This is a genomic window from Paenibacillus jepli (genome assembly GCF_047238105.1).
Taxonomy (GTDB): Bacteria; Bacillota; Bacilli; order Paenibacillales; family Paenibacillaceae; genus Paenibacillus_D.
This window is the reverse complement of the sequence record NZ_JBDFMD010000001.1, coordinates 2,507,402-2,565,072: the sequence shown is the minus strand read 5'-3', so window position 1 is coordinate 2,565,072 and position 57,671 is coordinate 2,507,402. Positions and strand designations below refer to the sequence as shown.

Below are 57,671 nucleotides of genomic sequence, written 5' to 3'. Positions count from 1 at the left end.
GGGGTGGCTGGCATCGACAGGCTGCTGGCTTATCGCGACGACATCCGCAAGGCGCATGTCGTCATCGTCGTCGCCGGCATGGAAGGCGCGCTCGCCAGTGTGGTCGGCGGGATGGTGCGGCGGCCGGTCGTTGCCGTGCCGACATCTGTCGGATATGGTGCTCATATGCAGGGCGTGACGCCGATGCTGGCGATGATGACCTCATGCGCGACTGGTGTCGCCGTCATGAACATCGACAACGGCTTCGGTGCGGCTAGTTATGCCAGCACAATCCTGCAGCTGGTCAAGGAGGCGAACGACTGATGGGCAAGCGGCTGTATCTGGACTGCATCTCTGGCATTGCCGGCGACATGGCGCTGGCCGCGCTCATTGATGCGGGAGCTGATCTGGACTACATTGTGACGCATCTGCGCCGGCTGCCGTTCGATAATTTCGAGATGCAGGTGCTGCCGGTGATGAAGCGAGGCATCGCAGCCAAGCAGCTCTCGCTTGTATTTGCAGGCGGTGAGGGTACGGATGGCGGTGCGCACGCTCATGGAGACGGGAGGCCTATGCACGGTCACGGCGACCACGCGCAGGCCCACAGCCATGGAGGGGGCATGCACGGTCATGGGGACCATACGCATGCCCAGGGCGTTGGAGATGCTATGCACGGTCATGGGAACCACATGCATGCCCACGACAGCGGGATGTCTCATGAACACGAGCACTATCACGGTATTGGCGATCATCATCATTCGCATCATCAGGCGGATGCGAGCCACGCATATGGGCAAGGCAGTGATCACGCATCGGGTCACCTTGGACATGAGCATGATCACGCCGAGCACATGCATACGCACCACCACAATCACGATCACGGACATGTCCATATGCACAACCACAACCACGGACATGCGCATGGCCACGACCATGAGCACCGCCGGGCTGCCGATATTCTGCAGGGCATCGCGGACTCGGAACTGCCGCCCCGGGTCAAGGCGCGCAGCCGGGCGATCTTCGAGGCGATCGCTGTGGCGGAGGGCAAGATCCACGGCATGCCTCCGGAGGATGTCCATTTCCACGAAGTCGGCGCGATGGACTCGATCATCGACATCATCGGGTTCTGCCTGGCGCTTGAGAGTCTGCATATCGACCGGGTCGCGGCTTCTCCGGTGCCGACCGGCAGCGGCAAGCTGCGGATGGCGCACGGCCTGTATCCGATCCCTGCCCCGGCGACGGCCGAGCTGCTGCGCGGCATCCCGCTGGCACCGCTCGATGTCCGGGGGGAGTTGACGACACCGACCGGCGCCGGCATCCTGCGAGCGCTGGCGGAGAGCTTCGGACCGCTGGATGCCGGCACCATCGACAGCATCGGGTATGGCGCCGGGAAGAAAGATTTTGACCATCCCAATGTCGTGCGCTGCCTCGTGTTGACGGACCCGGCCTCCGCTGAGCCGAAGCGAGAGACGGTGGTTGTCCTCGAAGCTCAGATGGACGATTGTCCGGGCGAGTTCATCGGCTATGCGATAGAGCGGCTGTTGGAGGATGGCAGGGCACTGGATGTATACAGCACGGCGGTGCAGATGAAGAAGAACCGCCCAGGCGCCCTGCTGACTGCGCTGTGCCGGGAGTCGGACGCGGCGCGGTGCGAAGAGATCATGCTGCGGGAGACGTCGACGCTGGGCGTGCGCCGCAGCAGCTGGTCCCGGCAGATCCTGGACCGCAGCTGGGTGACGGCTGAGACGCGATATGGTCCCGTCCGGGTCAAGCAGGCTTACCGGGATGGCGTACTGTGGCACCAGTCGCCGGAGTATGAGGACGCCGCCCGCGCGGCGCGTGAACACCGGGTGCCGCTGCAGACCGTCTACGATGAAGCCAAACGGCTCGTCGCCGGACAAGACTAACTTACATGAATGCCCCTGCCTCCCTGAGGCAGGGGCATTTGCGTCTTGCCCAACATCTTGATCGATTTACAGTTCCATGACCAACCGCTCCTGAATTAATGCGAAAAATCATACTCATTTGGCCAAAAAACTTGAAAATGGCGCTATGAGTATGAAATTTCATATTCGATCAACCGAATTCCCCGTATTGGCAAAAATAAATATGAAATTTCGTATTCGATCTGAGCGCTTAGGAATACCGCCCTGACGGTGGCTCGAAATAACTGCCGCAAGGCGTTTAATCCGGCGCGTTCACTCACGGTGGAGCGAAATAAATGCCGTATAGCAGTTCGTCCACTCATTCTCCGATCATTGCTGTCCCCTGCCAAGCCGCCCATCTTCCGCATCGTCCCCTCCGCCTGCAGACCGAGAGAAGTTCAGTCTGTGAACGGTACGAACGGTGTTAATCATTGCGTACACTAAATATATCTTATCTGAAAGGTATGTCTCGTGAATTGTAAATGGCGCAAATGTTAATGATTAATCCCATGGGCTAGAGGAGGCAGGAGATGGAACGGATCGAGTATTGCCAAGTGTCGGAGCTGGATGCCCAGGGGAGGCAGAAGGCCGCCGAGGTGTTTGTCAGCAGCTATCCGGAGCTCGGCAGACTCTCCAAGGATCAGGAGCGCCTGATCCGCATCATCGGAAACGCGATGGTGCCGGACCGTTTTTTTGCAACGATGGCTGAGGGGCACCCCGTCAGCATTATGGCCTGTTCCGATCCGGTAAGGCGCGCGCTCCAATTTGACCGGGCACTGATGAGGCAGGAGCTGGGCTGGTTTAAAGGGACGGCCTTTCACTATGCGCTGGGCAAGATGTTTCACGAAGCCGTGGAGACCCAAGATGAGTCGACCGGCTTCATCGAAGCGGTCGCGACTGCACCGCCGTGGCGGGGACAAGGCATGGCGCGCCAGTTGCTGGAGCACGTCATCGCCCAAACGCCGTACAGGCATTTCGAGCTGGAGGTGGCCGACACCAACCATGCGGCGGTTGCGATGTACAAACGGCAAGGATTCGTAAAGCTGCGTGAGATCAAGCCGCCATGGTATGGCCGCTCCCCGGCGCTCAATACGATTGTGACGATGCGATTAGAAGGCTGACGACCGGACAGCGACGTGCCGCACGTGCTGCAACGCGCTCACATCAAACCGCCGATGCCGCCCCGTTCGCATAGAAGCGAAGCGGGGCGGCATCGGCGGTTCAGGCTTCCGGCAGGGGAGCTTTGATCAGATGGCGATAGCGCCGCTCAGACTTGTTGCGGCGTTTGTTCTGCTCTTCCAGTCGATCGATGCGCATCAGCAAGGTCCGGATATGCTCCGAGAGATCGTGCAGTTCATCCGTAGCGAGCAGATGTACGGCTTTCGGCGTGCGTGTCATCAACGGTCCTCCTTAAAAGTTTTGCGAAGCAAAACTCGCTTCGAAAGCATAGGCTTAGTTTTGCGAAGCAAAACTCGCTTCGAAAGCATAGGCAGAGTTCTAAGCTGAACATTGCTATACATTTTTTAACCAGGATAAAGCGCCTCCAAACGAGACGCGGGGCTCCTATTTAAATTTGCGCCCAGCCTTTCTCGCGACTTTGTACCATAACCGTCTGACCATTAGATATACGCAGCCTTGTGCTTCTGTACTATACTCGTATTACGGGCAGCAACGTCTGCCATATCTACAACCGGAGAGGAGCTTGTCAATTGGTTTACTTGGCAAATGAAGCGCGATATAAGGACATGCAGTACAGACGGAGCGGCCGAAGCGGGTTGAAGCTGCCGGCGATCTCGCTGGGACTGTGGCACAATTACGGCGATGGCACGCCGTTCGAGACGGGCCGCGGCTTGACCCGGCACGCTTTCGATCTGGGGATCACGCATTTTGACCTCGCCAACAACTATGGTCCTCCGCCAGGGTCAGCCGAGGAGCAGTTCGGCCGGATCCTGAAGCTTGACCTGGCGCCTTACCGGGATGAGATCGTCATCTCGACCAAAGCCGGTTACAAAATGTGGGAAGGGCCGTATAACGAGTGGGGTTCGCGCAAATATCTCGTATCCAGTCTGGATCGCAGCCTGCAGCGGATGGGGCTGGACTACGTCGATATCTTCTACCATCACCGACCTGACCCGGATACGCCGCTCGAAGAGACGATGGGTGCTCTCGACCATGTTGTCCGGCAAGGCAAGGCGCTGTATATCGGCATCTCCAACTACTCTACGGAACAGACCAAGGAAGCGGCAGCCATCCTGAAGCAGCTCGGCACGCCTTGTCTGATCCACCAGCCGAGCTACTCGATGATGAACCGCCGTCCCGAAGAGACCGGTCTGCTCGATGCGCTGGGCGAGCTGGGGATCGGCTCGATCGTCTTCTCGCCGCTCCAGAAGGGCATCCTGACGGACCGCTACCTGAACGGCATCCCGGCCGACTCCCGGGCAGCCGGCGCCAGCGTGTTCATGAGCCCCAGCGAGCTGACAGACAGCGTGCTCGCCAAAGTCCGCAAGCTGCAGGAAGTGGCAGACCAACGCGGACAGAAGCTGTCGCAGATGGCGCTGGCCTGGGTACTCCGCAAGGAGACCGTGACCTCGGCACTGATCGGCGCCAGCAAGACGAGCCAGCTCGACGATGCGGTCGGATCGCTGCAGCAGCTGTCCTTCGCTGCGGACGAGCTCTCGCTGATCGACGCGATTCTGGAAGAGAGCTAGTCGACGTTCTACCTAGTCAACCGCCTTCGGAGATGCTCCGGGGCGGTTGTTTTGTCTGCCGGCCGGGGCTGGGCGGTGTTGGCTTCCACAAGTCCGTGCTTCCAATAACATTCCAGCATTTGCTATACTAACAGAAAGTGGATTGAATCCAAACCGGTAGCTGGAAGGGAGAGATCGTGATCGTGGCAGTAAATCCTCATAGGCTGGTGTACAAAAAGCGGGACGGCGTGGAGCTGGAGCTGTTGGTGGTCAAGCCGCCGGACTGGGAGGAGGGCGACCGGATGCCCGCCATCGTATGGATCCATGGCGGAGGGTGGCGCAGCGGACATCCGGAGATGTTCCTGCCGCATGCCGAATACTTCTCCAGACGCGGTGCCGTGAACATCAGCGTCTCCTACCGGCTGGTCGAGCCCGAGCCTGTCACCGAAGGCAGGATCTCGGTCGAGACGTGTCTGGAGGACTGCAAATCGGCGCTCCGGTACATCCGTGAGCATGCTGCCCAGCTCGGGATCGACCCGTCGCGGATCGCCGCAGTCGGCGACTCGGCGGGCGGTCATCTGGCTGTGAGCTTGGCGACGGTGGCGGGCTGCGACAATCCGCATGAGGACGGGAGTATCTCCGCAGTGCCGGACGCCGTAGTCAATCTGAACGGCGTCACCGATCTGACGATTTCCTTCGCCAATATCCCTCTCCGCTATGAGCGGGAGACGAGTGATGAGGTGCAGCGCTACCTGAACCGCTACGAGCAGGCCAAATCCCTCTCGCCCGTCTTCCTGGTTCGCTCTGGTCTGCCGCCGATGCTGCATCTGCACGGTCTGCAGGACAAGACAGTGGAACCGCATCAGACGATCCGTCTGCATGAAGCGCTGCTTGCCTGCGGCAATCGTTCGGAGGTGATCCTGTACCCGGAGTCCAAGCATGCCTTTATCCTGTATCAGTATACGGCGACGGACGACGAGATTGAACGGGCGATCCTCGACATCGACCAGTTCTTCATCCGGCTGGGCTGGCTGGAAGTTGTATACTAAAGCTCCACTGGCCCGTGGACGGCTACCGGGAGGAGGGAAGCGCCGGACGCGCTTTCTGGGTGAAGATGTTACCAAGCGCCATCGCACCGTCTCCACGTATACCTACACGCTGCTGGATGCCAGATTCGCCCTAACGTATTGACCCGCCGCCAGACCTGCGCATACCCTAAAAACATAGTCCGATGCGAAACCGTCCTCAACCGAGGGCGGTTTCTTTATTAGTATGACATTTAATTAACACAAAAGGACATTAAAATTATCATATAAAGTTATTTATATGTTACATACATGAGACGTGTGTCCGATTTATAATTTAAGATTTGTGCATCTACACAAAAACCATAAAGTATCTTATCTGGAATTACAATTAAACGTTATGTAAGTTGACATATAGAGAACATCCATCTAAGATGTGATCTAAAGAAGCACTATGGAGATTCAGGAGAGGCGGTGTTGCCCATGACCACCGTAACGGCCAATACATTAGTCGCGATGCAGCGTCTGAACAAGGTATATCCGAACGGGACGGTTGCCGTCCACAATGTCAATCTGGATATCGGAGAAGGCGAGTTTTTCTGCTTTGTCGGTCCTTCGGGCTGCGGGAAATCAACGATTTTTAAAATGATTACCGGCCTTGAGACGCATACCGAGGGCAGACTCGACATTTTTGGAATGTCTCCTAACGCAGCCCGGAAACGAAATGAAATTGCGTTCGTCTTCCAGGATCATACGCTCATGCCTTGGGCTACGGTGAAAGAAAATGTATGTCTTCCCCTGAAGCTGAGAGGGATCGCTAAGAAACAGCAGCAGGAGGAAGCCGAACGGGTTCTGGAGCTGGTGGGTCTGCCCGATACGTTGAATATGCTGCCGCGTGAATTGTCCGGTGGAATGAAGATGAGAGTCTCGATTGCCAGAGCGCTCATCTCAAGGCCGAAGCTGCTGCTTATGGATGAACCTTTCGGCGCTTTGGATGAGATTACCCGTCAGGGGCTGCAGCAGGAATTGCTCAGCATTTGGCAGCAGGACCGCAGCATGACAGTGCTATTCATTACTCATAACGTATTTGAAGCGGTATATCTGTCCACCAAGGTGGTCGTGATGACGCCAAGGCCGGGCAAAGTGGAAGCCGTTATCGATATTTCTGTACCATTCCCGCGGGAGGACGAGTTCAGGACGACCCCGGAGTTCAGCCGGCTCGTAGGTGTGGTATCCCAGCAGCTGAAGCATTAAAAGCCATCCAAACGTTTGGAACATGCAGGTTTAAGGGGGAGAATGATATGGCGGTACAGTGGGAAAAGGAAATGATGGACCTGCTCGGAGAGGGCGGATTTGTCCTCGACCCGGCGACAAAAAGCAAGTTGTCCAAAGACTATTACTGGTACTCGCCGGTACTCGATGAGAAGCTGAAGGATAAGCTGGCCGAAGGAGTTGTCATCCCCGTCAATGAGGAGGAAGTCGTGGCGATCCTCTCCTGTGCCTACCGGCACCTGATCCCGGTAACGGTACGCGGCGGCGGCACGGGGAACTACGGCCAGGCGGTACCGTTGACCGGCGGGGTCGTGATGGCGCTGCATAAGATGAATCGGATCCTGGAGATCGGGGATGGGTTTGCCCGGGTCCAGTGCGGGGTAAAGCTGGGCGTGCTGGAGAAGGAGCTGCGCGCGGCCGGCCATGAGCTGTGTATCTATCCGAGCACGTACATGAAAGCGACCGTAGGCGGGTTTGTCAGCGGCGGCTCAGGCGGCATCGGATCGATCTCCTGGGGCAACCTGTGGGACGGCAATGTGCTGGAGGCGGTCGTCTATACGATGGAAGAGCATCCCCGCAAGCTGAAGGTTGCAGGCGAAGAGCTGCTGAACTATATTCACAGCTACGGCACAACCGGCATCGTCACAGAGCTTACCCTGCGCACCTCCAAGCGGACCGAATGGGTGCAGTCCCTCGTCCAGTTCGACGATCTGACTTCGGCGATGCTGTTCTCAGAGAAGCTCTGCCAAGATCCGGGCATCCGCAAGCGGCTGGTCAGCACGGTGGAGTGGCCGATCCCTTCTTACTTTCTCCCGTTTGCGCAACACGTAGAGGAGGGAAGTGCCGCCGTCCTGCTCGAGACTGAGGAGGGCACACTGCCATCGGTAACCGCTTATGCCGAAGCATCCGGGGGACAGATCAAGCATGTCATACCGGCCGACAACTATCATCAGACGCTCGGCTTGTCCGATTTCACCTGGAACCATACGACGTTGTGGGCGATCAAGGCCGATCCGAAGCTTACTTATCTGCAATGCGCCTTTTCACCAACCTTTTACCTGAAGCAGATCGAAGACATCAAACGTCAGTATCCGGACGGCGTATATTTGCATTTCGAGTGGGTGCTGAGCGGAGGGAAGCTGATGCCGGCCGCCCTGCCGGTCGTCCGCTATCAGTCGGAGGAGCATCTGTACGAGATGATTGCCTTTTTTGAATCACTCGGCGTACGGATCAACGATCCGCATACGTTTGTGCTTAATTACGGGTCTCGGGGGGCGTACGAAAGGATGCTGTCAGCCAAACAGGCCAATGATCCGCGCGTGCTGCTCAATCCCGGGAAAATGAATGTGAAGCCAATATTCGGGGAGTGAATCTCATGGCTATGGACAAAAAAGCACTGGTGCTGGGACCGTCCAAAAAGCGGGTCAGGCTGCCGTTTTGGAGCGGCTTCGCAGGGGTGAACAGGACGGGCGGATCGCTGCTCGTCGCGGTTCTGCCGCCTGCCATCGCTCTGATCGTATTCGTCGGCGGCTGGCAGCTGTTCGGCGTATTATCCGGCATCCCGCCCTATATCCTGCCCAAGCCTACGGATATCATGGAGGCGGCGATCAAGGATCACGTCAATCTGTTCAACTCGGTGTACAAGACGATGTCGTCCGCGCTGATCGGGTTTATCCTGAGTGTGATCTTCGGGGTATCGGGGGCGATCCTGCTGGCCAGCTCGAAGCTGGTCGAGAAAAGTCTGTACCCTTATGTCATCATTCTCCAGACCATCCCCATCATCGCGATCGCGCCGATTATCGTTATCTGGTTCGGGGCGGGCACGAACGCCATCGTCATCATCGCCTTTCTGATCGGTTTCTTCCCGATGCTGTCCAATACGCTGGTCGGGTTGAACTCTACGGATAATAATCTCAAAAACCTGTTTTTTCTATACAACGCAAATCCCATCCAGACCATGTGGAAGCTCCGCATTCCTGCAGCTTTGCCCTATATCGTAGCCGGACTCAAAATCTCCTGTACCCTTGCAGTCATCGGCGTCATCGCCGGAGAGTACATCGCTGGCATCGGCGGCGGCCGGGGCGGCCTCGGCTATGCGATTACGGTGGCCGCCTCCCGCCTCCAGACCGCTTATCTGTTTGCCTGCGGCCTGGCGGCCTCGGTCATGGGCATCGGCTTCTATATGATCATTAATTATATCTCCAAGAAGCTGCTCAGCTCCTGGCACGAATCGGAGATGAAGCATTAAAAGTGTGATGAAAATCAGACCTGCGCGGAGCGGATCGTTCTTCCGATCGCTGTTGTCCCCAGATTTTATGGATTAGATTAACCCCTGAGCAGGGGAAATCCGGGGACAAAGGCGAACGCTCCGCTTCTACAGAATCGATTTCGCCCTCTCCGGTACTTTTTCACCAAACGTTTTAAAGGAGTAAAAAAAAGGGGGCAGCCATGGAATTGGATATGAGGCTGATCAATGTTGCGCTGCCTTTGCTGGATTCGGGGCAGCTGTATGAAGTCGGTATCGCGGCAGGCAAATGGAGCTATGTGCGCCCGCAGGAGCAAATTTCGGCAGAAAGGGCAGTTGTTCCGCTGGAAGAGCTTGATCCCGGCCGCAGGTCCGAGGGGGCTGCGGTCGATCTGCGGGGCCGGCTGCTGCTGCCCGGACTGGTGGATAGCCACATGCATCTCGACAAGGCGTTCACGATCCAGTCGGTCGGCAACCGGTCGGGGACTCTGCGGGAGGCTATCGACAACTACAGTGCGGCGGCTCCCGGATTTACCAAGGAGCAGATCAAGACCCGGATGCGCGAGGCGGTCCGGCAGGCCGCGGCGTATGGGACGACGTCAATCCGCTCCCACCTGGACTTTAACTGCAGGGAGGGCATCGACGTCGCGATGCGTACCGTATACGCCGCTCTGGAGCTCAAGGAAGAGATGAAGGATGTGATGGAGCTTCAGTTTTTCCCGATGTGCCCGTATGACCCGGGATCCGGACCCGTGGCAGAAGCGTATGAGGAAGCGCTGCGGCTCGGTCTGGACGGTGTCGGCGGCGCGCCGCATTTGTCCGCCGATCCGGAGGGCAGCATCGCCCAGCTGTTCCGGCTGGCTGACAAGCTGGACATGCCGATCGATCTTCACGCCGACGAGAACGATGATCCGAACGTCCGCACCGTAGAGCTGATCGCAGAGCAGACGCTCCGCTACGGCTATCAGGGCAGAGTAGCCGCCGGCCATCTCTGTTCCCTGTCGGCCATGGATCAGGCGACGGCCGAAGGCATCATGCGGAAGATGGCGGATGCGGGACTGCGGGCGATCACCCTGCCTGGCGCCAACATGTACCTGCAGGGCAGAGGCGACCGCGGGCTCGTCCGGCGCGGCGTCACCAGGGTCAAGGAATTGGCGGAGGCAGGGGTGCCGGTTGCTGTGGCCAGCGACAACATCCAGGACCCGTTCCATCCGTTTGGTCGCGGGGATCTGCTGCAGATCGGCTTGTTATCTGCTTATGCTTCACATCTGGCGAGTGAGCAGGAGCTGTTGATGCTGCTGCGGATGATGACCGACATCCCTGCGGCAATTCTTGGCTTGACGGACTATGGCGTAAGGCCGGGCCGGCAGGCGGATTTTGTCATCTTCGATGCCCGGACGGTCAACGACGTCTTGTCCTGGCTGCCTGCTGGGAGGTGGGTCGGCCGCAAGGGAGAGTGGATCAGCGTTAACCGGGAGCTTAGTTGGCGCAGGGAAGTATAGAGAGAATCGCTAATCAATCGATTCCAGGAGGAGAGAGAAACCATGCCAAACCTAGATCAGAACAAGAAAAAGACCAAACCGGCGCTGGCCGCGATGCTGCTGATGGGAGCCGTCATGCTGAGTGCTTGCGGGGGAGGCGCAGGAGGCACAGGCGGCGGCTCCAATGCACCGGCCGCTACAGAGCCGGATCCTGCGGCGTCCGGCGACAACCAGACCGAAGCGCCGCAGGAGCTGTTTCAGGTGAAGCAGATTACTAACTGGTTTGCCCAAGCCGAGCATGGTGGTCAATACACGGCGCTGCTGAAAGGCTTCTACGAGGAAGCGGGTCTTGAGATGGAGATCGAATCGGGCGGCCCGGGGATCTCGGCTACGCAGATCGTCGCGTCGGGGAATGCGCAGTTCGGGATGGGGCAGGGCGACGAGATTCTGTTCGCCAGGCAGAACGGTATCCCGCTCGTCGTGCTGGCCGGCATCTTCCAGAAGAATCCGCAGGCGCTGATGTTCCATAAGGGCCAGGATATCCAGGGCTTCGAGGATCTGGACGGCCGCAAGGTGTATGTCGGCAACGGCGTCGCTTACTGGGAGTACATCCGGACCAAGTATAATCTGGAGAATGTCGAGCAGTTTGCCTATAACGGCCAGCTGGCGAGCTTCCTGGAGGATGAGACAGCGGTATCCCAAAGCTATATGACGTCTGAGCCGTTCACGCTGGCGCAGGAAGGAATCGAGGTCGACTACCTGCTCAACGCCGACTCCGGCTATATGCCGTACGGCAATGTTCTGTTCACGACCGAGAAGTTCCTGCAGGACCATCCGGATATCGTCCAGGCCTACGTCGAAGCTTCCATCGAAGGCTGGAATTATTACAAGGACAATTACTCTGAGGTTAATGCGTTTATCCAGGAATTCAATCCGGATATGCCGCTCGACAAGCTGGAGTACAGCGCGCAGGAGCTGCAGCCGCTCGTCTACGGCTTTGAAGCCGAGGAACACGGCGTCGGCTACATGAGCCAGGAGCGCTGGCAGACGCTGATGGAGCAACTTCTGGAGCTTGGACTGCTGGAGGAAGCGATCGATGTCGAGACGGTATATACCAACGAGTACTTGCCGCAGGACTAGTGTCTTGATTTAGGAATCCGAATTTCAACCGCTTGTGCGGTTAACTATAATCAAGAAATTCGGGGACAACAGTAAGCCCCCTCTGCTCGCAGCGGAAATAGAAACGTTATTTCGGGATCGAGCTACTAGAGGAGTAAAGGAGGAGTATCCATGCAATTTGCTGGCGTGAACGTGGAACGCAAGGCGGCCTGCCGCATGCGCGACGGCATCACGCTCTATGCGGATATCTATCGCCCTGCGGCCGCCGGCGCCTACCCGGTCCTGCTGATGAGGCAGCCCTACGGACGGATGCTGGCTTCGACAGTCACTTACGCGCATCCGGTCTGGTATGTGGGGCAGGGCTATATCGTTGTCATCCAGGATGTCAGAGGACGGGGAGAGTCGGAGGGCAGCTTCACGCCCTTCATCCAAGAGATAGACGATGGCTACGACACGGTGGAATGGGCGGCGGCCCTGCCGGGCTCTACCGGCAAGGTGGGCATGTACGGCTTCTCCTATCAGGGGACGACGCAATGGGCCGCGGCGGCGGCCCGTCCCCCGCATCTGACGGCGATCGCGCCGGCGATGTGCGCAGCCGATCTCTACCACGGCATGTTCTACCCGCATGGCCGGTTTGCCGTCGGCAGTTTTCTGCCGTGGGCCTTCCAGTTGGCGAGGGATGAGGCGAGAAGAGCCGGAGACGGAGCGACCGAGCAGCTGTGCTCGCAGCTCATGCGACATCCCGAGACTTTGGTCTCCGAGCTGCCGCTGCTCCGGGAGCATCCGGTGCTGGCGAAGTATTTTCCGTTCTATTATGAATGGTGCGGGCATCCGCGGTATGACGAGTATTGGGCGGACCGCAACCTGCTGCCGCGGGCGCTGGAGGAACCGCTGCCGGCCCTTCATATCGGCGGTTGGTTCGACAATTACCTCGGCGGCACCCTGCAGACTTATGCAGCGCTGCAGGATTTGCCGGAGGCTGGCGACCGGTTCCACCGCCTGGTCATCGGTCCCTGGGGACATATCCCGTGGGGGCGCAAGGCGGGCGGAGAGGATTATGGTCCGGAGGCCGAGGGGAATCTGCATGAGGCGCATCTGCGGTGGTTCGACCACTGGCTCAAAGGGAAGCCTTCGGGCCTTGAGCGGGAGCCGGCCATAAGCTATTTCGAGCTCGGGAGCAAGACGTGGCGAAGCGCGGAGCATCTCCCGAAGAGCGAAGCTGCTCCAATCTCAGACCACATCAAGTATTTCCTGGCGAGTGACGGCAAGCCGGCCAATGGCGCCTCCGGGGGCGGGATGCTGGCTGCAGCGCCCCGGTCGGCGGAAACCGGTTCCGAGGCCGACGTGTATGTATATGATGCCAGGCTGCCCATGCCGTGCAGCGGCTATCTGCCATCGGACCGCAGCACGACCCAGGACCGGTACGAGATCTTGAATTATACGAGCGCCCCGCTGGCGCAGCCCGTCCGTCTATGGGGGGCGCCGCAGGTGAGCGTCTCGTGCCAGTCCTTGGAAGGGGAGACGGATCTGGTCGCGATCCTGACGGCAGTAGATCCAGACGGCAAGGCGCGTTTCCTGTCGATCGGCAGAGGAACGATCATCGGTGCTGAACACTCCGACTGGGAACGAGTGGCGTTTGCGATGCGTCCGCTCGCTGTATCCCTGGAGGCGGGAGCGTCTGTGCGGCTGGAGCTGACCAGCAGCGCCTTCCCGCTGTTCGTCAGGCACCCGAACAGGATCGGCGCCGAAGAGCTGCCGCATGCAACACCGGAGCAACTGCAGATGACAGCGGTGGCCGTCTTCAGGGACGAAGCCCGGTCATCCTGGATCGAGCTGCCCGTTGCGGACAATGCACCGAAAAGGGAGGGATAGTGATGTTCCAACGTTATACTGGCAAGGCGTGGGAGGAGCGGTTTCTGCCCCGGCTCACCTATCGGGAGATTGCAGGCCTGCCCAAGGAAGAGGCACTCCTCATCCTGCCGATCGGAGCGGTCGAGCAGCATGGGCCGCATATGCCGGTGATGACGGATGCGCTGATCGGCGAGGCTGTGTTGACGCGGACGATGGAAGTGCTGCCCGAGGAGGCCAAGGTGTGGCTCCTGCCTCCGCTAGCATATGGCAAAAGCAATGAGCATCTGGATTTCCCGGGCACGATCTCGCTGTCCGCCGCCAGTCTGCAAGGTGTGATCAGCGATATTGCTGCCAGCGTGGCCCAAGCGGGGTTCCGGCGGCTGGTGCTATTCAACACGCACGGCGGCAATACTGATCTGCTGAATGTGGCAGCCAGAGAGATCCGGATCTCGACCGGCTTGATGGTCTTCTCCCTGAGCCCGGGAAGTCTGGGCGCGGCCCATGATCTGCTCTCCGACGAAGAGAAAGAATACGGGATTCACGCCGGCGATTATGAGACGTCGCTGGTGATGGCGATCAAGCCGGACTGGGTGCATGACGATCAGCTGGTACGGGAGATTCCCGATCTGTCCGGTCTCGACTTCCTGACGCTTGAGGGCAGGATCCGGTTCGCCTGGGTGATGAGCGATATCTCCTCGAGCGGCGCCTTGGGCGATGCGACACAAGCTACGCCTGCCAAAGGCGAGCTTATCCTGGAGCGCTGCGCAGCGACACTCGCACAAGCCTTGCAAGAGCTGGCCATGTTCGAGATCGGCCAAGTCCGCTCAGTCCAGCGGGAGGAAATGATTGTGCCGGAACTGTAAGGCGAACTAAAGGAATACCCTGATAGCATGCACAAGAACCTTCATACCACCTATCCGGTGGGTGAGGGTTTTACTTGCGTTTATGCAGTAAAAATGTTTCGGAGATTCGATTTTACGACCGAACTGCAGTACGATGGAGGGTATGGCAGGGATAATCATTTCATTGGAAATGCAGCTGCAGCAAGGAATACAGCGAAATGAGTATAGCCGACACAGGCAACCAAAGCGTATGCTGACACCGAAAGCGAAAATGACGAAATAGACGAAGGAGTTGAAGATGAGTGAAGCGGACATGGATGATCAGTGCGCTGGCAATGTCTATGATACTGAGCGCATGCAGCAGTGGCAATGATACTGCAGGGGGGACGAACACGCCATCGACAAACGGAGAAGGCAGCTCCGCACCGGAAGCGCCTACCAAGATCAGTTGGGTGACGCCTCTGCACCACGCCGAGGTTCCTGATTCACGAATTGAAGAGCTCATCGAAGAGAAACTTAATGTGGAGCTGGACATTCAGTTCATCCCAGCAGCCACCTGGAGCGACCGAATGAATGCAGCGATGGCTACAGGCAATCTGACGGATATCGTCAATATATCGATGACCGGAGCTAACCGGGAAGCGATTCGCGATGACCAGTTCTGGGAGATCGAGCCCTATCTGGACCAATTCGAAAACCTGAAGAAGCTCAAGCCGGAAATTCTCGATAATACCCGGATCGACGGAAAATTGTATGCGCTTTATCAGGGCAGGCCGTTTTCGCGTCAAGGACTGATCTACCGCAAGGACTGGGCTGACAACCTGGGCTTGTCCGCCCCGGCCAATCTGGATGAGCTGTATGAGATGCTGAAGCAATTCACGGAGAACGACCCGGACGGCAACGGCCAGCAGGATACGTTTGGACTGGCTGATCGCGGGGATCTGGTCTCGGGCGCGTTCAACACGGTAGCCTCCTGGAATGGCGTGCCTAACGAGTGGGGCGAGCAGGATGGTAAGCTGGCTCCTGCATTTATGTTCCCGGAGTATAGGGAGACGATGAATTTCTTCCGGGACCTTCGTGAGAATGGATACATCAATGCCGACTTCCCGGTGACCAGCAAGACCGATCAGCAGAATCTGATCATTAATGGCAGAGCGGGGGCTTACATCGGCTGCATGTGCGATGTTCAGTCGCTCTACACCGGAGCCAGTCAGCTCAATCCGGACGCCGAGCTGGATGTCCACAACCGCGTGGTCGGGCCAAGCGGCGAATTTACCGTCGTCTCCGGGCCGGGCTTCAATCACCCGTATCTGTTCCCCAAGTCCGCGGTACAGACCGAGGAGGAGCTGCTGAAGATCCTCGCCTTCATGGACGGATTGATGGAGCCTGAGATCGCCAATCTGCTGTTCTGGGGCGTCGAGGGGGAGCATTACAATGTCGTGGACGGTTACGCCGTACCGATATCGGACCAAGGCAAGCTGGACAGGGAAGTGAAGCCGTACAATCCGCTGGAAGTCGGAGAACCCGCCACCAGCGGTCGCCTGGAGGGCAAGTTTGACTATGCGCCGGCGCAAAAAGCCGTCGAGCTGTTCGACGACAACGAGCCGCATGTGGTTCAAAATCCGACGCTGACGCTCGATTCGGACACGATGACGCAGCATAAAGAGCGGCTGGCCCAGATTATTACGGATGCGACATATAACTACATCCTGGGCGAGATGGATGAGGCCGGCTTTGATCAAGCGGTGGAACGCTGGAAGTCAGAGGGCGGCAGCCGCATGATCGAAGAGTTCAATGCCGCTTATGACGCCATAAGATAGCAATTGCGGACAGGGCGGCGCCGCTGACCCCGCCGCGGGGGAGAGGCGGCGCTTTCCGCTCCAGGGAGGGCGAGACGGATGAATAAATCGATCGCGGGCAGCAGCTGGATCCGCAACCTGCAACGGAACAAGTGGATCTACCTGATGATCTTGCCAGGGTTGCTGTATATTTTGATTTACAAATATGTTCCCATGTACGGTCTGATCATTTCATTTCAAAATTACCGGCCATATAAAGGGATTCTGGGCAGTGACTGGGTTGGCTTCGAGCATTTTGAACGGCTGTTTGCGTCGCCTGACTTCTGGATGATTTTCTCCAACACGATTATCCTGTTCGGCCTGCAGCTCGTCATTTTCTTCCCGATTCCAATTATTCTGGCGTTGATGCTGAATGAGCTGCGTTCGAATAAGTACAAGCGGGGCATCCAGACGCTGATCTATCTGCCCCACTTCATGTCATGGGTTATCGTCGTCTCCATCAGCTTCGTCATTTTTACGGTGGACGGCGGGATCATCAACGGAGCCTTAGAGAGCCTGGGCTTTCAGAAGATCAATTTTTTGCTGTCGGAGCAGTGGTTCCGGCCGATGTATATCCTGCAGGTCATCTGGCGCGAAGCCGGCTGGGGGACGATCATCTTCCTGGCGGCCATCGCAGGCGTGGACCCTCAGCTGTACGAAGCGGCCAAGATGGACGGAGCGGGCAGGCTGCGGCAGATGATCAGCATTACGCTGCCTTCCATCAAGCCGGTCATCGTCGTGCTGCTCATTTTGAAAATAGGAGACGTCCTGGAACTGGGCTTCGAGCATGTGTATCTGCTGCTTAATGCCACCAACCGGCAGGTGGCGGAGATCTTTGATACGTATGTCTACGTCGCTGGCATATTGCAAGGCCAATTCAGCTACTCCGCCGCTGTCGGCTTCTTTAAAGGCTTCGTGGGACTGGTGCTGGTCATCGGCGCGAACTGGCTGGCCAAAAAATACGGCGAAGAAGGCATCTATTAGGGGCTGTTTCCAAAAAGACGCAGTGGATCTCGAAGCAACGCCGAGAAGCGTTGAAGAGGAGGAGGAGGAGGAAGGATGGTAGGCGACAAATCCTGGGGCAGCCGGCTGTTCGCACTGGTGAACGGCAGTCTGCTGGGGCTGTTCGCGCTTGTTACAGTGCTGCCCTTTATCCATGTCATCGGCAGTTCGTTTGCGACGGCCGGCGAGATCGCCGCGACGCGATTCCTGTTGCTTCCGACGACATTTACACTGGATGCGTACAAATATATATTCTCGACGAATACGGTCATGAGAGCGATGGGGGTATCGGTGTTCGTCACACTGCTGGGCACCTTCTGGAGCATGCTGATCTCCGTCATGACCGCTTACGGATTGTCCCGCAAGGATATCATCGGCCGTCAGGCGATCATGTTTCTATTCGTCTTCACGATGCTGTTCAGCGGCGGCATGATCCCGACGTTCCTGGTCGTCAAGGAGACGGGGCTGCTGGATTCGTACCTGGCCCTGATCGTTCCGGTAACGATCAATGTATTCAATATGATCATCCTGAAGACGTTCTTCCAGGGGCTGCCGGATGGTCTGGAGGAGTCGGCCAGGATCGACGGGTGCAACGACTGGGGGATTCTGTTCCGGATCGTCATCCCATGCTCGATGCCGGCGATTGCGACCATCTCGCTGTTCTACGCGGTGACGTATTGGAATACGTACATGCACGCCATTTTGTACCTGAATGATGCCGCCAAATGGCCGGTGCAGGTGCTGCTGCGGCAGATCGTCATCCTGGCCGGGGGCATGAATTTCGACAACTCGGTGTATACCGACGTGCCGCCGCCCGCACAATCCGTCAAGATGGCTGTCATCGTCGTCGCGACGATGCCCATCCTGCTCGTCTATCCGTTCCTGCAGAAGCATTTTGCCAAAGGCGCGCTGCTAGGCTCGGTCAAGGCTTAGCTGCTCCTATAAGCAAGTTTGCCGCTCTTAGGAGCGGTTTTTGTGTTTTCAAAAATTTGACATGGTGAATGCGCTTTATCGCTGGTATTCTTCTTAATACAACCGCAAGATCAATTGAATCCGACAGGGGAGAGCGATAGGATGCGAGGGTTATTGCGTTATCTGACCGGCTTGCGCAGCAGTATACGCGGCAAATTGATGCTGGTGATGATCCTGGTGGCCTCGGTGCCCGTGGCCGTCGTCACCGGCATGGCGGCTGATACGAACCGCAAGGCCATTGAAGCCGAGGTCGTAGAGTCGAATATGATGAACATGACCTGGACGTCTCTCTATCTGAGCGATCAATTCGTGCAGCTCAATAATCTGATGTACTCCATCATGATCAATCAAAACCTGGGCGATTATCTGAAGTATCTGGACGAAGCGGAGCTGCCCAGCCAATATACCGCTCAACGCAATCTGCTGGAGGGGCTGACAGCGAGTTATTACTCTGCAAATAAAAGCGTCATCGCCATTGAGTTATACCTTCCGGACGCCAAGAAGCGATTCGTCATCAATTCGAACGGCAGCAATATCCTGACCCAGCCGGAGTCGCCGCAGGAGTACACCGAGCTGTTCCAAAGCGGTCAAGCGAGCAGGATTGTGCCGGTGAGCGGACAACCCGATCAATTCAAGCTGATCCGCAGCATCAACCGGTTCGAGACAAGGCAGCCCTATGGCGGAATCGCGTTTACGATCAAGTGGTCTATGCTGGATCAGGCGCTGGAGATGCTGAACCCCGGCTCGCGGCATACGGTGCTGATCGCGGACGGGAGCGGTGAAGTGCTGTACCAGCCGGACAGCCATGAGCTCTCGCAGCGCTTGATCAGCGAAGGGGCGGCGCGGGCAGACGGTCTTGGCTATGGCAGAATCGATGGACATTATGTATTCTATGATCCGGTGGAGCCGAGCGAGCTGGTGCTGCTCAAGCTCATCCCTGACAGCTTTATTAATCAGAGTGCCTGGCAGACGATGAATAACGGTCTCATCATCGGGATGGTTTCCGTCGCGGCTGCGATCTTGTCAGCGATCATCCTCGCCTGGCGGATCGCCAGTCCGATTACCCGCCTGGCTCGTTCGATGCAGGGGATCAATCCGATGAAAGACCATCCGGTTGTGCTGAGCGGCCGGACAGATGAGATCGGTCTGCTGGAGACGAAATTCGCCAACCTAACCAGCCGGATCCGTGAGCATATTAAGAATGAATACAGCATGAAGCTGGAAAAGCAGACTGCTGAGCTGAAGGCGCTGCAGGCCCAGATCAATCCGCATTTTCTTCAAAATACGCTGCAATTGATCGGAAGTACACTATTCAAAAGCACGCCTGCGGAGAGTTACGCAATCATCCGCTCGCTAAGCAGTATGTTCCGCTACATCATCAGGGAGCCTGACGACTTGGCCACTGTGAAGGAGGAGGTGGAGCATCTGAGGCATTACTTGCATATCCAGCAATGGCGTTATGATTCGAGACTGCACAGTTCTCTCGTCGTAGATGATGCGGCGCTGGATTGCCGGATCCCGCGCTTGACGCTCCAGCCGTTGGTGGAAAATGCGTTCCAGCATGGTTTGGAACACCGGGCCGGCGAGTGGTCACTTGAGATCAGGGTCATCTGTTCGGCTCCCGAGGTTCTGATCGAGGTGTGTGACAACGGCATAGGCATGACGGAGGGGAGAAGGACTGAGGTGCTGAACAGGATCGAGACAACCCATGGCCGGATGTGGGTGAGCAGCGGACGGATCGGCCTGTCGAACGTCGCTTCGCGGCTGCGCCTGCATTTTGGAGACGACTATAAACTGACAATCAAGAGCAGACCGGATGAGGGGACGACGGTAGCGTTCCGTATCCCTGCACGGTGCGAGGAGGGGCAGAGCTGATGATGAGCGTCTTGATCGTTGACGACGAGAGATGGAACAGAGACATGATCCGGACTCTGGGAGCCTGGGAGGAGCTGGGCATGGAGATTGTCGGGGAAGCGGAGGACGGACAGTCTGCTTTGAAGCTGGCAGAGGAGCTGCAGCCGAGTATCCTGATTACCGATATGAGGATGCCGGGGACGGACGGCATCTGGCTACTGGAGCAGATCAGGCAGCGGTGTCCGTCGATTCAGATTATCGTCGTCAGCGGATATGACGATTTCAAGTATACCAAGCACGCCGTGCGGCACCAGGCTGTCGAATACCTCCTGAAGCCGATCGATCCCGCAGAGTTGAACGAGACGCTTGGCCGGTGCAAGACGCTGGCAGAGCAATCCCGCAGCGCCGGCCCGTCGCGATTGGCCGCACTTGGCCTGGAGGCGCAGCAATCGCTCTCTAGCTTTAAGCATCTGCTCCGGCTGCATTTCAATAATCTGCATGAGGAGGGGATCCGCGTCGTATGCGCCCGGATGGCGCGGGAGCTGCAGCTAGACGGCACGCAGCATGGAGCGCTGGCGGAGCGGATCCACCATGAGCTGGAGCTGCTGCTGGCGGAGCTGCTGGCAGCCAACGGACTGAAGCCGGAGGAAGAAGCCTTGCAGCGGTATGACACGGTGAAGCAATCGGTGATGGCGATGGCGGACAGATACGGCGCAGCGATGCATCGGGTAGAGCAGGATCGGAAGCTCAAGCATAAGCTCAATCTGGAGGCGGTAAAAGCGTATATCGACCTTCATTTTGCCGAGCCTTTATCGCTGGAACAATTAGCGCGCGTGTTTTTTGTGAGCAAGGAATATCTCAGCAAGCTGTTCAAGCAAAGCTACGGCGTGACCGTGATGGATTATGTGCTGCAGCGCCGGATGGAGCAGGCGAAGGCCTGGCTGGAGCAAGAAGAGCTGTCGATCAAGACGATTGCCGAGATGACCGGCTATGAGGATATGTCTTACTTCTATCGGGTATTCAAAAAGCATTACGGCGTCGCTCCGGGAGAAATGCGCAAGCAGCGCCAGACGTAAATTAACATTGTCCAATCCCATAGGTTAATTCCGTCCAATTAAACGCTTACATGGGCCAGTTATAATGAAAGCGTAAACACAATAACAATCCCTGGGAGGTCTTGCAACGATGAAGAAAAGAGGGAGAGCCCTTGTCGGGCTGATGATGGCGGTCGTCCTGATGGCCGGTTGCGGAAGCAATGGACAAGCGAATCCGAATGCCGGTGAAGGCGGGAGCGGGGAGAAAGCAACGACGGCAACGTTGAAGATGTTTATCGCGCAGCCGCGATTCAAGGAGCAATACGATGCGCATATCGAGAAGTTCAAAGCGAAGGTCAAAGAAGAGAAGAATATCGACCTGAATGTTCAAGTGGAGATGCCCAATCAGGATAACGCGGCTCAAATATTGAAGACGCGGCTGGCGTCCAATGATGCGCCGGACTTGTTCGTGATTCATGCCATCAATGACATCCCGCAATACTCCAGAGCTGGGTATCTGGCCGATCTGTCGGATCAGCCGTTCGCGGACAAGCTGCTGGACAGCGTCAGACCGGCGGTCACCAGCAGCGAGGGTCAAGTCGTGGCGGTGCCGCTGGAGTCGCTCTCCTGGGGCTATCTGTATAACAAACAGATTTTTGAGGAACAGGGGTTGACCCCGCCAGCTACGCTGTCGGAGATGGAGGCGGTCGTCGCCAAGCTGAACGAGCAGAACATCACGCCATTTATCCTCTCATACAAGGAGGCCTGGGTGCCGCAGCTGTTCTTGCCGCTCGTGGTAGGAGCCGCGATCGAGACAGAGGACACTATGAAGGACTTTGTCGAGCGGATGAATGAAGACGACGGCTCCTTCAGCGAGATGAAATCGATGTTCGATATCATCGATCTGGTCAACAACAACGGCACGGATCGGGCGCTGGAGGTCGGTCCGGACGACGGAGCTGCCGCTTTCGCACAGGGTAAAGCCGCGATGTGGGTCCAAGGTCCATGGTATGCCGATACGATCCTCAAGTCCAATCCGGATATCGACTTCGGTGTCGCTGCCCTTCCGGTGAGCGAGAATCCCGATGCGGCGCTCATCAATCTGAGTGTATCGTCCTCGATGGCGATGTACGCGGACACCAAGAATAAAGAGCTGTCGCTCGAATTCCTGAACTTCCTGCTGGACGATCAAGAGTCCAACACTTTGTATGAGGCGTTGAAGTTCAATCCGATCGCTACAGTGCATAGCTTCCAGAGCTATCCTTGGGTGGATGATGCTACGGCTTATGTGCAGGAAGGCAAGTCCTATCAGGATCCGCGGATCCCGCAAGCGGTCAAGGATGAAGTCGGCAAGGCGCTGCAATCGTATGTAGCCGGCCAGATGGACCAGGATGCCGTATTGAAGGCGCTCGACAAGGCGTGGCGGGATTACAACAAAGTCAATAAATAAGAAGCGATGCCGCGGGGCAGCCGGTCTTCATCCGGGTGCCCTCGACACCGGGGCAAAGGAGTGAGGCCGCCATGACTGCAAAAGGCTACAAGAGGCTGCTGTCGCTGGCTGCGTTTGTAATGCCGGCATTTGTATTGTACACCTTGTTCTTGCTGGTACCTACAGTAGGTGGCATGTACTACAGCTTGACGGACTGGAACGGTCTGAACCGCGCTTACGACTTTATCGGCTTGGCCAATTTCGTGGAAGCGCTGCGCGACGATCCGGACTTCGTGCATTCTCTCTTCTTCACGCTGAAGTATGTCATGTTCATGCTGGTGCTGCAAAATGTATTTGCGCTGTTACTGGCGCTATTCATCGAAACCAAGTTCCGCAGCAAAGGCTTCTTCCGCACGCTGCTGTTCATGCCTAATATGATTAGTACGATTATTAGCGCCTTCATGTGGACGTTCGTCTTCTCGCAGGTGTTGCCGCAGCTGGGGGAGCGAGCGGGCTTATCTTTCCTGAATCAATCTTGGCTCGGCGACCCGGGCACCTCGTTCTACAGCATCCTCATCGTCTCGCTGTGGAACGGCGTCGGCTACATGATGATTATCTATCTGGCCGCGCTGCAGGGCGTACCGCAGTCGCTGCGCGAAGCGGCAGTCATTGACGGCGCCAGGCCCTGGCAGGTGCTGCGTCATGTGACGCTGCCGATGATTACCCATGCCATCACGATCTGCCTGTTCCTGACGCTCAACGGCGCCTTCAAGGTGTTCGAGGTGGTCTATGGCTTGACTGGCGGCGGTCCCGGGCGATCCACGCAAGTCATCACGCTTAATATTTACGAAGAGGCATTCTCTAACAACTTCCGGTATGGCTATGCCAGCGCCAAGTCCGTTATCTTGTTTCTCGTCATTCTCATCTTTACGTTTATCCAGATCAGCATCACCAAGCGAAGGGAGGTGGAGGCATGAGAGGCGGACGTGCATCTTCGCTGTTCATCACATTGGCGCTTCTCGCCGCTTCCTTGGTGGCGATCTTCCCGATCTATCTGGCCGTTATCAACTCGTTTAAGACGCAGGGCGAGATGTTTGCCTCCTTTACGGCGCTGCCATCCTCACTGCAGCTGGACAATTACACCGAAGCGTTTGTCCGGCTGTCCATGGTGAGCAGCTTGGCCAACTCTGTCATCGTGTCGGTGCTTGGCATCGGCGGCATCCTGCTCTGCGCCTCCTTGGCAGGCTACAAGCTGTCGCGGACTGCAGGGAAGCTCAGTCAATTTCTCTTCTACCTGTTCGTGGCCTCGATGATGGTGCCGTTCCACTCCATCATGATCCCGCTGACCCGGATGGCCAAGGAGTTGAACGTGCAGGGCTCGATCTACGGTCTGGCGCTGATCTATATCGGACTGGGCGTCAATATGGCAATTTTCCTGTACCACGGCTTTGTCAAAGGTGTACCGAGAGAACTGGAGGAGTCGGCGCATATCGACGGCTGCAATGAATGGCAGACGTTCTTCCGGATTATTTTTCCGCTGCTGCTGCCGATTACGGTGACGATCGCGATCCTGGACTTCCTCTGGATCTGGAACGATTTTCTGCTGCCGCTGCTCATGCTGACCAATGCCGAATCGTATACGCTCATCATCTCCACGAATAAGCTGTTTGGCGAGTACAACACGGAGTGGTCGCTGGTGCTGGCAGCGCTCGTGCTGACGGCCATCCCGGTTGTGCTGATCTTCATGTTCTTCCAGCGTTATATTATGGCCGGTATTACGGAAGGGGCGGTAAAAGGCTGATGCTGAATCAATTGATCTACGGTGTGGCGTACTACGATGAATATATGCCGCATGAACGGCTGCATGAGGATATAGCGATGATGAAGGCGGCGGGCATCAATATGGTGCGGATCGCCGAATCGACCTGGAGCACTCATGAGCCGCAGAATGGCGTCTTCGACTTCTCGTCCGTCGATCGGGTGCTGGACGCCATGCATGAGGCGGGCATCCATGTGATCGTGGGGACACCGACTTATGCGATCCCGACCTGGATGGTCAAGCAGCATCCCGATGTGCTGGCAGTGACCGCCAACGGGCCTGGCAAGTACGGTGCGCGGCAGATCATGGATATCGCTCATCCGGTCTACCTCTACTATGCCGAGCGGATCATCCGGCGGCTGATTGGGCGGGTCAGCCGTCATCCCGCTGTGATCGGCTATCAGGTGGACAATGAGACCAAGCACTACGATACGGCGGGCCCCAATGTGCAGGCGCGATTCGTCCAAGCGATGCGGGAGAAGTATGGAACGACAGACAAGCTGAACCATGCGCTCGGACTGGACTATTGGAGCAACCGGATCAACAGCTGGGAGGATTTTCCTTCGACGGTAGGAACGATCAACGGCAGTCTTGCCGGGGAATTCGCCCGTTTCCAGCGGCAGCTGGTGACCGACTTCCTGGCCTGGCAGGTCGCATTGGTGGGCGAGTACAAGCGGGAGGGGCAGTTCGTCACGCAGAACTTCGACTTCGAGTGGCGCGGCTATTCTTACGGGGTCCAGCCCCGGGTGGATCATTTCAAGGCGGCCCGGGCGATGGACATCGTTGGCGTTGACATCTATCATCCCTCCCAGCATGAGCTGACAGGGACGGAGGTGGCCTTCGGCGGCGATATGGCGCGCTCGCTGAAGCGGAGCAACTATCTCGTGATGGAGACGCAGGCGCAAGCCTTCCCGCACTGGACGCCGTACCCGGGACAGCTGCGGCAGCTTGCCTTCAGTCATCTGGCGTCGGGAGCCAACATGGTAGCCTATTGGCACTGGCATTCGATTCACAATTCCTTCGAGACGTACTGGAAAGGCTTGCTTAGCCATGATTTCCAGCCCAATCCGGTCTATGAGGAAGCGAAGACGGTGGGACGCGATTTTGCCAGGCTCAGCGATCAGCTGATCGACCTGAAGGTTACCAACAAGACCGCGATTATGACCAGCAATGAGTCGCTGACGGCTCTCGAGTGGTTCAAGCTTCCGGATGGCCGGAATTACAATGATGTCGTGCGGGCGATGTACGATCCATTGTACCGCATGAACATCGGCTGCGACTTCATCCCGGTCGACGCATCCGAGGAGCTGTTGTCGGAGTATGCATTGATCGTCGTACCTGCGCTGTATGCGGCTCCGGACGCTACCCTGGAGCGGTTGAACGCCTATACCGCCGGCGGCGGGCATGTCATCTACTCCTTCAAAAGCGGCTTCGCCGACGAGGCGGTGAAGGTGCGTACGGCTGCCCAGCCGGGGCTGATCGCAGAGGCGTGCGGCGTCTCGTATACTCAGTTCGTGAAGCCGCATGAGGTCGGGCTGCGCGGTCCGCTGCTGCCGGATGGCGAGAGGGGCAGCGTCGAGGGCTGGATGGAGCTGCTCACACCGACAACTGCCCAGGTGTTGGCAAGCTATGAGCATCCCCAGTGGGGGACGTATGCGGCAGTCACGCATAACCGGTACGGCAAGGGACAGACCACCTACATCGGCGGCTTTTTGGATGCCCGGTCGATGCAGCACACGCTGCGGCATGCGGTGACAGCAGCCGGGTTATGGGGGATGGATCAAGAGCTGGCTTTCCCACTGATCGTCCGTTCCGGCATGAACCGCGATGGGCGGCAGGTCAGATATTATTTCAACTATTCGGCAGATCCGCAGGAATTCGTCTATCCGCACAGAGCGGCAACCGATGTCCTGTGTGACCGCCGCGTCGAGCAGGGAGATGCCGTGGATTTGCCAGCATGGGGCTTTGCAATTCTGGTGGAGTGACGATAGCGTGAAGTGGACATAGAACGAGGATGGATGGCCTTGCATAAGGTCATCCTCTTTATCGTGTGCAGCCGATCTGATATCGAAGCCGGCCTGGACTGGGGAACTGCAAGAGGTATAGAATAAAAACTGGTGGTGAAAAAAAGGAAAGTCATATGGCGTACCGAATATGACAAACTACACGTCTGTAAATACTACAAGGGTAAGTGAAAGGAGCGTTCAATGAAAGTTAAGCTCGACCCATTAGCTGTAGACAGTAAGGATTTAAGCTGGCTTTGTGTAAAGCCAATGCTTTTAGCAGTTCAGGGGAAGGATCTCGCAACTAAAACCGATATGTATAACCAATTAAGCGAAGGACAAAAAGGACTATATTTGTTTTATTCGTACCATAACCACACAAAAACATTGGAAGAATTCTACTGGTTTTCTGCTTACCATATCAATGAGCTTAAGTCTTGGGATAAGATAAAAAATGGGCTGAAATATTTCAAGGAAATGAATCTGCCCGAGCTATTAGAAGAGATAGAAATGCTTATTGATGATGCGGTAAGTCCAACTGATTTGGAAAACGACAAAAAGTTATCGAAGGATGTAAAAAATCTGTATGAAAAGTACAATCTCTACTCAGAAATATGTATAAATAGATTGAACGAGTGGGTTAAAGCAAACAGGACAGAATTTTTTGGAATCGATTAGCCAATGTCGCCGATCAGATCAACGATCTGCCCGGTTACAGTGGAAGCAAGCGGCAGGAAGCGCCTGGCTGCCAATAAAGGAGGTGGGTTGCCATGCATCGAAAAAGCCTGTTTGTCAAAATGATTTTATTTGGCTGCGTGCTCAGTGTTATTCCAGTTGTGTTCATCGGAGCTTTTTCGTACGTGCAATCCTCCAATCAGGTGCAAACCCGCGTCAGCCAGGGCGAGGTGCAGTTCCTGAGACAGGTCAATTCCAATATCGAGCTCGTCCTGCAGACCATTGAGCATACGATGATCAAGCTGGCGGACACGCAGGTCATGGAAGATGCGCTGTACAATAAGTTGGAAGCGGTTAATTTTCAGCTTTATAATAATCTCCGCAGCGAAATCGTCCATCTGCAGTCCTTTGATACGAAAGTGGAGGAGGTCATCGTATTCAATGAAAGGCAGGATTGGCTGGTCCGCAACTCGGGTATTAAACGGCTCAGCGAATATCCGGACCGGGACACCTTCCTCTCATTTCTGGACATGGAGTATCCGGCATCCTGGACGCTGCTGCAGAAGGGAGATTTCTCGGAGGCGATATCCAGTCACGGCTGCCCGCATCTGATCAGCTTCATGATCAAGCTTCCCAACGTGCCGACGGACAAATACGGCCTCGCGATGGCCAATATCCCTGCCTGCAGTATCGCGGCCATGATCACGGACAGCGAGCAGCCGGGAGAGGTCATCATCTTGAACCAGGAGCAGCAGATCATGGTTCACCGGGACACCTCGCTGATCGGCACCCGGCTGGCTGATCACCCGGTGCTCGCCTCGGATATCAGCTTTGAGGAGGCCGACGGTCAGCTGCAGGTCGAGCATAATAAGGATCTGTATACGCTGACGTACTACAAGTCATCCTTTAACGATTGGGTCTACCTGTCACTCGTCTCTATCGAAGAGCTGACGAAGGAGTCGCGGCAGATCGGTTGGCTGACCTTGATCATCTGCATCGGGCTGATCGGAGCCTCGATGTTCTTCGTCTGGCTGGTGACACGCAATCTGTATTCGCCGCTGAACCGGCTCGTCCAGACGATCGGCGGGCTTCCCTTTGACCGGGGCGGCGAGCCCAAGAGCGAGGTGCAAGTCATCGAGGAGCACATAAAGCAGCTCTTCCGCTCCAACTCCCGGCTCGAGCATGAAGTGCGCAATCATGCCCAGCAGATCAGCTCGCTGTTCCTTTACCGCTGGCTCAGCAGTACGCTGCGGCCTCAGGAGATCGAGGAGAAGCTGGATTACTTCGGATTCGCGGAGCAGGCCGGCCGCTGGAGTACGATGACGGTGCTGGCGATCCAGGTGGATACACTGGACAATACACGGTACGCCGCCAAGGATATCGAGCTGCTGCTGTTTGCTATTATGAATATCGCCGAAGAGGTCATCTCCAAGGAGAACAGGCTGCCCGCCGTCATTATCGACCGGTCGCTCGTGCTGCTGGTCGGTTTTGAAGCGGCGGACCTGCCGCAGGCGGAGGAAGCGGCGGATGGGCTGGCTGGTCGGGTGAAGGAGCTGGTGGCGCAGTATCTGCAGCTGTCCGTCAGCATCGGCATGGGTCTGCCATTCCAGGATATCCGTCTGGCGTCGCGAGCGTACAGCGAAGCGCTGGAGGCGCTGAAGCACCGGATCCGCCTTGGCAAAGGCGTCATCATCCCGTACAGCAGCGTGAACTCGGGCAAGCCGTCGCTGGTCTACGAATATCCCGACCGCACGGAGCATGAGCTGATGGATGCGATTCGAACCGCCAATGAGGCGGAGGCCTTGCAGCAATTGGGCATCTGGATGGAAGAGGCGAAGCAGGGCATCCGGCATCCGGAGGAATACCAGATCTCATTGGTCCGGCTGCTCAACCGTCTGCTCATCGTGGGACAGGAGGCAGGCGTCAGCTTCAGTCAGACAGGCGTGCACAAGGCGTCGGTATATGAAGAGGTGCTGTCGCTTCATGTCAGCGAGGAGATCGAGGACTGGTTCCGGGAGGGGATGATCACGCCGCTGGTCAAGATCTTCGCCGAGCGAAGCGATTCCCAGGACCGCAAGCTGTCCGAGAAGATTATTGATCTGATCAAGCATCATTATGATGCGGAATTTACATTGGAGGATTGCGCCGCCAGGCTGCACTACAATGCCAGCTATCTGAGCAGCGTCTTCAAGAAGGAGACCGGCTCCACCTTCAGCGAGTATCTGGCGCTCTATCGGCTGCAGATGGCCAAGCAATGGCTGACGGAGACGGAGATGACAGTGAAGGAGATTGCCGACCGGCTCAGATACAACAACTCGCATAATTTCATCCGCTCCTTCCGGAAGCAGGAAGGAATGACGCCGGGGCAATACAGGAGCAGCTTCTCGCTGCGGAATAAATAGGAGGCGAGTTGGGAGAAGAGACGGGTGCTGTACAGGGGTGCCATGCGGCAGTGCCCGTCTCTTGCTGCGGGATAACGTTTATACGCCTACACTGGCAGGCGTCAATACGTCATTGCGCTCGACGGAGACGACATGCAGATCGATATCCTCGATCTTCTTGAGCAGCTCATTGACGATGGAGCCTTGCGTAATCTCCTGCCAGCGCGTTTGGCCGCACTGTCCCAGGATCAGCTGGGTGATGCCGTGCTCTTTGGCCGTCTTGGCGATCAGTTCGGTGATTTTCAGATGTTCCGGCTGTTTGACGATCAGCGTTGCGCCCTGCTCCGAGCATTTGGCTTGCCAGGAGGCGATCCGGGGCTGCAGGTCGACCTGGGATTTGCCCGCCGGCGTGACGGCCAGCACATAAAGCGGCGATTCGAGCACCTCTGCCAGCTGGCTTCCGCGGTCGATCAGCCGTTCTCCGTTAGGTCCGCAAGAGATGCATACCATCAGTTTTTCTTCGTTAGTCATTGTCTTCTAGCTCCTTTGTGTAATGTCTGACATGGGATGACGAATCTATAATTACCTGCGCTCCTGGTTTCATCATAAAGAACCCTGGGAGCAGAGAAGTCTGCTCCCAGGGCTCGTTTAAATACGAGTGGGAGTTGCTCTCTCTCAATACGCTTACGAGGTTAGCTGTCGGATTCGGGTTTGAGAGTACCCGTCCTGGAAAGGATTCACCCCTGACAACCGCTTTGGCGGCTATCGATGGTTCCCCCGTTCCCTGCATGCAGGGATTCAGCGTCTTTTCTATGCAATTGGGAATGGAATTAATCTTACTCTTGGCATCTTACTCCTGTTTTCGTGCGTTGTAAAACCCATTTTCGGTGATTTTAAGTCAAAATTCGTTCATTCCGGCCGATGTAAGCGCATTAATCGGTTCAAGCCGTATGCTGACGGGCCAAAATCTTCGTCAAGCTCTTATCTATACCATTCCCTAATTATGTTCCTTGTAATCGTCAAGTTCCCGATTAAAATCGAAGCCCCTGCCAAAGGCTTCTGTTAAATGAACCGCCAATTGCACTTGCAAATAATCCTCGAAACGATTGAAATCCAACCCCAGCATTTCTTCGATTCTGCCGATGCGCTGATAGAGGGTGTTAATATGCACATGGAGTTCAACTGCGCTCTGTTGGGCCGATTGGTTCGTCATCACATAGATGCGCAGTGTCCGCAGCAGCTCCTCGCTATGGCGGTGGGTGCGAAGGGGCATAAGCAGCTGTTCCGTGAATCGCGCCACCTCTTCGGGGTGTCGATTGAGGAATAGGCGGTTGACTCCGATCCGCTCATACCGCATGACCTTGCTGTGGCCGCTCTTCTCCATATAGGCTAACGCTTGGAGTGCCTCTTCATGGCTCCTCGCCACATGCGCCGCGCCGGTTCCGGCAGTCCCCAGACCCGCCTTCAAGCGGATGCCATTGAACCCCTCGTACGGGGCGATCAAAGATGCTAATGTGCGCTCGCAAGCATCGCCTTGGGACTCGTCTTCGAGATTTGCCGTCAGGATGATCTTGTCATGAAAGCCGAACAGCAGGCCGCTTTGCCCGAGCGGCGAGCGTCTTATCCGGGATGCGATGCGATGGATGGCGACGTTCAATGACTGCAAATCGCCGTAAGCAGATACTTCTACGGCAATTACCCTCAGCGGCTTTTCCCAATGCAGTCCCAATGCTCTGCCTTGGGCCAGCAAGGGCGCGCTTTCTTTCTGATACAGCAATTGATTGAAATAATCGTAGGTTTTCTTGTAGAAGATCTCCGCCACGCTCATCCGCTTCACCAATTCCAGTGCCAATACGGCATCCGACTGCTCCAGCGCAATGCGTTCAAGACGCTCGGGCGCAGTCGCGGTCTGAAGAACAAGACAGCCCAGCAGTGTCCCGTGGCCGAGGATTGGATGCAGGTATAACGACTTTTCGCCTTGAGCGTTGTCCCACACCTTCGCTTCGAGGGGCGTCGTACGCCGGCCAAAGAGCCAGGTAATCTCCTCTACGCCGATAAGAAGGGGAGCGTGCGTGTCGGGGTAGTGCTTCAGCTCAAGCATATCGACAAACGACAGACGCGGCTCGACCAGCTGTTGCAGTTCGTTCAGGATCGGCGCGAGGCCTCTATCCTGCAGCGACAGACGCGTCAGCCTCTCGTGGATCTCATTGCGCTTGGCCAGGTACGTATTTTGCGCTTTCAACTGCTCGCTTAGCGCGGTCACCTCCTGGAGGCGCAGCTTGACTTCCTCATGCAGCCTGGCGTTGCGGATCGCAACGCCGGCCTGGGCGGCGAAGGTCTGCAGCAGCTTCATGTGACGGCTCGTTACGGTTCCTTCTTTGTGCAACTGGTACACCGTCATCACCCCGAGGCGAGTCCCTTCCACGGAGACGGGGACGCTGATCATGGCTTTGACCAAGCGGCTGTCCAGAGCGGCGTGGAGATGGGCGTAATTCTCCGGAGTCATATTGGTCATCGAGGAATAGATGTCAGCGTGCGAATGAAAGATTCGCGGCTGTCCGTCCTGATAGACTTTACCGGTTATCCCTTCCCCTTCTTTGGGAGCGAATTGCGCGATTGAAGCCGTCATGCCTACGCTGCCTTTGCTGCAAAGGCAGTCCAACTGATCATCATACAATTGAAACAAGCCGCAATCGGCCAATGGCAGCACGGCGAGTGCGTAAGAAGTGATGCGGCGGAGCACTTCACCCAGCTCCAGGGAAGAAGTTGCCGCGTGGATACAGGCAGTTAAGTTCTCCATCTCCGTTTCTGCGGCATCCTTTACATTGGAAGTCAATCCATCGTCATAATCCACAGCTTCCGCCCCCCAAACAAGTGTATAGACATACAATTAATCTTGTTGAAAGTTGTGTTTTTCTACATTGTACAATTCTGGCTACATTATATACTAAGTAAAGAAACATATCTATTTCATTGATATGGCAGGTTAATTCACATTGGAGAAGGAGTGATCGAGATGTCAACGTATGTTCTCGTCCATGGCTCTTGGCATGGCGCCTGGTGCTGGGAAAAAATCGTGCCTCAGCTGGAACAAGCGGGCCACAGGGTGCTCGCCGTAGAGCTGCCGGGAAACGGTACAGACGATACCCCGGTTTCAGAAGTAACGTTGGAGAGCGGTGTGAACAAAACGCTGGAACTGTTGGACAAGGCAGATGAACCTGTCGTTCTGGTCGGCCATAGTATGGGCGGGGTGACGATATCGCAAGTCGCGGAAGAGCGTCCGGACAAGGTGCAGGCCCTGGTATACGTAACCGCATTTATGCTCGCAGACGGCCAGTCGCTGCTGAATATTCCGACCGATGAGGAAGGGCTGCTGGCCCCGAATATGATACCGTCTGAGGATGGCTCCTACGTCACGGTACCACGACCGTTGCTGACGGAGATCTTCTATGCATGCTGCGATCCGGCCGACGCGGAGCGGGCAATCGCACGCTTCGGAGTGCAGTCGCTGGGACCGCTGCCGACGCCGCTGAAGCTGACAGAGGGCCGATACGGCCGTATTCCGCGCTACTACGTTGCATGCCGAAGAGACAGAGCCATCACGCACCGGTCGCAGCAAGAAATGATCGAAGCCCTGCCGTGCAAGGAAGTATACACGCTGGATGTCGACCATTCTCCCTTTTACTCGGCACCTGATCAGCTGACCGGGATTTTGACTGAGATCGGCGGCAAGGGATGACGCTGCCGTTGCCTTCGTTGGTTGCGGAACTGATTGATTTGTATCCGGAGCTGGTTACGCTGCGCCGCCATTTCCATATGCATCCGGAGCTGTCATTTGAAGAGGTCGAAACCCCTCGCTTTATTGCGTCCTACCATCGCAAGCTTGGTCTTGATGTGAGAACCGGTGTCGGGGGCCGTGGGGTAGTTGCTGTACTTGAGGGCGCCGAGCCGGGCAGGACGATTGCGTTCCGGGCGGATTTTGACGGCTTGCCTATCGAGGACGCCAAGACAGTAGCCTACCGATCGACTGTGAAGGGCGTCATGCATGCTTGTGGTCACGATCTGCATACCGCCGCGCTGCTGGGGACCGCAAAGGTACTAAGCCGCCATAGGGACAAGCTTCATGGCACGGTGGTCTTCATCCATCAGTTCGCTGAAGAAGTCATCCCCGGAGGGGCGCTTCCTATGATCAAGGACGGATGTCTGGAGGGGGTCGATTTCATCTACGCTGCGCATGTCGGATCGCAGTATCCTGCTGGTACGGTAGCTGTAGGAGAAGGCTATCGGACAGCCGCCGGAGATACGTTTGCGATCGACATCATGGGCAAAGGCGGACACGGCGCCATGCCCCAGCTTACAGTTGATCCGCTCATCATCGGCTCCCAACTGCTGCTGCAGCTGCAGCTCATCGTCAGCCGGCAGATCGATCCGCTTCAGTCGGCCGTCGTTACGGTGGGATCCTTCCAAGGGGGGAACGCCTATAATATCATTCCCGATACGGCACGGCTGACCGGTACAGTGCGCACATTTGATCCTGCCATTCGCGATCAGGTGGAGCAGACCATCGGCCGCATGACCGCTGCCGCGTGTGACTGTGCGGGAGCGGAGCACCGCTACCAGTACACGCGAGGCTACCCGGCGTTGTGGAACAGACCGGAAGAGAGCGCTCGCGTCAGCCAGCTCGCAGAGGCGCTCATCGGAGCGGATAACGTCATCCACGACGCGCCTTCGATGGGGATGGAGGATTTCGCCTACTATCTGGAGCAATGTCCAGGCGCCTTCTTCTGGGCTGGCGGCCGCAATCCGGACATCGACGCGGTCTTTCCCCACCATCACCCCAGGTTCGATGTGGATGAACGGGCCATCCTGACCATTGCTCAGCTGTTTCTCTCCCTGGTAAGCGATCATGAACGACCATAAGGCAAAGGTCCGGGCACTGCCGTCATTGCGGCTTCCCGGGCCTTTTTTGAAATAGCGTGCCCAGAGGCACGCATCTTCTAGCCGGTGAAAGTCCGGTCGCGGGAGGGGCCAAGCCCCCGCGTAGCTAGGATACTTGCGTAAGGCGAAATCTTCACGTAAAAGCGTATCGACGAAAGTACCCGTCAGAGACGGGGCGAGCAACGTACCAGGCCGTAACATAAAGTGAATTCTGCCGCGTCGTCAAAAAGGCCTCGCAAGAGGGAAGAGGGGATGCCGAGTCTCGTGTTTTTGGACGAAGGCCATGGAAGCTGCATAGAACTTGGAACGGTAGTGAAGAATCCCCCGGCGTAAGGGAATCGGCATGGTATGAAAGAAGATGCAGTGAACTGGGGAGGCCCTCACCTGCACGAAGTTTTTTTTTCGTAGCGAGATGCTCTATAAGCCCAGAAGGTGAAATGAACCATCTGCAGGAAGGGAGTCCGAGGGGCTCATAGTACCGATGAACGCAGGACAACACAACCTGCGGGAGGGAAGGCGCCCTGCTTTGTTCACGTTTCTTAAGGAGGTACGAGTCAGTGAATGCCAAAAGGCTAACAACACCAAAGGAAAACGTTCAACAACTCCAAGAGAAACTAGGTCATGCGGCCAAGGAAAACAAGAAGCGAAGATTTCACGCACTGTATGACAAGGTCTACCGGCTAGACTTTCTGTGGGAAGCATGGCAAAGAGTACGAGCCAACAAGGGCTCAGCTGGAGTAGACGGAGAAACGCTAGCGGACATCGAAAAGCAAGGAGAGGCACTCTTCGTGCACGAATGTCAGCGGCTACTTAAAGAAGGCGAATATCGTCCGCAACCAGTAAGACGCCACTACATCCCAAAGAAGGATGGCAAAAAGCGACCGCTAGGTATTCCTACGGTCAGAGACCGCGTCATTCAGATGGCAACCAAGCTCGTCATTGAGCCCATCTTCGAAACGGATTTTCAGGAAACGTCATTCGGGTTTCGGCCAAAGAGAAGTGCGAAGGGAGCGCTGGAACGTATCCGAAAAGCATGCAACCGCAAAGGAAATTGGGTGGTCGACGTCGACATCCAAGGTTACTTCGACAACATCAATCAAGAGAAGCTCATGAAGCTGGTGGAAATGCGAATTAGCGACAGGCGAATCTTGAAGCTGGTGAGGAAGTGGTTAGGTGCGGGGGTTATGGAAGAAGGAAACGTTCGACGCTCAGATTTAGGCACACCTCAAGGTGGAGTCATTTCTCCGCTACTTGCGAACATCTACCTAAATTACTTTGACATCCTTTGGGAACGACATGGTAGTAAGGTTGGGCAACTGACGCGTTACGCAGACGACTTCGTAGTCATCTGCAAGACGAAGAAGGATGCGGATCGGGCATGTGAACTCATTAGAGCAATCATGGAACGCCTAGAGTTAACGCTGCATCCAACCAAAACGCGTATTGTCGGACTATGGACAGGAGAAGAAGGCTTCGACTTCCTAGGCATGCACCATCGAAAGACGAAAGCGGAGACATCCAAGGGTAAAGTATACTTTACGACCCAGCAGTGGTTGTGCCGGAAGGCCGAAGAGCGAATTAGAGAGGTCGTGAAGGAGCGACTCGCTCCACCGAGCATGCGGCATAAGTCATTCCACGAGCATCTGGAATATCTAAACCCGAAAATACAAGGCTGGCGCAATTATTATTATACCGCCTACAGCAAAAAGATGATGGCAAAGCTGGACTGGTACATCCTCCAGCGACTCACAAAATGGTATGCCAAGAAGCGTCAACGATCCCGATGGATGAGTTCGTTACGCGAAGTGAGGTTGTTGACCACACAATGCGGACTTAAAACGCTTTTGTAATCTGCATGCACATGAATGACGAACATCGGAAAGCCGTATGAGGGAAAACCTCACGTACGGTTTGATGAGGAGGGGCTGGGCTCCACCCAGCCTTTCACTCTAGTAAGAAAGTATATGTTTACACATCTACTTGGCTTCTATTTCTCCGGAATGAAACTTGCGACGCCGCCAGAGGACGGCGATAGCCGTTTCACCTTGCCGGTCGCTTCAGCGACCGGGCTGGCCGTTCACCGCGCTCCATCCAAGGTATGAACGAGAGCATTTAGCCTCCAGTGCGGTTAAAGGCGAACGGAGCAGGTCTACTCCAATTTTTCGTGCTGAATCCGCAAACGTGTTATACTTTATGCAATCGCTTACAATTTGTTTTATAGGGTTTTCTTCATTCTTGGAAGCAGCATTCGCCAGTTTGCCCGATGGCATTGCTTTTGCTTTACTACTCCGGCCGCCATGGACGACAATATAGGTACAATGCATTTTTCACCGGGCGTAATAGTGGAAGGAGGGAGCGGGGATGCTCCGCAACTGGTTCAGCCGTCGTCTGTCCACCAAGCTGGTCGTCACCATGCTGCTGATGCTCGGGGTGTCGATCACCTTTACGAGCCTGCTCTATTACCGGGATTCGACCGGCATCATCGCCGACCAGGTGCGCGAGTCGACGCGACAGTCCGCCAAGCAGTCAGCCGACTATATGTCGCTGATCCTGACTGTAGCCAGCGACATGAGTCTGCAGATCTCCCGCGATGCGACGATCCAGCGGGTCATCCAGGAAGAAACGCGCGGCTCGCTGACCGTGGACGAGCGGTTCCGCATCAAGGAGACGGTGGATCAGCTGTTGAACAATCTCGTCTACACCAACTCTTTTATACGCAGCATCTATCTGCTCAAGGAAGAGGGCAGCAACTGGGGCAGCGGCATGTTCAATACGTCGAAGGTGCGACGGTACACGCTGAGCGAGCATGACTGGTATACAGACGTCGTGTCGGGAGAATCAGATGACCGCTGGCTGCCGCTGCAGTACGACCCGTTCAGCGGCGGCTCCAACACGGAGCTGGTGCTGACGTATGTGAAGCCGCTGCGGAACTTGCAGACGCGGGAGACGATCGGCGCGATCGTGATCAATCTCGACGGGCATGTCGTGCTGCAGGCGATCGAGCGGATCCGGCTCGGCAAGACGGGCAAGTTCTTCGTCGTGGATGCGGAGGATCGTCTGATGATTGACGCCGGCACCCAGAGCTGGAGCAGCGAGATGCTGGTCAGCGAGGCGTGGCAGAGGATGCGCCAGTGGAGCAGCCTGCCGCCGGAGTTCGAGCTGGAGCTGGCCGGCGTCCGCTACTATGCGGTAACTTCGCCCATGGAGAGCGGCTGGGTCGTGGTGGGGAGCGTGCCGATCGGGGAGATCGTCGGCGATATCCAGAATATCCAGTACAAGATCTGGCTCTACTCCGGGATCCTGCTGCTGCTGGCCTCGCTCGTCAGCTGGCTGTTCTCCCGCCGGATCACCTCGCCGCTCAAGAAGCTGATGCGGCAGATGGCTCAGATCGAGAAGAGCAACTTCCGCGCCGTCACCGAGGTCACCTCGCAGGATGAAGTCGGCCAGCTCAGCCGGCAGTTCAACCGGATGCTGCACCAGATCGAGCAGCTGATCCTTCAGGTCAACACGGTCGAGTCCAAAAAACGGGAGGCCGAGATGCGGGCGCTGCGGCACCAGATCAACCCCCATTTCCTGTACAATACCTTGTCCACGATCCGCTGGATGGTGAAGTTGGGGCGGTACGACGGCGTCTATAACGGCATCTCCGCCTTGGTCCAGCTGATGGAGGCCAGCATGGAGAAAAGAGGACCGTTCCTGACGATCCGCGATGAGCTGACCCTGATCGACAAATATATGGTCATCCAGCGCTTCCGCTACGATGCCCAGCTGGAGTTGACGGTCCACTGCGATCCGGCGCTGCTGGATGTATCAATCCCGCGCATGTTGCTGCAGCCCGTGGTGGAGAACGCCATCTTCCACGGCATCGCGCCCAGGGAGACGGGGGGCCGGATCGGCATCGCGATCAACCAGGAAGCGGCCGGCAGCCGCCGGCAGATCTGTCTGCGCATCGAGGATGATGGTGTCGGTATCCCGCCGGAACGGCTGGGCGAGCTGCTCTCGCCGGGGGAGCGTGCGCGCTCGGGGATGCTCGGCATCGGCCTGAGTCATGTGCATGAGACGATCCAGCTGTATTATGGCGAGCAGAGCGGACTGCGCATCCGCAGTGAGCAGGGAGCGGGGACGATGGTCGAGCTGCGACTGATCATGAAGGAGGATGTAGACGATGCCGTATAAAGTATTCGTCGCCGACGACGAGCCGATGATCCGCTACGGGCTGATCTCCTGCATCGCCTGGGAAGAGGAGGGCCTCCAGCTGCTGGGCGAAGCGGCCAACGGCGAGGCGGCGCTGCGGAAGCTGCAGGAGGAGCCGGCGGATATCCTGATCACCGATATCAAGATGCCGCTGATGGATGGGTTGGAGCTGGTGCGCCAGGCCAAGGCGCTCAATCCGCAGGTGCAGGCGATCCTGGTGTCCAGTTACAATGATTTTGAGTATGCCCGCGAGGCCGTCAAGCTGGGCGTCGTCGTCGACTATCTCCTCAAGCCGACCATGGAGCCTGAAGACCTGCTGGGCATCGTCCGCACCTGCAAGGCGAAGCTGGATGAGGAGCGAGAGCGGCAGCAGGATGAGGAGCGGGCAGCCCTGATCGAGCAAGGCACCCGGATGCAGCGCCTGGAGGGCGAGCTGCGGGGTATCCTTACCGGTCGCCGGTCGGTACCGTCGTGGATGCCGGAGTGGATGCACGGGCCGCTGATCGCTGCGATCTGGCGCCATGTACCGCAGGCTGGCGAGGCGGAAGGAGCGCTCGATCATCTGCTGCAGCTGGAGAAGGCGATGGCCACGCTGGCCGAAGGGATCCCGGGCAGCCTGGCCTTTATCGTAGGCGAGCAGGAGTTCCTGCTGCTGCTGTCCGACCAAGGCAGCGGCGGCTTTGCCGCTATAGAGCAGGCACAACGCCGGATGAAGCAGGAGACGGGGCTGTTGTTCACCGTAGGCGTATCGCCGTCGTTCCACCACTGGAAGACGCTGCCCGAGGCTTGCCGCTGGGCCAGACTGGCGAGCTGCGAATCGTTCTTCGCCGGCGAAGGCCGGTGCTTTGCCGGCAGGATCGTACCGCCCCAGCCGCTGGAGTCTGACCAGCCGCCGGCCGAGTGGCACGGCCCGTTCCAACAGCTGCGCGAGGACTTCTCCCGCGCCTGTGCAACGGCAGACCAGACTGCAGGGAGGAAGGTGCTGGAGGGAGTCTATGCCCTCTGGCAAGCCCGCACGTATACCAGGGCTGAAGTCGTCACGCAAGCGCAGAGTCTGCTGACCATCCTGTGGTCGCGCAGCTACAAGCACAAGTCGGAGCAGATGATGCTGCAGATCCTGGACCAGCTGCAGCATATCCGCACGATCCCTACCCTGCGGGAGCTGATCGATCGGGTGAGCCGGGAGTACGAGCGCCAGTGGACGCACGAGGGCATGGAGCTGCTTCCCGTCGACTCCGGCAGTGCGCATATGATTCAGCTGGCGCTGGCTTATATCCAGGAGCATTACCGGCGCGAGCTGTCGCTGCAGAAGGTGGCGGATCATGTGCACATGAGCAAAAACTATTTCAGCGAGCAGTTCAAGCGCCGGACAGGGCTTAATTACATCGATTTCGTCATTCGGCTGCGGGTCCATTATGCCAAGCAGCTGCTGGCGGATACCAGCCTGAAGATCCACGATATCGGCCTCATGTCCGGATTCAACTCGCCCAAGCACTTCCTGAAGCTGTTCAAGCGGGAGGTCGGCTGCACGCCTGCCGAATACCGGCTGCAGGCGGCGAGCGGGGCGCCGGAGACGGAGGCGGGAAGGGGAGGAGACGGATGAGCAAGAGCGATGAGGGGCGGACGGCGACAGCCTGCGGGAAGGGGCGACGGGGCAATGGTGCCCAGGGGACACATGAAGCAGGCCGCTGGGCCGTCAAGGCCGGGAAGTCATGGCTAAGGCGTGCAGCCTGCCTTGGTCTGTTGCTGGCGATGGCGACGACGGCCTGCGCGCCGCGCAGCCTCGTGCCCGAGACAGGACCTCCGCTGGCAGAGGACCCGCAGCCGGAGGCGGCCGCTGCCGTTCTGGAGTTCTGGCATACGTACAGCGAGCTGGAGGAGCGCGTCTTCCGCGAGGAGGTGCTGCCGCTCTTCGAGGAAGCGCATCCGGATATCCGCATCCATGCCGTACGCAAAGACTACACGGAGCAGCTCAAGTCCAATGTCATGGCTTCCGCAGCCGACGGCCAGCAGCCGGATGTGATGCGGATGGATATCATCTGGGTGCCGGAGTTCGCCAAGCAAGGCCTGCTGACCGAGCTGTCCGGCCTGGAGGGCTTCGAGGCGATGAAGGCGCAGTTCATCGGCTCGCTCATCGAGACCAACCGGTATGGCGACGGCTACTATGGCCTCCCAGTCAATGCCAATACCAAAGCGGCTATCTTCAATATGCGGCTCCTCCGGGAGGCCGGACGGACCGAGCCGCCGGGGAGCTTCGATGAGCTGGTCGCAGCGCAGGAGAGGCTTGGCGACGTCTATCCCGGGCTGTCCAGCGTCGGCATCTGCTGCGCAGCCTCCTGGGGTACGCTGCCGTACTTCTGGACATTCGGCGGGCAGTTGACCGACGAGGGCTACACGCGGGCGAGCGGCTACCTGGACAGTCCGCAGAGTCTGGCGGCGATATCCAAGCTGCAGGACTGGGTCGAGCGGGGCATCGTCAGCCGCTCGATCCTGACCGGCGATCCGGGCACCTGGGACGGCATCCTCAAGGGCGAGCTGCTCATGATCGACGAAGCTCATTGGTTCTACTCGGCCAACCGGGAGGGCGAGCATGCGGAGGTGCTGTCGGATATGGTCGTGGCGCCGTTCCCGGATGATGTCCGGCAGGGTACGTCCATCATCGGAGGCGAGAACTTGGTGTTATTCGGCAACGCCAAGTATCCCGAGGAAGCTTGGCGCTTCATCCGCTGGATGATGCAGCCTGAGCCGCAGCTGCTGATGGCCCGCACCGGCCTCATCCCGACGATCCGGGAGGTCCAGCCGGAGGGCGGCGAAGCATGGTTCGCGCCGTATGCGGACCAGTTGGACCGGGCGCTGCCGCGGCCGCCGGTCCCGGCGTGGACGCAGATCGACGACGAGTTCGCGCGGATGATCGAGCGCATCCTCACCGGCGAGCAGCCGCTGGAGGAGGCGGTCCGGGCATCTGCGGCGCGCATCGACGCCCTGCTGGCGGAAGGGTAGCGGCTGCAGCACCGAAGCTGCTGCCGGTGAGAAAAGCTGCAAACGGATAGTGATCCACTCCCATCGCCTAAGTGACCGTTTTTTGCGTTGCGATGGGCTCCGCTTGGGCATTGCGCTAGATTGCGCCATCATTTACACTGATTATCAATGACATGGATACGCTGTAGTCTGCAGGGCACGGCATCGCGCCGGGCAACGGTTCGGACGAGCTTAATCGGATTGCGGAGCAATCCAAATCTACAGTGGCGTAAGCCGGAGGTATGTTATGCAACGATATGACGCCAGAAGCGCGCAGTCACAGGAGAAAAACAGTCGGTTGTCCCAGCGCGTCGAGCCGAGCCCGCTGCCGTCGCAGGGGGGCATCAGTCAGCTCCAGAGCGGCATCGGCAATAAGGCCATCGGGCAGTTGATGAAGGCGTCGCGGTCAGCCAAGTCCGCCCCGTTGCAAAGGAAGGCAAAGGATAACGGCCTGCCGGCCCCGTTGAAGAGCGGGATCGAAAGCCTCTCCGGGATAAGTATGGATGATGTCAACGTGCATTATAACTCCCCCAAACCAGACCAGTTGAACGCGGCGGCTTATGCGCATGGAACGGATATCCATCTCGGAGCAGGACAGGAGCAGCATCTCCCGCATGAGGCTTGGCATATCGTGCAGCAGGCGCAAGGGCGTGTCCGTCCAACAGCGCAATTGAAGGAGATGGCGGTCAACGAAGACCCGCAGCTGGAGCGGGAAGCGGACGTGATGGGCAGTCGTATAGCCCAGGCAAGCAGCAGCAGTGTCACACAGATGAAAGGCAAGACGGAGGTGTCTGGAAGCAAATTGGATCAATTGAAGGAAATGATCGAAGAAAACAACTAAGCGTTGATCCTTGAAGGTCGCTAATATTCCGGGGCGCCGGTAATTATCGCACCACACTGACAACGGGCATCCGCTTGCGCGCCAAATTCATGAATAAAGCGTACCAAACCCGAACGTAGGGCCATCTTCCGGATGGTCCTTTTGCGTCTATACTGAAGGTGCGTCACACACCAAAGTATAGGGGGATTAGAAATATGAAAGCGCGCTCACCCTGGTTGACTAAAACCTCGGCGGTCCTGCTGGTAGCCGCCATGCTCGGCACGGCCTGCTCGAGCAGTCCGGCCAATACACCGCCGGCGGATAGCGGCAGCAGCACCGGCACCAATACAGGTACGAACGCGGGAACGGGGACGCCGCCGCCCGAGGCCAAAGCGGCGACGATTGAATTCTGGCATGCCTACGGCGAAGGCGAAGAGCAGGTGCTGCTGGAAGAGGTGCTGCCGAAGTTCAAGAAGCAGTATCCGCATCTGACCGTCAATCCGACCCGCATGCCGACGGAGAATCTGGAGCAGCAGGTAATCACGGCCGTCGCGGGCAATGTCGCGCCGGACATCATGCGGATGGACAACACGTGGATTCCGAAGTTTGCCCGCGAGCAGGCGCTGCAGCCGGTCGACGGCTTCCCGGATTTCGCCGCCCTGAAGGACGCTTCGTTCGAAGCGCCGGTATCGACCAACTTCTATGACGGTCAGTACTACGGCATCCCGCTGGATACCAATACGAAGATCGCCATCTATAACAAGGAACTGCTGGCGGAGGCCGGCGCCACCGAGCCGCCGCAGACGATGGAGGAGCTCGCCGATCTGGCGCGGGCGCTCCAGCAGAAGGATCCGGGCAAGTTCGGCATCACCATCGGCGGCGTCGACGCCTGGAATATGCCGCCGTGGTTCTGGTCGCTGGGCGGCCGGATTACGGATGACGAATATACCAAGGCTACCGGTTATCTGAACAGCCCCGAGAGCGTGCAGGCGCTGGAGACGATCATCGGCTGGCATGACGAAGGGCTGCTGGCGCCGCCGATCCTGGCCGGACAGCCGGGCACCTGGGAAGGCCTGCGCGGCGAGGAAGGCACGCCGGCCACTTATATGATGATCAACGACGGCCCATGGTTCTTCAGCATCCTTGGGGATAGCGTCGCCGAGACGATGATCCCGGCCAAGATGCCGAGTGGTCCGGACGGCAGCAGCCACTCCGTCATCGGCGGTCAGAACCTGGTCATCTTCAAAGGCGCCAAGGAGCCGGATGCCGCCTGGCAGTTCGCCCAGTTCATGTCTACCGAGGAGATCCAGGTGCTGATGGCCGTCAAGACCGGCGCTATCCCGACCAACCGCGCCGCCGCACAAGCGGATGAGCTGAAGGAGATCCCGTATCTGCAGGCCTATGTCGAGGAGCTGGAGACAGCGCTGGCCCGGACGCCAAGCGCCGAGTGGGATAAGATCAGCCAGGCGTTCCAGACGGCTTTTGAGGCGGCACTGCGGGGGCAGGCTGAGCCGCAAGCGGCGCTGGATGCCGCAGCGGCAGAGATCGACGGCCTGCTTGCCCGCAGCTAGTCTAATGGAGAGGCCGGCGCACATGCTGCCGGTTGCCTCTCGCCCTGCAAGCGCAGAATATACCAAGCCGGCCATCCGCTCTGGCCGGCGCCGCAGGAGTGAAGCTTCATGAGAAGAGCCATCAGGCAATACGTGCAGGTCGCGCCTTATCTGTCGCTGGGCGTGCTGCTGACCATCGTGTTCGTCCTCTACCCGCTGGTCAAAGGGATTTATATCAGCTTTTTCGAATACAAAGTGCTGGCTCCCGAGGCGAGTCTGTTCGTCGGCTTCGACAACTATGTGCGGGCGATCCAGGATCCCAAGGTGCTGATCGCGCTGCGCAATACCGTTCTGTTCGCCCTCGTAACGGTGCCCGGACAATGGCTGCTAGGCGTCATCGTCGCGATGATGGTCAACATGCGCACGATCCGCTTCCGGCTGTTCTTCCGTTTCGTCTATTACCTGCCGGTCATCAGCTCCTGGATCGTCGTCTCGTATCTGTTCAAGTTCCTGTTCACAGACAGCGCCAGCGGCATGGTCAATTATCTGCTCGTCGACCTGCTGCATGTGCTGCCCGCGCCGATCAACTGGCTGCAGAATACCTGGACGGCCAATCTCGTCGTCTGGCTGGTGAGCATCTGGAAAGGCGTCGGCTGGGTCATGATCATGTATCTGGCCGCGCTGCAGTCGGTGCCCAAGTCCCTCTACGAGGCTGCGTCGATCGACGGCGCCAAGGGCGTCCGCACCTTCCTGCACATTACGCTGCCGCTCATGCGCCCGATGACGACGTACGTGCTGATCAATCTGATCATCGGTTCGTTCCAGGCGTTCATCCAGGTGTTCCTGATCACCGAGGGCGGCCCGATGGACTCCACGCATCTGCTGAGCACGTATATGTTCCGTCACGCCTTCCAGTTCTTCGACTTCGGCTATGCTTCGGCAATCAGTGTCATGATGGGGCTGTTGATCTTCGTGATGACCTACAGCCAGCAGCGGACGTTCGGCAAGGACCGCATCGAATATTAACCCCCTCGTCCGCTTGGCGCATCAGTATCATGCGGGCGGGCAGGGCTTTGGAGGGAGACATCATGGCCAAATGGTCCACCTGGGCCGTTCATACGCTGCTGGTGCTGGGCATCTTCGTCGTCATCGGGCCGTTCGTCTACATGGTGATGACGTCCCTGACGACCGACAACTTCAGTCTGCCCAGCCCGACCAAGCTGCTGCAAGCCGAGAAGACCCTGGTCAATTACTCGGACGCCTGGTCCAAAAACAATTTTAGCCGCTACTTTCTGAACAGTATGTTCATCGCCTCGGTGACAATGGTGCTGTCGCTGTCGCTGGCGGCCTCGACGGCCTATGCGTTCGCGCGCTTCCAGTTCCCGGCAAAGGAATTCCTGTTCAAGCTGTTCCTGTTCACCATGTTCGTGCCAGCAATTCTTAATATCATTCCGCAGTTTACCGTCATCCAGGCGGTCAATCTGGTCGATACGTATCCAGGTCTGATCCTGCTGTATATCGGGACGGGCGTCGTGGGGAGCACGTTTTTCCTGCGCGGCTTCTTCGAGCGGATCCCGGTGGAACTGGAGGAGTCGATCATCATGGACGGCGGCAGCCGCTGGACGATGTTCTACAAGATCTACATCCCGCTGTCGCTGCCGGCGATCGGCACCTTGGGCATCTTCGCCTTCTCGGGGACCTGGGATGAGTTCATCGTGGCGCTGACGATTATCAAAACCGAGATCAACCGGACACTGCCGATCGCGCTGCAGCTGTTCCGGGGACAGTATGCCACGTATTACGGCTTGTTCTTTGCAGCCTCGATCATCGCGCTGCTGCCGATTCTCGTGATTTTTACAGTATTTCAGAAACAGTTCGTCAATCCGAATGTGACCGAAGGCGGTGTGAAGGGATAATGAAAGGGATTCAACTGGAGACGGACCGGGCGATGTATCGTCCCGGGGAGAAGATAACGATCCAAGTGACGCTGCCGGCCGGTCTCAGGGGGCCGATCGCATGCGAGTGGGTGGTGATGGATCTGGAGCAGCCGGTGCGCCGGTGCTCTTGGATCGTAGGACAGGTGGCGAGGGCAGCTGGCACGCTGCAAGGCGAAAAGGCCGCTGGGCGGGACGGTTTGGCGGACGGTGAAGCGGAGACGCAGGGGATCGCCCGGCACAGTGTACTGGAGGTGCCTGGTCGGATGACGGAGGCAGGCGATAGCCGCTTGGAGGCGGCCGCTTCTATCGAACAAGCAGATCGCCCGGATACACAGACGTTGGTGCTGGATCCTATATCCGATGGCGGCGGCGCGTACGGCTTTTTCCTGACCGTCAGAGATGAAGAAGGGCAGGAGCTGCGCGGGGAGATCGCCTTCGATGTCGCCGAGCACTGGCGGGAGGCGCCGCGTTATGGCTTCCTGAGCGACTTCGCGCCCGGCGATACGGATGACAGCGATCTCGCCTTCCTGCGCCGCCATCATATCAACATCGTCCAGTTCTACGACTGGATGTATCGCCATGACCAGCTGGTGCCGGATGCCGAGGATGAATTCACGGAGCCGCTGGGTCGGCGCATCTCGCTCTCGGTCGTCAGCCGCAAGATCCAGGGGCTGGAGGCGGGCGGTATGGCGGCCATGGCCTATGCCGCGGTCTATGCCAGCTTGTCCGACTATGCGGAGGCGCACCCGGAGCAGCTGCTCTATAATAACGGCGGTCAGCCGTACAAGCTTGGCGATTACTATCACATCATGGACATCTCCCCGGACTCGGCCTGGACGCAGCATATTCTGCAGGAGTTCGCCAAGGTGATTGGGCTTGGCTTTCACGGCCTGCATCTCGATCAATACGGCTTCCCGAAGCAGGCGATCCGCCGGGTGGATGGCCGCGAGGAGGTCGTGCGGCTGAAGGAGAGCTACCCTTCCTTCATCGGCCAGACGCGGGAGGCGCTGCCTTCAGCGGGGTTAATCTTTAACAACGTAAGCAGTTATCCCGTTCATACGACCGCGGCCACGCCGCAGGATGCGATGTATATCGAGGTGTGGGATCCCGTAGCGACACTTGCGCAGCTCAAGGAAAATATCGACCGCGCCCGCGAGCTGTCGGGAAAGCAGGTCATCCTTGCCGCCTATCTGCCGTGCTTCCAGAAGGACAGCGGCGTGCCGCAGGCGGAAGCGGAGATCGGGGCGACCGTGGCGATGGCGTCGATCTTTGCGAGCGGCGGCTATCATCTGCTGCTGGGCGAGCAGGGCAATGTGCTGGCAGACTCCTATTATCCGAATTATGGCCAGGTATCTGATGCGTTCTCCCTGACGCTGACCCGCTACTACGACTTCATCGTCATGTACCGCAATTTGCTGTTCGACCTCAGGCTGGAGGACATCTCCATGACCTTTGCCGGCGGCATCAACACGGAGATCGTCTTCGCCAGTGACGGTGTGCGATTCGCCCCGGACCTGACGCCGGACTCCGTCTGGAATATCGTCAAGGAGCGGCCGGGCTATACGATCATTCATCTCATCAATGTTCGCGGTCTGGACAATCTGACCTGGCACGCGGGCAAGTCGCAGCCGCCGACGCTGACCGAGGCGATCGAGGTGAAGGTCGAGATGCTGGAGGCGGTCGAAGGCGTCTACTGGACGTCCCCGGACGGCGACTCGATGCAGGCGCAGGCGCTGGCCTTCGACTGGGTGCCGAAGGATGACCATCAGGGCAGCTATCTGCGATTCGTCGTGCCCCGGCTGGACTATTGGACGATGGTGTACATCAAGACGAAGCATGGTGTGGCTGTGAGGGCTGGGGGATAACTGTCCGCTAAACACAAATAGACCGCCCCTCCTAAGGTTAACGGGTTCCCTTTTTGGGTGCAAAATCAATATTGACAAAACTATTGACTTAGTTTTTGACGCAAGTAAACTCAAAAATCCAGCGTACATACGCTGGGTTTTTGGCAAATTGCTAAGTTTAGTAGGATTGTTGAATATGATGAACCTTTACCTTGCCCCAAATGCTCTTCCAATCCTTCTTAACAATACGTTCTTCATAGATTTTTGCTCTTTCTTTTGTTTCTTTAAAATAAGGTGTTGGCTTTAACAATAAATTTAATACATCTTCAATTCCACAAGGGGCTGTTAAGACTAAGTTGTTTTGCTCATCTAATGTGAGTCCTAATGCTGTTGCTGTTTCAGGAAATTTTGAGATAGCGTCAGTTGATGAAGAATAAGGCGGTATGTTATTTACAACGTGCATTCTCGCTTCATTCTTGACAGACCAAGGGATTTGAGGGTTTATACTTTTAAGTTTTTGTTCCAAGTGCTTTTCTACTTTTTCATCGAGATTGCTATTATCGAAATAGATAACATCAACATCGGGCATTGGTGTCCGTTCAGTATAATCATGAAGTTTATCCCAGATTTTTGAACGAACAAAACCCGCACAGACCCACCAGTCAGGCAAATTCAAAGATTTGGCGTTTTGTAAGATTTTCATCATCCATTCATCATCTTTCACAAGTTGGATTATGTCTTGCTCACTTTCTAATTTCAAAATTATTGACCTCCGAACATATATTCTTATTATAACTGATAATAAGAAAATTGGAGGGAATTTCTTACGTGAAATAAATGATGTCTTTTAGCGTGTATTGCTTATCTGTTAAAGTTAAACGTTGGGCAGGAGTGAGTTTTGGCTTATCCCACGAAAACCGATAAAAGCTTTACATATAAGGAAAAAGAGACATTCAAACTATGGTCAGTTTGAATGTCTCTTTTATAGTAAATCAAGTGCTTTGTACCTCAAAGGGGAACCCATTACTCCTAAGGCATGCGGTCTATTTGTGTGTCGAAATGGAGCCTACCGCCCTTAAAAGCGGCTATTGCACCTGAGAGTCGTGTTGGCGCACGGCTCTCTTTGCATTGTACGCACGTTCTGTAGTTATTATAACATGAACGGCTGATGTTTGCGAAAGCAAAGATTTTATTTGAAATCCTAAACTATATGTTTCGTTGCGAAACCGGTGCTTAAGAGGCTGGTTATGCCTTGCGATACTTTTCACGATAGCCGCCTCGCCCTATTCGCTCAACAGACTCTGCCCCGTACGGCCGCCCCGGCGGTACTTGCCGGGGGACAACCCCCGTTCGCGGGTGAAGGTGCGCGTGAACGCATGCACGGAGCCAAAGCCGCAGTGCTCGGCGATCTCGGCGATCGGCTGTTCCGTCTGTCGCAGCAGATGGGCGGCGCGGCTGACGCGCTCCCGCCGGATGAAGCGGCTGAACGACTCGTGGATGCCCCCGCCGAACAACCGGGACAGGTGGCGCGGCGAGATATGCAGATAGCTGGCCACTTCCTGGAGGGTGAGGGGGGCCTCCAGGTTATCGCGGATATATCGTTTGCCCCGCTCCAGCAGATGCACCGAGCTGCCGGTGACGGGGCGGGTCTGCGCGGCCGCGTCCGGGGCGAACAGGTGGCACAGGGAAGCTATCAGCAGAGCGGCTGCGGCAGGAAGCTGCTCGGTCGGCAGAGCCTGGCCGGCCCCCTCGGGTACGAGCAAGGCCCGCCACAAGGAAGCTGAGGCGGATGCGGCAGCTTCATGGACGCACACCGTTGGCGTCTCCGTCAGCCGCCGGTACTTCTCGGCGCCTTCCGGCCGGGAGCGGAGCTCATCCAGCTCGAAGGAGACATGGAGCAGCGCGAGCCCCGAATCGCTGCGGATCTGGTGAGTCACTCCGGGTCTGGAGCAGAACAAGGTGCCTGGCCGCAAAGGGTAGCTATTGTCCAGCTCCTTGTAAATACCCTCTCCATCCAGAACGCAGCAGATCTCTACGGATGAATGCTTGTGTACCGGGTTGTCAAAATGCAGCACATCGACGCCCCACCCGTGAATGTGCAGCGCCATGTCGCCACCCGGAAGCTCTCGGGCGTACTTGTTCAGCAGCAATGCGCTCTCTTGCCATCGGTACAACCAGCTCGCCTCCTTTCTTCGCCGTGTCCTGTCAGGTCAAAAAACTGTCTGCCTGAACCAAATACAACTTCATCGTAAAACATTACACTGGGGTTGTAAACGCTATACACCACAGGCGCGATAACGAAACCAGGAGGTCGAGACATTCATGATTAGGAATGATGAGAAGCTGAACGCAGGGACAGGAGCTTGCAGCGTCACCCCCACGGAAAAAGCATTCTACGAGGACAACGGTTATCTGCTTGTCCGGGGCGTGTTCGACTCCTCTGAGATCGAAGCGATGAGACAGGGCGTAGATGGCATCGTCGAACGGGCCTTGGCCGCCAATCGGCAGAGCAACCATGCGTGGCAGGGCGACTTTATGCCGGAGGAGCAGCTAAAGAAGGTCGTGCTGCGCGGCTTCCATGACGTGCAGTATCATGATGCCTCATTTCTGCGGGCGATGATTCATCCCCGGATGGTAGAGGTGCTGACGGCGCTGATCGGTCCCGATGTACAGATTCATCACTCCAAGATGCTGGTCAAGCCGCCGGAGAATGGCGCGGCGTTCCCGATGCATCAGGACTATCCTTACTTCCCGTTCAAGCGTCACACGATGTTGGCCGCGAGCGTCCATCTCGATGACGCCGATGAGCAGAACGGCTGTCTGCGCGTCATCCCGGGCTCCCACAAACAAGGCCCGCTGCCCCATATAGGCAGACACTATCTGGACGCCAAGCAATATCCGATCGCAGCAGGTACACCTTGCCCGGCACAGGCAGGGGATGTATTGTTTTTCAACTATCTGACCATTCACGGCTCCGACTGCAACCGCAGCGACCGTACCCGGCGCAATGTGCTGTACCAGTACCGTTCGGCACATGACGAGGCAGCGGATGACGGCCACGTCAACTGGGGGGCGGGCCTGATGGTGAGCGGCCATCAGCCGGACTTCGACCAAGCGCAGCCTAGATTTAAGCTGGAGTTGGAGACAAAAGACCCCTCATAATCGCTTTCTTTAACCTACTATGCGCTCAGCTAACTGGCGGATGTATCCACATTTGGCTGAGCGTTTTTTTGCGTTCATTTGTTGAAATCTGGAAACATTTCAAGGGGCCGGGGCGTCTAGAGTGGAGAATAACAACGAGAGTGAGGTGCTCCGATTGAAATACTGGAAAAGTATGATTGGTTCGATCGCAACGGTCGTCGTATTGGCGGGATGTGGTGCGGTTCCTTCTGAAGTGAGCCAGCTTGACGTGTTGTCCGCTACAGCCCCAACAGGCCAACAGGTATCGGATATCCGAAGTGAGCCGCGAGGACTTCCTTAAAATAGTAAGAAAGTATATGTTTCACACATCTACTTGGCTTATATTTCTCCGGAATGAAACGCGCTGCGCCGCCAGAGGACGACGACAGCCGTTTCACCTTGTGCAGTGACGTCTGGCAGCAAACTTAGTTACAGTACATTCTCCGAGCTGGATGCGCACACCGGCCTTGTTGTAAAGGGAACTAAAGTCGGTGCAGCGGACGTTATTTTGACGCGAGAAGGGGTGGACGGGCTCGTCACAGATAACCGTACGTTATCCATTTTCGTATTACATGAAATATTCAAAAACGAATCCGATCATGACCTTGCTGACGGGCAAACGATTGTCGTCCAGGAAAATGCAGCGGCTGACGTAACAACAGTGTATAGCACGGCAGGCTACCAGCTGATGAATGAACAGGAGGACTACCTGCTCTTTTTGCGGGAAAGCCTGACTGATCCCGGGGTGTATATCATCCGCGGCATTGTCTATGGCAAAGTGCCTGCGGCGGAAGCTGACAACTTGTTGGCAGATTTGGCGGATGTTCAGTTCCAGGGCAGCGAGCAGACGCGGGCACGATTAAAGACCATTTTCGAAGACGCGCGGACAGCTTATTTGAAGGAGGCTGTGGAGGACGTTATGAGCATTGAAACGTTCTATTTCAAACAGCGCAGCGTAGAAGATTTGGAGAGAGAGGCGGATGTCATCCTTAAGGGAACGCCGAAAAACAGGTTTGCGGATCGTGAACATGTGACGACGACCTTCAGCGATGGCACCGTTCAAGATTTCTATACGATGACCCAATTGAGCGTAAGCGAAGTTGTGAAGAAGCCTGCGGAGTTGGATGTGAAAGCCGGGGACGACTTTATCGTGGCCGAGCCTATCGGCTACATGGATCCTGCGGCAAAGACCGGGAAAGTAACCCCCAATGATTATGTGGAATTAAAGAAAGGGAACGAGTATCTCATTTTCTTGAAAGCAAATGATGAAGGGACTTACTTTGTCATGAACCTGAATCTGGGTAAATTTGATCTAAGCGGCGGACTTGAACTGTCTCCTTCGATCTCCGCTGCTGCAGCGGATAGCTTCAAAAAGGAATATCAGAAATTCTGGGATGAACTTGTGGGAAAATATCAGTTGAAATAAGTGAATGCCAGTCTGGGAGGCTGGTCTCGTGCACACCGACCGTCTTGAGAGGGCGGTCGGTTTGCGTGTGATGGGCCTTGCGGCGCTGTAAGGTTAAAAATTAGATCTGGTGCGGTGTCTAGCAGCGATTTTGGTGATATAAGTATAGAAGTTAGAACTGGAGCGGCGTTTCTGGCAATTTTTGAAGCTATAAGTATAGAAACTAGATCTGCAACAGTGTGTGTGGGGGCTTTTGACGTATCAGCTTGCTGCGAAAGTTGAACGAACACGAAATTTCGTGTTTATTTCGGGTTTCCGGACAATAATTGCCGAATGAGTATGAAATTTCGTGTTCGTTGCGTGCTTTTTGAGAAAATGAGTCAAATGAATATGAAATTTCATATTCAAGGCATCGCGGATGGTGGATCGGATGGTGCATCGGATCTTGTATTGGATTATGCATCGAATCGTGCAACGGATCGTGCATTACCGCGAATAAAGGGCTCAGTCGCAGTTCCTTCAAAAGCCTTGTATACTTGCAAAGCGCGCGCCATTGCTGCCATGAGACCTGACTCGCTGCTTATGCATCTGCTGCCGCTCTGCTCCTGGCTATCTCCTTATGACTCCGCTCCCGCCTCCGGCACCTCGATGGCGACCGGCCGATGCTCGCGGGCGCTCGTATACGCCGCTTCGACCATCTGCAGGGTGATCAGATTGTCCTCGCCGCCGGTCTGGAAGGGGGCGCCTGAGGCGAGACAGCTGACGAAGTGACGCTGCAGCCGGTAGTGGCTCTCCCCATGGTCGAGCGTCGTCGTCTCCAGGACGGTCGCTTCCGTGAGGCCATCCCGAGATACGATGGTGATCCGGCCATCGGCATACAGCTTCAAGGTGCCGTCCTCGCCGTCGATCGCCAGCTGCTCCACATGGTTCTCCCGCACGCCCGGGCCTGGCGGCTTACTCAAGTTCCTGCGCGTCGCCCAGCTGGCGTCGAGCAGACCGTAGAAGCCGTTGTCGTAGCCCATCATGACTGTGCCGGTATCTTCGCCCTGGATATGCGGGCTGATCCGCTGCATCTCCGCATAGACACGCTTAGGCGTCCCGAACAGATAGCGCCAGGTGTCGTACCAGTGGACGCCCATCTCATAGAACAGCAGCTGCGGCATCGTCCGGAAGACGGGCTGGGGCAGCTCGGTGCCAGGCGTCATCCGCGGCGTATAGTAGTCGGTATGGAGATAGCGCGCTGTGCGCACGCGCCCCAGTCTACCCTCCTCGAGCACGCCCTTGATCGTCTGAAAAGGCTGCAGCCACCGCCAATTCTCAGTGACCATCAGGCGGACGCCCGCCGCTTGCGCGGCCTCGACCATCCCCCGGGCCTCTTCGGCCGAGCGGGCAAACGGCTTCTGACACATGATGTGCTTGCCCGCCGCGGCAGCCGCTGCCACGAGCTCCGGATGCGTATCCGGACCCGTCACGATGTCCACAATGTCGATATCCGCGGCGGCCAGCATCTCGGCCAGCGCGCCATAGCAGTGCGACTCCGGCACGTCATATTGATCGGCGCGCCGCTGCAGCGCAGTCGGGGAGAGATCGCATAGCGCGGCGATCTCCACCTCCGGGATCCGCCGCCAGGCGTCCAGATGCTTCTCCGACCAGTACCCGGTACCGACAAGCCCGACTCTCCACGTCTTCATCTCGCCTCACCCGCCGGCAGTTTGTAGATCTGCTGAGCGGCCCGGCCCAGTACCCAGGCCTGCTCATCGTCCGTCAGCCCGCTGGTGCGCACCTTGGCGAGCTCGGTGCCGCAGTTGTCGGCGTGGTCGGTTCCGAACAGGAAGCGGTGGGCGCCCAGCTCGCGGACCCAATTGCGGATCAGGAAGCCGCCGGTCCAGGTGATATCGGCATAGAGGTTGTCATGTTGCTTCATGGCCAGGTACGTCTCTCCGGCGAGCACCATCATGCCGCAGTGGGCGATGATGATCGGCAGCTGCGGGTGGTCGGCGGCCACGGCCATGAGGTTACTGGGATTGGCGAAGGGAATCCCGGCGCCGGTATGGACCATCACCGGCACGCCGTACTCCTCTGCCAGACGGAACACCCGTCTGCCGTCCCGTCCCGCCGGGTTGACGCCGTGGGCCGAGGTGTGGATCTTGATGCCGACAAAGCCCAACTCCCCGATGCATCGCCGGATCTCCGCTTCATAGAGCTGATCGGGGAGATGGGGATTGGGGTTGGCCATCCCTGCGAACCGGCCGGGATGCCGGCGGCACAGCTCGGCGATGGTATCATGCTGAGCCTGCACCTCCTCCAGAGTATGAACGCTTGCGGGCTGCAGGATCGTCAGATCGACGCCGTACTCGCGGATTTTATCCCATTGCTCCTGCTCGGTGAAGCTCTCATCGAACACCCGGTCTTCGCCCAGGTGGGCATGTACGTCAATGATCATGGCTTTTGTCCCCTTTCCGTTTATTCGCTTGCCTGCTCCAGCTTGCCCGGATGCAGCATCAGATCGATATTATGCCGCAGCGAGTCCGGCTCGAAGACGTTTTTCCAGTCGGGTCTGAGCATCTGCTGTTTGCCGTATTCGATAGCTACCAGCGCCGCGTCGGAGAACGGGTTGCCGGCTTCGCCGAAGACAATGGCCAGCTCGATGTTGATATGTCCCAGCATGAAATCTCTGGCCGCTTCAGCGGGCACGCCGCGGCGGACGGCTTCGTCCATCGCTTCTTTTAATATGGTAGCACAGGTAGCGCCCACGGTCTCGGCCATGCTGGGCTCGAGCATCGCCATCTGCTCCAGCGTAATCCGGTGCGAGCGCAGGATCGGGGCATACATCGTCCGGGCGATCGCCTCGCCCAGCTTGTAATGCTGCTCCGAGCCGCGCATCAGCGCACACACGATGGACTGTTTGGCATGGATGCCGCCGAAGAAGTCGCGACGCGCCTGCGGGTCTGTCTCGTCGCCAAAGATCGGCGGGTGGCAGGGATGCGCCAGAAATACGGCAATCTCGCTCCGCTCTGGTACCATCCCAAGATAAGCCGCCGCAGGGTCCAGCAGCATCAGCAGCGCGCCGGGCTGCATCTCAGGCACGATGCCGGCGGCGATGGTGCCGATCAGGGCGTCCGGTACCGCCAGGATGACGACATCCGCTTCGCGGACCGCCTCCGGCTGCGGCGTGAGGGGGAGGCCCCGTTCGGCAAGCCTGCCCAGGCCCGCTTCGCTGATCTCAACGTACCGCATCTCGTACTCTTGGGCGTGCCTCAAGCGATCCGTCAAGCGGCAGCCCATCTTGCCGCCGGCGCCGATAAGTGCAATTACAGGTTTCATATCATCAGGCTCCTTGTCTAGTTATGAGAGGGATTCAGGACCCGGCGCGGATCCTCTCCAAAAAATCAGGCGCGCCGATCTGACCGCCCTTGAGTACAATCTCCAGTCCGTCGAAGGCGGCCTGGTCGGAGGAACATCGGCATAGCGGGCAACCCGGCACCAGCGGAGCGAGCATCTCCAGCGCATAGACGCCAAGCTCGCCCGTGACATAGCCGGAGGTATCTCCGCCGGCTACGGCCAGACGCCGCAGACCGGTTGTCTCCAGCAGGCGGCGTCCCAGCTGGCCCAGGCGGCTGCCGAGCAGCCTGCCGGTATCCGGGGATGCGGCGGCTATCGAGGCCAACGCGGCACGGGTCGCGGCGATCGCAGGATCCTCCGGCCCGAGCGCGGTGTAGAGGATCAGACTGCGGCCCTGCGCCAGGAAGCCGAGCGCTTGCTCCAGCAGCTCAGCCATCGTCTCCTCGGGCTGGCGGATCAGTTGCTCGGCCGGCAGCTGAATGCCCGCGTAACCTTGGTCAAGGGCGTAACGCAGCTGCGCTTCGGTAGCAGGTGAACAGCTGCCCGAGAGCACCAGCAGCTGGCTCGTTGTCGGCGCCGCCATCGAAGGAGCAGCAGCCGGCGTCAGCCCTTGCCGCTGCCACTGGTCGGCCAGCCCGTACTCGACGCCGGAGGAGCCGAGCACGAAGGTCTGCCGTTCAGCGGCACACCGGCTGATCAAGGTGCCGGCGGTATCTAGATGGCCGTCGGTCAGGGCGTCCAGGAGCACCGCATCATGGCGCTCCGCGAGCTCCCGGTAACGGTCCGCGAGTGACTCCGCCGTCCCCTCCAGCGCCAGAACGTCCAGCGAGCCGACCGTGAGCGGCGTCTGACGCTTCAGATGCTCCCGCAGGTCCGCCTCGTCCATCGGTGTCACCGGATGCCGGGCCATCGTCGGGTGGCGGTCCAGCCGGTAAGTGGCGCCGTCCGCACCGGCGAAATGATGCCCGAACACGGTGTAGCGCCCGAGCGGCGGACAGGCGACGAGCAGCGGGAACGCCGGCGCTTCCGGGAAGATCCGCTTGGCGATCTCCATCACCTTGCCGATACTGCCCGATGCGGGGGAGGAATCGAAGGTCGAGCATAGCTTGTAATGGACGATCGGCGTTCCCAGCGCGGCCAGCCGCTCCAGCTCCGGAGCCAGCGTCTCCTCCAGCTCCGCCGGACTCATCGAGCGGCTGACGCCGGCTACCCCGAACGCCTGGATGTGAGGGAACCGCTCCCGCAGCAGCTCCTCCGAGGGCACGCGGAGGAACAGCGCCGTACGGACGCCGCGCGTCTCCAGCGCTTCCATAACATCTGTGGAGCCGGTGAAGTCATCGCCGTAATACGCCAGGAGCCAGGGGGACCCGCCGCTCATGACGAGCTCCTGCCGAACGTCAATATCGCCTGCTGCAGCTCGGGATGCTCGGCGGCGTACTCATGCAGGTCGATGCCCGCGAGTGCGGCCTCCCAGCCCTGCACCATGCTGCGGAAGCCTGCGGCATACCCGCCCGGATGGGCATGGATGCCGCCGCCGGCGATATTCATCAAGTCGATGGTGCCGAACGTGCGGTATGACTCGACCGCCTGACCGGCCCATTGCTTGGACGAGAGGACGGGGAAGACGGTATCCTCGCCGAAGATCGGTGTCAGGCATTCGGTGACTGACTGGACGACGGAGTCGTTGGTCTCGAAGAACTTGTTGTTCAGGCCGTTCGTATGCAGATGGTCCACGCCCGCCAGTCGGCACAACTGCTGGTATACCGTAAAAGACATGCCCAGTCCGGGATGCCGCGTCAGCATGCCCCACTGATTGCGGTGGCCGTGGATCGGCAGCTCGCAATAGGAGCGCAGATGGGCCAGTCCAGCCCATCCGATGCTGTTGACGCTGACCATCACACATGTGCCGCCGGCCGCAACCACCTGGTCGTGCCCGCGCTTCATCTCGTCGATATCGCCGGTGATGTTGAAGGCGTACATCGTCTTCTTGCCGGTCTGCTCTGCCGCCCG

46 protein-coding genes and 1 riboswitch (2 of these 47 running past the window's edge) are annotated in these 57,671 nt (G+C 57.5%); of the genes, 36 read left to right on the top strand and 10 right to left on the bottom strand.

Annotated elements, in window-relative coordinates:
* The 3 genes from larB to ABC336_RS11225 form a co-directional block, all read left to right on the top strand.
* A protein-coding gene (larB, locus tag ABC336_RS11235; protein WP_413238753.1) for a nickel pincer cofactor biosynthesis protein LarB crosses the window boundary here: on the top strand, window positions 1-303 show its final stretch. Its footprint begins 375 nt before the window's first position; 303 of the gene's 678 nt are visible here — the last part of the coding sequence; its start codon lies off the left edge, out of view; it ends in the stop codon at window positions 301-303.
* Window positions 303-1,886 carry a nickel pincer cofactor biosynthesis protein LarC gene (gene larC, locus ABC336_RS11230; protein ID WP_413238752.1) on the top strand — a complete coding sequence of 528 codons (1,584 nt, stop codon included), beginning with the start codon at window positions 303-305 and terminating at the stop codon, window positions 1,884-1,886. The genes larB and larC overlap by 1 nt, the downstream gene beginning before the upstream one ends.
* A 548-nt stretch (window positions 1,887-2,434) precedes the next feature.
* A complete protein-coding gene (locus ABC336_RS11225) occupies window positions 2,435-3,025 on the top strand; it encodes a GNAT family N-acetyltransferase (RefSeq protein WP_413238751.1) in 591 nt (196 codons plus the stop codon).
* A 100-nt stretch (window positions 3,026-3,125) separates the two neighbouring features.
* Here ABC336_RS11225 and ABC336_RS11220 read toward each other — a convergent pair whose 3' ends face one another.
* Window positions 3,126-3,302, bottom strand: a complete 177-nt coding sequence (locus tag ABC336_RS11220; RefSeq protein ID WP_413238750.1) for a hypothetical protein — start codon at window positions 3,300-3,302, stop codon at window positions 3,126-3,128.
* A 311-nt stretch (window positions 3,303-3,613) separates the two neighbouring features.
* Between ABC336_RS11220 and mgrA the strand changes: the two genes are divergently transcribed.
* The 20 genes from mgrA to ABC336_RS11120 all read left to right on the top strand — a co-directional run bounded on the left by mgrA (window position 3,614) and on the right by ABC336_RS11120 (window position 29,454).
* A complete protein-coding gene (gene mgrA / locus ABC336_RS11215; RefSeq protein ID WP_413238749.1) occupies window positions 3,614-4,612 on the top strand; it encodes an L-glyceraldehyde 3-phosphate reductase in 999 nt (332 codons plus the stop codon).
* Window positions 4,613-4,794: 182 nt separating this feature from the next.
* Window positions 4,795-5,640 carry an alpha/beta hydrolase gene (locus ABC336_RS11210; protein WP_413238748.1) on the top strand — a complete coding sequence of 282 codons (846 nt, stop codon included), beginning with the start codon at window positions 4,795-4,797 and terminating at the stop codon, window positions 5,638-5,640.
* 459 nt (window positions 5,641-6,099) lie between these two features.
* Window positions 6,100-6,870, top strand: coding sequence for an ABC transporter ATP-binding protein (locus ABC336_RS11205; protein ID WP_413238747.1), 771 nt, complete (start codon window positions 6,100-6,102; stop codon window positions 6,868-6,870).
* A 47-nt stretch (window positions 6,871-6,917) separates the two neighbouring features.
* Window positions 6,918-8,258, top strand: a complete 1,341-nt coding sequence (locus tag ABC336_RS11200; RefSeq protein WP_413238746.1) for an FAD-binding oxidoreductase — start codon at window positions 6,918-6,920, stop codon at window positions 8,256-8,258.
* 5 nt (window positions 8,259-8,263) lie between these two features.
* Window positions 8,264-9,136, top strand: a complete 873-nt coding sequence (locus ABC336_RS11195) for an ABC transporter permease (RefSeq protein WP_413238745.1) — start codon at window positions 8,264-8,266, stop codon at window positions 9,134-9,136.
* Window positions 9,137-9,336: 200 nt separating this feature from the next.
* Window positions 9,337-10,635: an amidohydrolase family protein gene (locus ABC336_RS11190; protein WP_413238744.1), complete on the top strand. Its 1,299-nt coding sequence runs from the start codon at window positions 9,337-9,339 to the stop codon at window positions 10,633-10,635.
* 42 nt (window positions 10,636-10,677) lie between these two features.
* On the top strand, window positions 10,678-11,754 hold the full coding sequence (locus ABC336_RS11185; protein WP_413238743.1) for an ABC transporter substrate-binding protein: 1,077 nt from the start codon (window positions 10,678-10,680) through the stop codon (window positions 11,752-11,754).
* Window positions 11,755-11,904: 150 nt separating this feature from the next.
* On the top strand, window positions 11,905-13,605 hold the full coding sequence (locus tag ABC336_RS11180; RefSeq protein ID WP_413238742.1) for a CocE/NonD family hydrolase: 1,701 nt from the start codon (window positions 11,905-11,907) through the stop codon (window positions 13,603-13,605).
* 2 nt (window positions 13,606-13,607) lie between these two features.
* Window positions 13,608-14,447 (top strand): creatininase family protein, encoded by an 840-nt coding sequence (locus ABC336_RS11175; protein ID WP_413238741.1) that lies wholly within the window; start codon window positions 13,608-13,610, stop codon window positions 14,445-14,447.
* A 296-nt stretch (window positions 14,448-14,743) separates the two neighbouring features.
* Window positions 14,744-16,246 carry an extracellular solute-binding protein gene (locus ABC336_RS11170; protein WP_413242491.1) on the top strand — a complete coding sequence of 501 codons (1,503 nt, stop codon included), beginning with the start codon at window positions 14,744-14,746 and terminating at the stop codon, window positions 16,244-16,246.
* Between the two features lie 78 nt (window positions 16,247-16,324).
* On the top strand, window positions 16,325-17,248 hold the full coding sequence (locus ABC336_RS11165; protein WP_413238740.1) for an ABC transporter permease: 924 nt from the start codon (window positions 16,325-16,327) through the stop codon (window positions 17,246-17,248).
* A 75-nt stretch (window positions 17,249-17,323) separates the two neighbouring features.
* The gene (locus tag ABC336_RS11160; RefSeq protein WP_413238739.1) at window positions 17,324-18,199 is read left to right on the top strand and encodes a carbohydrate ABC transporter permease; all 876 of its coding nucleotides are present in this window, start codon (window positions 17,324-17,326) and stop codon (window positions 18,197-18,199) included.
* Between the two features lie 141 nt (window positions 18,200-18,340).
* A complete protein-coding gene (locus ABC336_RS11155; protein ID WP_413238738.1) occupies window positions 18,341-20,113 on the top strand; it encodes a sensor histidine kinase in 1,773 nt (590 codons plus the stop codon).
* A complete protein-coding gene (locus ABC336_RS11150) occupies window positions 20,113-21,168 on the top strand; it encodes a response regulator (protein WP_413238737.1) in 1,056 nt (351 codons plus the stop codon). The genes ABC336_RS11155 and ABC336_RS11150 overlap by 1 nt, the downstream gene beginning before the upstream one ends.
* Before the next feature lie 109 nt (window positions 21,169-21,277).
* Complete coding sequence (locus ABC336_RS11145) at window positions 21,278-22,576, top strand: ABC transporter substrate-binding protein (RefSeq protein ID WP_413238736.1); 1,299 nt, start codon at window positions 21,278-21,280, stop codon at window positions 22,574-22,576.
* A gap of 71 nt (window positions 22,577-22,647) precedes the next feature.
* A complete protein-coding gene (locus ABC336_RS11140) occupies window positions 22,648-23,532 on the top strand; it encodes a carbohydrate ABC transporter permease (protein WP_413238735.1) in 885 nt (294 codons plus the stop codon).
* Window positions 23,529-24,356, top strand: coding sequence for a carbohydrate ABC transporter permease (locus tag ABC336_RS11135; protein WP_413238734.1), 828 nt, complete (start codon window positions 23,529-23,531; stop codon window positions 24,354-24,356). The genes ABC336_RS11140 and ABC336_RS11135 overlap by 4 nt, the downstream gene beginning before the upstream one ends.
* 2 nt (window positions 24,357-24,358) lie before the next feature.
* Window positions 24,359-26,359 carry a beta-galactosidase gene (locus ABC336_RS11130; protein WP_413242490.1) on the top strand — a complete coding sequence of 667 codons (2,001 nt, stop codon included), beginning with the start codon at window positions 24,359-24,361 and terminating at the stop codon, window positions 26,357-26,359.
* Between the two features lie 222 nt (window positions 26,360-26,581).
* Window positions 26,582-27,055: a hypothetical protein gene (locus ABC336_RS11125; RefSeq protein WP_413238733.1), complete on the top strand. Its 474-nt coding sequence runs from the start codon at window positions 26,582-26,584 to the stop codon at window positions 27,053-27,055.
* A 92-nt stretch (window positions 27,056-27,147) separates the two neighbouring features.
* A complete protein-coding gene (locus tag ABC336_RS11120) occupies window positions 27,148-29,454 on the top strand; it encodes a helix-turn-helix domain-containing protein (protein ID WP_413238732.1) in 2,307 nt (768 codons plus the stop codon).
* A gap of 78 nt (window positions 29,455-29,532) precedes the next feature.
* On the opposite strand, the gene ABC336_RS11115 is transcribed toward ABC336_RS11120, so the two are convergent.
* A complete protein-coding gene (locus ABC336_RS11115) occupies window positions 29,533-29,964 on the bottom strand; it encodes an adenine nucleotide alpha hydrolase family protein (protein ID WP_413238731.1) in 432 nt (143 codons plus the stop codon).
* 134 nt (window positions 29,965-30,098) lie between these two features.
* Window positions 30,099-30,247, bottom strand: a riboswitch (cyclic di-AMP (ydaO/yuaA leader).
* A gap of 183 nt (window positions 30,248-30,430) precedes the next feature.
* Window positions 30,431-32,287 carry a helix-turn-helix domain-containing protein gene (locus ABC336_RS11110; RefSeq protein WP_413238730.1) on the bottom strand — a complete coding sequence of 619 codons (1,857 nt, stop codon included), beginning with the start codon at window positions 32,285-32,287 and terminating at the stop codon, window positions 30,431-30,433.
* A gap of 162 nt (window positions 32,288-32,449) precedes the next feature.
* Between ABC336_RS11110 and ABC336_RS11105 the strand changes: the two genes are divergently transcribed.
* The 11 genes from ABC336_RS11105 to ABC336_RS11055 all read left to right on the top strand — a co-directional run bounded on the left by ABC336_RS11105 (window position 32,450) and on the right by ABC336_RS11055 (window position 47,755).
* Window positions 32,450-33,172 (top strand): alpha/beta fold hydrolase, encoded by a 723-nt coding sequence (locus tag ABC336_RS11105; protein WP_413238729.1) that lies wholly within the window; start codon window positions 32,450-32,452, stop codon window positions 33,170-33,172.
* A complete protein-coding gene (locus tag ABC336_RS11100) occupies window positions 33,169-34,353 on the top strand; it encodes a M20 metallopeptidase family protein (RefSeq protein WP_413238728.1) in 1,185 nt (394 codons plus the stop codon). The genes ABC336_RS11105 and ABC336_RS11100 overlap by 4 nt, the downstream gene beginning before the upstream one ends.
* Before the next feature lie 575 nt (window positions 34,354-34,928).
* Window positions 34,929-36,221, top strand: a complete 1,293-nt coding sequence (ltrA, locus tag ABC336_RS11095; RefSeq protein WP_413238727.1) for a group II intron reverse transcriptase/maturase — start codon at window positions 34,929-34,931, stop codon at window positions 36,219-36,221.
* 511 nt (window positions 36,222-36,732) lie between these two features.
* On the top strand, window positions 36,733-38,547 hold the full coding sequence (locus tag ABC336_RS11090; protein ID WP_413238726.1) for a cache domain-containing sensor histidine kinase: 1,815 nt from the start codon (window positions 36,733-36,735) through the stop codon (window positions 38,545-38,547).
* Window positions 38,537-40,168 (top strand): response regulator transcription factor, encoded by a 1,632-nt coding sequence (locus ABC336_RS11085; protein WP_413238725.1) that lies wholly within the window; start codon window positions 38,537-38,539, stop codon window positions 40,166-40,168. Before ABC336_RS11090 ends, ABC336_RS11085 begins: the two co-directional genes overlap by 11 nt.
* On the top strand, window positions 40,165-41,565 hold the full coding sequence (locus ABC336_RS11080; protein ID WP_413238724.1) for an extracellular solute-binding protein: 1,401 nt from the start codon (window positions 40,165-40,167) through the stop codon (window positions 41,563-41,565). The genes ABC336_RS11085 and ABC336_RS11080 overlap by 4 nt, the downstream gene beginning before the upstream one ends.
* Window positions 41,566-41,830: 265 nt before the next feature.
* Window positions 41,831-42,424, top strand: a complete 594-nt coding sequence (locus tag ABC336_RS11075; protein WP_413238723.1) for an eCIS core domain-containing protein — start codon at window positions 41,831-41,833, stop codon at window positions 42,422-42,424.
* Window positions 42,425-42,618: 194 nt separating this feature from the next.
* Window positions 42,619-43,974: an extracellular solute-binding protein gene (locus ABC336_RS11070; RefSeq protein WP_413238722.1), complete on the top strand. Its 1,356-nt coding sequence runs from the start codon at window positions 42,619-42,621 to the stop codon at window positions 43,972-43,974.
* 108 nt (window positions 43,975-44,082) lie between these two features.
* A complete protein-coding gene (locus tag ABC336_RS11065; RefSeq protein WP_413238721.1) occupies window positions 44,083-44,979 on the top strand; it encodes a carbohydrate ABC transporter permease in 897 nt (298 codons plus the stop codon).
* Window positions 44,980-45,041: 62 nt separating this feature from the next.
* Complete coding sequence (locus tag ABC336_RS11060) at window positions 45,042-45,869, top strand: carbohydrate ABC transporter permease (protein ID WP_413238720.1); 828 nt, start codon at window positions 45,042-45,044, stop codon at window positions 45,867-45,869.
* A complete protein-coding gene (locus ABC336_RS11055; RefSeq protein WP_413238719.1) occupies window positions 45,869-47,755 on the top strand; it encodes a glycoside hydrolase family 66 protein in 1,887 nt (628 codons plus the stop codon). Before ABC336_RS11060 ends, ABC336_RS11055 begins: the two co-directional genes overlap by 1 nt.
* 157 nt (window positions 47,756-47,912) lie before the next feature.
* Here the strand turns inward: ABC336_RS11055 and ABC336_RS11050 are convergent, their stop codons facing one another.
* Both ABC336_RS11050 and ABC336_RS11045 read right to left on the bottom strand, forming a co-directional pair.
* Entirely contained in the window at window positions 47,913-48,440 is a 528-nt protein-coding gene (locus tag ABC336_RS11050) for a nucleotidyltransferase family protein (protein ID WP_413242489.1), read from the bottom strand.
* A gap of 577 nt (window positions 48,441-49,017) precedes the next feature.
* The gene (locus ABC336_RS11045) at window positions 49,018-49,908 is read right to left on the bottom strand and encodes a helix-turn-helix domain-containing protein (RefSeq protein ID WP_413238718.1); all 891 of its coding nucleotides are present in this window, start codon (window positions 49,906-49,908) and stop codon (window positions 49,018-49,020) included.
* Window positions 49,909-50,056: 148 nt separating this feature from the next.
* On the opposite strand from ABC336_RS11045, the gene ABC336_RS11040 reads away from it, so the two are divergent.
* Window positions 50,057-50,896: a phytanoyl-CoA dioxygenase family protein gene (locus ABC336_RS11040; protein WP_413238717.1), complete on the top strand. Its 840-nt coding sequence runs from the start codon at window positions 50,057-50,059 to the stop codon at window positions 50,894-50,896.
* A gap of 424 nt (window positions 50,897-51,320) precedes the next feature.
* On the top strand, window positions 51,321-52,340 hold the full coding sequence (locus ABC336_RS11035; protein WP_413238716.1) for a hypothetical protein: 1,020 nt from the start codon (window positions 51,321-51,323) through the stop codon (window positions 52,338-52,340).
* A gap of 596 nt (window positions 52,341-52,936) precedes the next feature.
* Here the strand turns inward: ABC336_RS11035 and ABC336_RS11030 are convergent.
* The 5 genes in view from ABC336_RS11030 to ABC336_RS11010 are tightly spaced (at most 34 nt apart) and all read right to left on the bottom strand, a layout consistent with a single transcriptional unit that may run on beyond the window.
* Complete coding sequence (locus ABC336_RS11030; RefSeq protein WP_413238715.1) at window positions 52,937-54,010, bottom strand: Gfo/Idh/MocA family protein; 1,074 nt, start codon at window positions 54,008-54,010, stop codon at window positions 52,937-52,939.
* On the bottom strand, window positions 54,007-54,762 hold the full coding sequence (locus ABC336_RS11025) for an amidohydrolase family protein (protein ID WP_413238714.1): 756 nt from the start codon (window positions 54,760-54,762) through the stop codon (window positions 54,007-54,009). Before ABC336_RS11025 ends, ABC336_RS11030 begins: the two co-directional genes overlap by 4 nt.
* A 20-nt stretch (window positions 54,763-54,782) precedes the next feature.
* Window positions 54,783-55,643, bottom strand: coding sequence for a phosphogluconate dehydrogenase C-terminal domain-containing protein (locus tag ABC336_RS11020; protein WP_413238713.1), 861 nt, complete (start codon window positions 55,641-55,643; stop codon window positions 54,783-54,785).
* A gap of 34 nt (window positions 55,644-55,677) precedes the next feature.
* Window positions 55,678-57,039 (bottom strand): four-carbon acid sugar kinase family protein, encoded by a 1,362-nt coding sequence (locus tag ABC336_RS11015; RefSeq protein WP_413238712.1) that lies wholly within the window; start codon window positions 57,037-57,039, stop codon window positions 55,678-55,680.
* A protein-coding gene (locus tag ABC336_RS11010; protein WP_413238711.1) for a ribulose-bisphosphate carboxylase large subunit family protein crosses the window boundary here: on the bottom strand, window positions 57,036-57,671 show its 3' portion. Its footprint extends 639 nt past the window's final position; 636 of the gene's 1,275 nt are visible here — the last part of the coding sequence; its start codon lies beyond the right edge, outside the window; it ends in the stop codon at window positions 57,036-57,038. Before ABC336_RS11010 ends, ABC336_RS11015 begins: the two co-directional genes overlap by 4 nt.

Excerpts from the sequence above, each read along its gene's own strand:
- larC (WP_413238752.1), top strand. The coding sequence starts at position 303 with ATGGGCAAGCGGCTGTATCTGGACTGCATCTCTGGCATTGCCGGCGAC.
- ABC336_RS11225 (WP_413238751.1), top strand. The coding sequence starts at position 2,435 with ATGGAACGGATCGAGTATTGCCAAGTGTCGGAGCTGGATGCCCAGGGG.
- ABC336_RS11220 (WP_413238750.1), bottom strand. The coding sequence starts at position 3,302 with ATGACACGCACGCCGAAAGCCGTACATCTGCTCGCTACGGATGAACTG.
- ABC336_RS11205 (WP_413238747.1), top strand. The coding sequence starts at position 6,100 with ATGACCACCGTAACGGCCAATACATTAGTCGCGATGCAGCGTCTGAAC.
- ABC336_RS11200 (WP_413238746.1), top strand. The coding sequence starts at position 6,918 with ATGGCGGTACAGTGGGAAAAGGAAATGATGGACCTGCTCGGAGAGGGC.
- ABC336_RS11195 (WP_413238745.1), top strand. The coding sequence starts at position 8,264 with ATGGCTATGGACAAAAAAGCACTGGTGCTGGGACCGTCCAAAAAGCGG.
- ABC336_RS11190 (WP_413238744.1), top strand. The coding sequence starts at position 9,337 with ATGGAATTGGATATGAGGCTGATCAATGTTGCGCTGCCTTTGCTGGAT.
- ABC336_RS11185 (WP_413238743.1), top strand. The coding sequence starts at position 10,678 with ATGCCAAACCTAGATCAGAACAAGAAAAAGACCAAACCGGCGCTGGCC.
- ABC336_RS11180 (WP_413238742.1), top strand. The coding sequence starts at position 11,905 with ATGCAATTTGCTGGCGTGAACGTGGAACGCAAGGCGGCCTGCCGCATG.
- ABC336_RS11175 (WP_413238741.1), top strand. The coding sequence starts at position 13,608 with ATGTTCCAACGTTATACTGGCAAGGCGTGGGAGGAGCGGTTTCTGCCC.
- ABC336_RS11170 (WP_413242491.1), top strand. The coding sequence starts at position 14,744 with ATGATCAGTGCGCTGGCAATGTCTATGATACTGAGCGCATGCAGCAGT.
- ABC336_RS11165 (WP_413238740.1), top strand. The coding sequence starts at position 16,325 with ATGAATAAATCGATCGCGGGCAGCAGCTGGATCCGCAACCTGCAACGG.
- ABC336_RS11160 (WP_413238739.1), top strand. The coding sequence starts at position 17,324 with ATGGTAGGCGACAAATCCTGGGGCAGCCGGCTGTTCGCACTGGTGAAC.
- ABC336_RS11155 (WP_413238738.1), top strand. The coding sequence starts at position 18,341 with ATGCGAGGGTTATTGCGTTATCTGACCGGCTTGCGCAGCAGTATACGC.
- ABC336_RS11150 (WP_413238737.1), top strand. The coding sequence starts at position 20,113 with ATGATGAGCGTCTTGATCGTTGACGACGAGAGATGGAACAGAGACATG.
- ABC336_RS11145 (WP_413238736.1), top strand. The coding sequence starts at position 21,278 with ATGAAGAAAAGAGGGAGAGCCCTTGTCGGGCTGATGATGGCGGTCGTC.
- ABC336_RS11140 (WP_413238735.1), top strand. The coding sequence starts at position 22,648 with ATGACTGCAAAAGGCTACAAGAGGCTGCTGTCGCTGGCTGCGTTTGTA.
- ABC336_RS11135 (WP_413238734.1), top strand. The coding sequence starts at position 23,529 with ATGAGAGGCGGACGTGCATCTTCGCTGTTCATCACATTGGCGCTTCTC.
- ABC336_RS11125 (WP_413238733.1), top strand. The coding sequence starts at position 26,582 with ATGAAAGTTAAGCTCGACCCATTAGCTGTAGACAGTAAGGATTTAAGC.
- ABC336_RS11120 (WP_413238732.1), top strand. The coding sequence starts at position 27,148 with ATGCATCGAAAAAGCCTGTTTGTCAAAATGATTTTATTTGGCTGCGTG.
- ABC336_RS11115 (WP_413238731.1), bottom strand. The coding sequence starts at position 29,964 with ATGACTAACGAAGAAAAACTGATGGTATGCATCTCTTGCGGACCTAAC.
- ABC336_RS11105 (WP_413238729.1), top strand. The coding sequence starts at position 32,450 with ATGTCAACGTATGTTCTCGTCCATGGCTCTTGGCATGGCGCCTGGTGC.
- ABC336_RS11100 (WP_413238728.1), top strand. The coding sequence starts at position 33,169 with ATGACGCTGCCGTTGCCTTCGTTGGTTGCGGAACTGATTGATTTGTAT.
- ABC336_RS11090 (WP_413238726.1), top strand. The coding sequence starts at position 36,733 with ATGCTCCGCAACTGGTTCAGCCGTCGTCTGTCCACCAAGCTGGTCGTC.
- ABC336_RS11085 (WP_413238725.1), top strand. The coding sequence starts at position 38,537 with ATGCCGTATAAAGTATTCGTCGCCGACGACGAGCCGATGATCCGCTAC.
- ABC336_RS11080 (WP_413238724.1), top strand. The coding sequence starts at position 40,165 with ATGAGCAAGAGCGATGAGGGGCGGACGGCGACAGCCTGCGGGAAGGGG.
- ABC336_RS11075 (WP_413238723.1), top strand. The coding sequence starts at position 41,831 with ATGCAACGATATGACGCCAGAAGCGCGCAGTCACAGGAGAAAAACAGT.
- ABC336_RS11070 (WP_413238722.1), top strand. The coding sequence starts at position 42,619 with ATGAAAGCGCGCTCACCCTGGTTGACTAAAACCTCGGCGGTCCTGCTG.
- ABC336_RS11065 (WP_413238721.1), top strand. The coding sequence starts at position 44,083 with ATGAGAAGAGCCATCAGGCAATACGTGCAGGTCGCGCCTTATCTGTCG.
- ABC336_RS11060 (WP_413238720.1), top strand. The coding sequence starts at position 45,042 with ATGGCCAAATGGTCCACCTGGGCCGTTCATACGCTGCTGGTGCTGGGC.
- ABC336_RS11055 (WP_413238719.1), top strand. The coding sequence starts at position 45,869 with ATGAAAGGGATTCAACTGGAGACGGACCGGGCGATGTATCGTCCCGGG.
- ABC336_RS11050 (WP_413242489.1), bottom strand. The coding sequence starts at position 48,440 with ATGATGAAAATCTTACAAAACGCCAAATCTTTGAATTTGCCTGACTGG.
- ABC336_RS11040 (WP_413238717.1), top strand. The coding sequence starts at position 50,057 with ATGATTAGGAATGATGAGAAGCTGAACGCAGGGACAGGAGCTTGCAGC.
- ABC336_RS11030 (WP_413238715.1), bottom strand. The coding sequence starts at position 54,010 with ATGAAGACGTGGAGAGTCGGGCTTGTCGGTACCGGGTACTGGTCGGAG.
- ABC336_RS11025 (WP_413238714.1), bottom strand. The coding sequence starts at position 54,762 with ATGATCATTGACGTACATGCCCACCTGGGCGAAGACCGGGTGTTCGAT.
- ABC336_RS11020 (WP_413238713.1), bottom strand. The coding sequence starts at position 55,643 with ATGAAACCTGTAATTGCACTTATCGGCGCCGGCGGCAAGATGGGCTGC.
- ABC336_RS11015 (WP_413238712.1), bottom strand. The coding sequence starts at position 57,039 with ATGAGCGGCGGGTCCCCCTGGCTCCTGGCGTATTACGGCGATGACTTC.